Here is a 56,966-nt window from a genome sequence, read left to right as displayed (position 1 = left end):
CCCGACCGCGACGGCGGTGGGGGCGGGGTCGACCGGGCGGCGACCTCCGGGTGGGACGACGCGACGGCGAGGGGAACCGGATGCGTGGGCGTCACGGTGAGCGCCGCGAGCGCCGCCGCGTCCACCTCCACCGGGGACGGTACGGGACGACGGGACTTCTTCGGACTGCGCTTGGCGGGCATACGCTGCCTCCTGACGAGGTGCGGAGGGCCACCCTGCCACGCCAGCGGCGGGCGGATGGTCGACGGACGGGATCGGCTCCGGACGACCGGCCACGAGGCATCCCCTGTCAGCAGGGGGCGGGAGACGCGGACGCCCGAGCACGCGGACCCACGGCCACGGCGGCGGGTCGGCGCTGGAGAAGGGCGTCAGATGCGCATGCCGCCACGCTAACCGACCCCCGCACCCGACGCACCCGCTTTCCCCCGACAACCCGTTCCGGCCGACGACTGTGGCCCCCGTCGGGCCCATGCGACCACCCTGTGACACTGGGTGGACTGCGGCTGCCGGCCCTCGCGGGCGCGCGATACGGTCGCAGCACACAGGTGACGTGAGAGGTGGCGGGTACGACATGACGCAACAGGCGACGGCGCAGATCGGCGTGACCGGGCTGGCGGTGATGGGTCGCAACCTGGCCCGGAACCTGGCCCGGAACGGGTTTACCGTGGCGGTGCACAACCGTTCCCCGGAGCGCACCCGCAGCCTGGTCGCCGAGCACGGTGACGAGGGCACCTTCGTGCCGTCGGAGTCCCTGGCCGACTTCGTCGGCTCGCTGGAGCGGCCCCGCGCGGTGATCGTCATGGTCAAGGCGGGCGCCCCCACCGACGCCGTCATCGACGAGCTGGTGCCGCTGCTGGAGGAGGGGGACATCGTCGTCGACGCCGGCAACGCCCACTTCGCCGACACCCGCCGCCGGGAGGAGACGCTGCGCGAGCACGGGCTGCACTTCGTCGGCACCGGCGTCTCCGGTGGCGAGGAGGGCGCGCTGCTCGGCCCGAGCATCATGCCGGGCGGCTCGACGGAGTCCTACCAGAAGCTCGGGCCGATGTTCGAGAAGATCGCCGCGCAGGTGGACGGCGTCCCCTGCTGCCAGCACGTCGGCCCCGACGGCGCCGGCCACTTCGTCAAGATGGTCCACAACGGCATCGAGTACGCCGACATGCAGCTCATCGCCGAGGCGTACGACCTGCTGCGGGCCGGGCTGGGGGCGACCCCGGCGGAGATCGCGGAGATCTTCCGGGAGTGGAACACCGGCGAGTTGGAGTCGTTCCTCATCGAGATCACCGCCGACGTGCTGGCGCACACCGACGCCGCCACCGGCAAGGCCTTCGTCGACGTGGTGCTCGACCAGGCCGAGCAGAAGGGCACCGGACGCTGGACGGTGCAGATCGCCCTCGACCTGGGCATCCCGATCACCGGCATCGCCGAGGCGACCTTCGCCCGGTCGCTGTCCGGGCACGCCGGCCAGCGTGAGGCGGCCCGCCGCACCTTCGGCGACGCGGGCGAGAAGTGGCAGGTCGAGGACCAGGACGCGTTCGTCGAGGACGTCCGCCGGGCGCTGCTGGCCAGCAAGATCGTCGCGTACGCGCAGGGCTTCGACCAGATCCGGGCCGGCAGCCGCGAGTACCACTGGGACATCGACCTGGGCGGCACCGCCACCATCTGGCGGGGCGGCTGCATCATCCGGGCCCGCTTCCTGGACCGCATCCGCGAGGCGTACGACTCGCAGCCGGAGCTGCCGACGCTGCTGGTCGCGCCGTACTTCGCCGAGGCCGTCAGCGACGGCGTGCCGAGCTGGCGTCGGGTGGTGGCGGACTCGGCGCGGGCCGGCGTACCCACCCCGGCCTTCTCCTCGTCGCTTGCCTACTTCGACGCGCTGCGCGCGGAGCGGCTGCCGGCGGCCCTGATCCAGGGCCTGCGGGACAACTTCGGCGCACACACCTACCACCGGATCGACCGGGAGGGCGCGTTCCACACCCTGTGGGCGACCGCCGACCGCTCCGAAGTGGCCGGCTGACCGTCTCAACCGTCACCCCCGGTGGGTCGCGGTGTCCCCCGGTGGGGGGCATCGGGGCCCACCGGACCCGCACGGGTCACTGCCCCACCCGAACGCCCCGCTGCCCACGGTGAGAACCGGGGCGGCGGGGCGTTCGACGCGTGATCAGCGGTGACCGGGCGTCACCCGGAACACCGGTGGCCGACGGTCACCAGAACCGACGACGGCGGGCCCGCTGGGGGCGCAGCACGTCGGCGCCCCGGGACAGCAGCCGGCTCACCCCGCTGGGGCCGCGCCGGGCCTCCAGGGTGTGGCTCAGCCGGCGGGCACCGGCCGCGGCCAGCGGCACGGCGACCGCCATGACCGCCCACTGCGCGATCCGCTTCTGAATCATGTGTGCTCACCTCCGCGATTGGCTGCTCAGGTGGTTGGTACCCCACCGGTGAGATCACCAATCGCGGCCCGGTCGACGGTCAGCGCGGCGGGGCTACCGGGTTGGGCAGCGCGCCGCCGAAGCGGCGGTCCCGCTGGGCGTACAGCTCGCAGGCGTACCACAGGTGGCGACGGTCGAAGTCCGGCCAGAGGGTGTCCAGGAACACCAGCTCCGCGTACGCCGACTGCCAGAGCATGAAGTTCGAGATCCGTTCCTCGCCGGAGGGGCGCAGGAACAGGTCCACCTCGGGGACCTCCGGGTGGTAGAGGTACTTCGCCACGGTCTTCTCGGTGATCCTGTCCGGGTCGAGCCGACCGGCGGCCACCTCCCGGGCGATCGCGGCGGCGGCGTCGGCGATCTCGGCCTGGCCGCCGTAGTTGACGCAGAACTGGAGGGTCAGCGTCGAGTTGCCCCGGGACATCTCCTCCGCGGTCTGCAACTCGGCGATGACGCTCTTCCACAGCCGGCCCGCCCGCCCCGACCACACCACCCGGACGCCCAGGTCGACGAGCTGGTCGCGGCGGCGACGGATGACGTCCCGGTTGAAGCCCATCAGGAAACGGACCTCGTCCGGCGAGCGCCGCCAGTTCTCGGTGGAGAAGGCGTACGCCGACAGGTAGGGCACCCCCAGCTCGATCGCCCCCTCGACGGTGTCGAAGAGGCTGTACTCGCCCTGCTCGTGGCCCTTGGTGCGGGGCAGGCCGCGCTCCTTGGCCCAGCGGCCGTTGCCGTCCATCACCACCGCGACGTGCTTCGGCAGCGCCTCGGCGGGCAACGCCGGTGGACGCGCCCCCGACGGGTGCGGGGTCGGCGGCACCGGCTCCCGCCGGCCGGCCCTCAACGATCGGATCACTCGGTCATCTCCCTGTCCACACCCTCCACACCGACCCGGGGTGGCAGCACCCGGCCACCCGGCGTACCGCCGTCGTCTGAGGCCGGCCCGCCGCCCACCGGGCCGGTGTCCGACGCACCGGTCGGCGGGCCACCCCGGTCGACCAGCGGCAGCGAGCGTAGCGCGCGTTCCAGGTGCCACTGCAGGTGCGCCGCGACCAGGCCGCTGCACTCCCGGCGTACCCCGGCGGCGGTGGCGTCGGCGACCTGCCAGTCGCCGCTGGTGAGGGCGGACATCAGGTCGATGGTGGCCGGCGCTGGGTGGGCCGCGCCGGGCGGCCGGCAGTCCGGGCAGACCGCGCCCCCGGCCGGTACGGAGAACGCCCGGTGCCGCCCCGGGGTGCCGCAGACCGCGCAGGCGGTCAGGGCCGGCGCCCACCCGGCGAGGCTCATCCCGCGCAGCAGGTAGGCGTCGAGCACCAGCGTGGTGGCGTGCTCACCCCGGGACAGCGCCTTGAGCGCGCCGAGGGTGAGCTGGAACAGCCGCAGCGACGGTTCCCGCTCGACGGGGGTGAGGCGTTCGGCCGTCTCCGCGATCGCGCTCGCCGCCGTGTACCGGGGGTAGTCCCCGAGGAAACGTTTGCCGTACAGGTCGATGCCCTCGACCTGGCTGACGCTGTGCAGCGAACTGCCGGTGTTGCCCTTCGGGTCCCCGGCGAGCTGGAGGTCGACGTGCCCGAACGGTTCCAGCCGGGCGCCGAACTTGCTGGTGGTGCGGCGTACCCCCCGGGCCACCGCGCGCAGCCGGCCGTGCCGGCGGGTCAGCACCGTGATGATCCGGTCGGACTCGCCCAGCTTCTGCACACGCAGCACCACCGCGTCGTCGCGGTAGAGCTGTCGGCGGTACCCGGCCATCGGGTCATTCTCTCTCGGGGTGGGAAATCAGGGTCGGATCGGGGTGGGTCGGCGCTCCGCCCCGGATGTGCGCCGGGGTACGACGGTCGTAGGTTGCTGGTCATGGCACTTCCCCGCAGCGTGGTCGCCCTGGGCGCGACCGCCGCCCTCATCCTCGCCACCGGGTGCGACACACTGGCGTTCCGGCGGCTGGACTTCGACACCACCGAGGCGGCGAAGATCGCCCGGATCACCGTCCGGCCCGGTTCCGGGGACCTCGTGGTGCGGGCCAACGGCCCGGCAACCGGGGTACGCGTCAAGCGGGTGCTCCGCTACCAGGGCGACCAGCCCGACACCACGTACCAGATCAGCGGCGACGAACTGGTGCTCGACACCGGCTGCGGCCCCCGCTGCTCGGTGTCGTACGAGGTGACCGCCCCGCCCGGGGTGCGGGTGCAGGGCGAGACCGGCTCCGGTGACGTGGAGCTGGCCCGGATCGGGTCGGTCGACTTCTCCCTGGGCTCGGGCAACCTGCGGATCGCCGACGCCAGCGGCCCGGTGCGGGCCGAGACCGGCTCGGGCAACATCGAGGTGCTCAACGTCACCGGCCCGGTCGACCTGCGGGCGTCCTCCGGTGACGTCACCGGGACCCGCCTCGGCGGCGACGTCTCCGCCGAGACCAGCTCCGGCAACATCACGCTCGTCCTGACCACCGCGGCCTCGGCGCGGGCCCACGCCGGCAGCGGGGACGTCGAGCTGACGGTGCCGGCGGGCCGGTACCGGGTGAAGTCCGACGTCGGCTCGGGGGACGCCGACCTCGGGGTGACCAACGATCCGGGGGCGTCGCTGGTGCTGGACCTCAAGACCGGCAGCGGGAACGTGACGGTCGTGCAGCGGTGAGGCGTCCCGGCGTACCTCACCGGGCCCTGGTCCCGGCGGCGTCGGCCCCGGCCGTCCGGGGTGCCGGGACGACGGGCGTCGCGGGCACCTGTCGGGTCGGCCGCCGGCCGGGGACCAGCTCGGGGCGGCGGCGGGCCGCCACGTCCTCGACCCAGCCGACCAGCAGGGTCACCACGCCGACCAGCAGGAAGACCAGCACCACCCGGATCGCCAGCCCCCACGGGTCGCGGGGTGACCAGCCGACCAGCCCGACCAGCGGGGTGAGCGCCACCACGAAGGGCATGTGCCACAGGTAGATGGTCAACGCGCGCCGGTTCACGATCGTCACCAGCCGGTCGACGATCCGGTTGCGGTCCACCCAGGCGGCGGTGGCCGGGGCCCGGCCGATGACCACCAGGATGAACGCCGCCGACCACAGGGCGTTGCCCAGCGGGATGTCGTTGAGGTCGTAGCCGCGCGGCCCGGGGTGGGTGAGGATCCAACCGGCACCGGCCCCGGCCAGCAGCAGCGCCACCGGCACCAGCACCCGGCCGGCCAGCCGGCGCAGCAGCCCGTCGTGGTGGGCGAAGCCGAGCAGCCAGGCGCCGAAGTACAGGCCGAAGTCGCGCAGGACCGCCGAGGTGGTGGTCAGCAGACCCGCCTCGATCGCGATCAGCAGCAGGTAGGGGACGGCCAGGGTGGGCAGCGGGGCGCGGCGGAACAGCCACAGCGCCACCGGGGAGGCGAGCACGAACCACAGGTAGTCCCGCAGGTACCAGATCGGGCTGAGCGCGAGCGCGCCCCAGTAGTTGGCCGGCGGGTCGGCGACCGGGAACAGCCAGAGCACCACCCGGGGGGTGAACACCAGTCCGGTCAGCAGCATCGCCGGGACGAAGACCGCCGCCACCACCCACAGCGAGGGCAGCAGCCGGCGCAGCCGACGCCCGACCGCGGGCACGCCGGAGCGGTCCAGCGACGCGGCCATCAGCGACCCGGCCAGGGCGAACATGACCGACATGGCCGGGAAGACCAGCGTCAGCGAGGCCAGCCCGGTGACGTGGTAGACCACGACCCGGACGATGGCCAGGAAACGGAGCAGATCCAGATATCGGTTACGCATCAGGCTGCATCTATGTCGGGGGCGGATGGACGTCCCCTACCCTGCGCACCCGACCTGTGAAACCGCTGCTAATCGGTGCCTGACGTGAAACTTCCCATATCAGTGTCCGAATTCCACCCCGGCGTACCCCGACGCCGGATCAGAAACCCAGCTTGCGCAACTGCTTCGGGTCGCGCTGCCACTCCTTGGCCACCCGGACGTGCAGGTCCAGATAGACCCGGGTGCCGAGCAGCTCCTCGATCTGCTTACGGGCGGTGGTGCCGACCTCCTTGAGCCGGCTGGCCCGGTGACCGAGCACGATCGCCTTCTGGCTGGGCCGCTCCACGTAGACGTCGGCGTAGATCTTCATGAGCTGACCCTCGGGGATCATCTCCTCCACCACCACGGCGATCGAGTGCGGCAACTCGTCGCGGACCCCCTCCAGCGCCGCCTCCCGGATCAGCTCGGCGACCAGCACCTGCTCCGGCTCGTCGGTGAGCATGTCGTCCGGGTAGAGCTGCGGCGACGGCGGCAGGTGGCCCGTCATCACGTCGACCAGGGTGTCCACCTGGTGCCCGGAGACCGCGCTGACCGGCACCACGGCGGCGAAGTCGGCCAGCTCGCTGACCGCGAGCAACTGCTCGGCCAGCCGCCGCTTGTCCACCAGGTCGGTCTTGGTGACCACGGCCAGCACGGTGGCCTTCAGCTCGCTCAGCTCGCCGCTGATGAACCGGTCGCCCCGCCCCACCGGCTCGTCGGCGGGGATGCAGAGGCCGATCACGTCGACCTCCGTCCAGGTGGTGCGCACCAGGTCGTTGAGGCGCTCGCCGAGCAGGGTGCGCGGCCGGTGCAGGCCCGGGGTGTCGACCAGCACCAGCTGCGAATCCGGCCGGTGCAGCACGGCCCGGATGACGTGCCGGGTGGTCTGCGGCTTGTTCGAGGTGATCGCGATCTTGGTGCCGACGATCGCGTTGGTCAGGGTCGACTTGCCGGCGTTCGGCCGCCCCACGAAACACCCGAAACCCGCACGGTACGGCCGCTGCTCCACGCCGGTCACTCGATCACCGTGCCGAGGACCGTCCCGTCCGGCGCGGCCACGTGGATCGGCGCGTCGGCGGACAGGTCCCGTACCGCGGCGTGGCCCGCCCCGTCCAGCGTCGACGCCTCGGTCACCACCACCGCCGCCTCCAGCCGGCTCGCCCCGGCCGCCACCGCCGACGCCACCGCGAGCTGCAACGCCGTGACCGTCAACGAGGGCAGCGTGACACTCGCCGCCGCGTACGTCCGGCCGTCCTGGTCGCGGACCGCCGCGCCCTCCACGGCGGACACCCGGGCACGGGCACCACGGGCCAGCACGACCAGCTTGCCGTCCTCGGCGCTCAACTCGGCCGGATCGGACGGGGTGGGCCGGGCGGCCGGCTCGACGGGTGTCTCAGGCATCGGCGGGTTGCCTCTCCTCGGTGCTGTTCTGATTGTCACGGGAATCGGGGCCGCCGGTCGGCGGCACCCGGCTGACCAGCACGCTGTCGATCCGGTTGCGCCGGCCGGTGGTGCCCTCGGCGACCAGTTTGAGGCCGGCCACCTCGGCGTCGGCACCCGGGATCGGCACCCGCCCCAGGGCCTGCGCCAGCAGGCCACCGACCGTCTCCACCTCGTCGGTGGGCAACTCGGTGTCGAACAACTCGCCCAGGTTCTCCACCGGCAGCCGGGCGGTGACCCGCACCGCGCCGTCGGCCAGGTGCTCCACCGGCGGGCGCTCGACATCGTACTCGTCGGTGATCTCGCCGACGATCTCCTCCAGGATGTCCTCGATGGTGACCAGACCGCCGGTGCCGCCGTACTCGTCGACGACGATGACCAGGTGGTTGCGGGCGGCCTGCATCTCCGACAGCAGGTCGTCGACCGGCTTGGACTCCGGCACGAACGTCGCCGGCCGCATCAGCTCGGCCACCGGCGTCTGGTGGGCCCGCAGGTCGCCACCCCGGGTACGCCGGATGAGGTCCTTGAGGTAGAGCACGCCGAGCACGTCGTCGACGCTCTCGCCGATCACCGGGATGCGGGAGAACCCGGAGCGCAGGAACAGCGCCAGCGCCTGGGAGAGGGTCTTGCCCTCCTCGATCCACACCATCTCGGTCCGCGGCACCATCACCTCGCGGGCGATGGTGTCGCCGAGCGCGAAGACCGAGTGGATCATCTGGCGTTCGCCGTGCTCCACCACCCCGCGCTGCTCGGCCAGGTCGACCAACTCGCGCAGCTCGACCTGGGTGGCGAACGGCCCTTCCCGGAAGCCGCGCCCCGGGGTGACCGCGTTGCCGATCAGGATCAGCAGCGAGGCGAGCGGGTTGAGCGCCCGGCCCAGCCAGCGCACCAGCGGCGCCACCGCCCGGCCCACCGCGTACGCGTGCTGCCGGCCCAGGGTGCGCGGGGCCACGCCCACCACCACGAAACTGACCACCGTCATCGCCCCGGCGGTCACCAGCGCCGCCCGCCAGCCCGCGCCGAAGCTGTCCACCGCCACCAGGGCGACCAGGGTGGTGGCGGTCAGCTCGGCGAGCAGCCGGAGCAGCAGCAACAGGTTGAGGTGGCGGACCACGTCACCGGCGACGGCCTGGAGGGTACGCGCGCCGCGCGCCCCGTCCCGGGCCAGCTCGGCGGCGCGCGCCGGGGAGACCGCGGCCAGCGCGGCCTCGGTCATCGCGATCAGGCCGGCGAGCACCACCAGCCCGGCCGCGAAGAAGATCAGCTGAAGATCGGGAAGGCCGGCGGTCGGACCGGCCGCGACTATGTCCATCACCGGGACCGGGTCGACCGCCAGCTGGCCAGCAGCCGGGCCTGGAGGGCGAACATCTCCCGCTCCTCCTCCGGCTCGGCGTGGTCGTAGCCGAGCAGGTGCAGCACCCCGTGCACGGTGAGCAGGTGCAGCTCGTCGGCGGCGCTGTGCCCGGCGGTGGCCGCCTGCTTGGCCGCCACCTCCGGACAGAGCACGATGTCGCCGAGCAGGGCCGGTTCACCGCCGGCCGGGGCGCTCTCCCCCGGGCCGTGGTCGACGCTGCCCTCGTCCATGGGGAAGGCGAGCACGTCGGTGGGGCCGTCGCCGCCCATCCAGCGATGGTTCAGCTCGGTCATGTAGCCGATGTCGACAAGCAGCACGGACAGCTCGGCGAGCGGGTTGACCCCCATCTCGTCGAGGGCGTGCCGGGCCACGGCGAGCACCGCGTCGGTGTCGACCTCGGCACCGGACTCGTTGGCGATCTCGATGGACAACTGTCTTCCTCTGATTGGTTAGCGGCGTCGGCCGGCCCGGCCGCCCTGGGCGGTCCGCCCCGGCACGGCGTGCACGCCCTGCGCCTGCTGGTTCTCCCGCTCGTCCCAGCGGGCGTACGCGTCGACGATCTCACCGACCAGCCGGTGCCGGACCACGTCCGCGCTGGACAGCTGCGCGAAGTGCACATCCTCGACGTGGCCCAGGATCTCCCGGACCACCCGCAGCCCGCTGGCCGTCCCGCCCGGAAGGTCCACCTGGGTGACGTCACCGGTCACCACGATCTTGGAACCGAAGCCGAGCCGGGTGAGGAACATCTTCATCTGCTCGGGCGTGGTGTTCTGCGCCTCGTCCAGGATGATGAACGCGTCGTTGAGGGTGTTGTGGGTGACCAGGAAGTCGTCGGTCACGTACAACGAGTCCTCGGCCGCCACCTGGATGCACATCGTCTCCTGGACCCCGGCCGGCAGGATCGAGTCGATGAACCGCATCGGTCGTCCGCCGCCGTGCTCGTCGTACCGCTGGCGCTTGCGGGCCAGCCGGAACGGCGGAACACCCGAAGGCAGCCGGATCTCCACGACGTAGGCGTCGGCGCGGTGCGGAACCGGAAGCCCGTTGGCCAGACCAGGCGTTCGTCCCTCAGCCTCCCGCACCCGCCAGGTCGCCACCCCACCGAGTGACTGGACCAGGTAGACGACGTCGTCCCGCAACCGGGCCGACGTCGTCGAGTACTGCACCCGACAGGTGCGCCCCGCCTGGACGACCGGCCCCCCATCGGTGTCCAGCAGCCCCTGCAGGACGGCCAGCCGCACGTCGACACCGTTCTGCAGGTAGACGTCGGGCACGAACTTGGTCGCCGACTTCGCACCGGCAAGATTCAGTTCACGAAGGACGAGCGTCACCGGGTTGGCGACGATCACCCCGCCCCGGTGACCGTCGACATGCCGGAGCACGTAGTCGTAGTTGCTCTTGCGCACCAGCTCGATGCCGGGCAGTGCCGCAGCGAGCGCGTCGGCCAACTCCGGGTCGGCGGTGCTGAAGGCCGGGGTGGCCCGCGACGAGATGGCACCGTCGCCGAGCAGCAGACCGAGGGCGTACGGGTCGAGCGGCACCTCCTGCGACTCGAGCTGCACCGGTGCCACGACCGGAAGCTCGTACCGGCGGATGTGCCCCCGCCGCTCCTTGCCGATCATCTCGCGCGTCTCGAGGGTGCGCCGACCGCCACGCCGCTTGTCCTCCGGGGTGGCCACGGTCCAGAGGTGTTCACCACAGCAGAGAGTGGACGCGCCGTCCTGGGTCGTGACCCGGTAGACCTGCTTGGGGCCCTGCGGGTAGATGCCGATCACCGGTGTGGGCGTCCCGTTCGAGCCGATGACCAGGTCGCCGACCCGCAACGACCCGAACGGCCGGAAACCTTCCGGAGTCAGCACCCGTGCGTCGTACGGCTGCGCGCGACCCCGCATATACGCCAGCGGGGCCACCTCGATGGTGCCGGCGGCCATCAGCTTCGGGATGGACTCCGGGTCGAGCATGTCGTGCAGCGCGTCGTAGAGCGGGCGCAGGTACGGGTCGATCTTCTCGTTCAGGGTGCCCGGCAGGAAGCCCAGCCGCTCGCCCGCCTCGACCGCCGGACGGGTCAGGATGATCCGGTTGACCTGCTTGGCCTGGAGCGCCTGCACGGCCTTCGCCATCGCCAGGTAGGTCTTGCCGGTGCCGGCCGGGCCGATGCCGAACACGATCGTGTTGGCGTCGATCGAGTCGACGTACGTCTTCTGCCCCAGCGTCTTGGGGCGGATGGTGCGCCCGCGCCGGGAGAGGATGTTGAGGGTGAGCACCTCGGCGGGCCGCTCGGTGCCGCCCTGTTCGAGCATGCCGACGGTACGCCGGACAGCGTCAGTGGTCAGGGTCTCGCCTTTCTCGATCAGTTCGAGCAGCTCGCTGAAGAGGCGCTCGGCGAGAGCGTTGTCCGCGGGCGCGCCGGTGATGGTGATCTCGTTGCCGCGAACGTGCACGTCGCTGGTGACCGAACGTTCGACGAGTCGCAGGATCTCGTCGCCCGCGCCGAGCAGGTTGACCATGATCTTGGCATCGGGAACCGTGATCCTGGTCTGCACCCGGGGCGGGCCGGGAGGTGGGGTGCCGGTCATAGGTCGGGCCGTGGGGCCCTGCGCCACCTGCTTCCATCTCGCGCCGTGCCCTGCTGGCGCGGCGTGCGGACGATACTCCCATCGTATCCGCTCGGCCCCGGCGGCACCGCGTCACTTTTCCCGCCCGGTTCGGACCGGGCGGTCGTACCGCCCTCCCGGGCCGGCGTCGGGCCGGCGGCCGGGGGGTTGGCATCCGGCCGGGGGCCGGCCCGGTCAGGCCCGGAAGTCGTACCGGTCGAAGGTCTCCTGGTGGCGGGTGAAGCGGTAGGTGGCCCAGTGCATCGCGACCACCGTCCCGTCGTCGTCGCGGGTGAGCCGCAGCAACTCCCCGACCTCCCGCCCGGAGACCGTCCGGAACACGTCCGGCGACTGCGGCGTCGGCGCGAACACCGCCGGGGGCCGCCCCGCCGGATCGTCCGCGCCCCGGGCCCGCAACGCCCCGTCGTGCCAGGAGAAGATGTACTCGAAGCCCTCGCCCCACCAGCGGCCCAGCAACCCGCGCAGCGGTCCGGGCGCTCCCGGGCCCGGCCGCCACGGCACGACCTCCGCCGGGTCGTGCTCGGCCGAGGCGGCGAGCAGCCGGTGCGGCAGCTCCAACACCTCGGCGGCGGTACCGCTGGAGGCGAGCACCGCGCAGCCCATCGCGCCGGCCGTGCCGTCCCCGCCGCGCCGGCCGTAGACCCCGGCCAGGAACCCCGGCATCGCGCCGTCGTGCCCCACGTGCACCACCCGGTCCGCGAACGGGACCAGGATCAGACCGAGCCCGAAGCCGGCCTTCCAGACCGTCTCGTCGGTGGTGGTCACCGGCCAGCGCATCTCGTCCAGCGTCGTCGCGGCGAGCACCGCCCCGGTCGGGTCCAGCGCGGCCGGGTCGGCCAGGAACGCCGCCCACCGGGCCATGTCCGTCGCGGTGCTCCAGAGCTGGCCGGCCGGCCCGATCGCCCCGAAGTCGGTCGGCGGCTCCGGATGCACCTCGTCGGAGTACGCGTCGACCAGGAAACCGGTCACCGCCTGCGGCCCCGGGTCGACCGAGGTGCCGGCCAGTCCCAGCGGGGTGAGCACCCGGTCGGCGAGCACCTCGGCCCAGGTGCCGCCGCGCAACGCGCCGACCAGCCGACCGAGCAGCGCCATGCCCAGGTTGGAGTAGTGGTAACGGCGGCCGGTGGGCAGCACCCGCTCGACCCGGGCCAGGTCGGCGACCAACTCGTCCACCTGCGGCGCGCGCAGCGTGTCCCACACGTCGCCGTACGGCTCGCGTTGCAGCCCGGCGGTGTGCGAGAGCAACCGGCGTACGGTCAGCTCGCCGTGCGCGGGCAGCGGCAGGTGCCGGCCCAGCGGGTCGTCCAGGTCGAGCAGCCCGTCGTCGCGGCACTGCATCACCAGCGCGGCGGTGAAGGTCTTGGTGACCGAGCCGATCCGGAACCGGCTCGCCGGGCCGAGGACGGTGTCGTTGCCGGTGCCGCCGACCTCGAAGCTCCAGAGCGGACTGTCGGCCCGGTGCAGCGCCACCGCCAGGGCGGGCACCCGTGCCTGCGCCTGGGTCCCGCGGACCATCCGTTCCAGCCGACGCCGTACCTGCGCCCCGTCGCCGTCCGGCTCGGGTTCCCCGTCGGCCGTCGACATCACACCAGGTCCCGGGCCAGCATCGGGCCCAGGGGCGCGCCGCCGAGCAGATGGGCGTGCACGTGGAAGACCTCCTGACCGCCGTACGGGCCGGTGTTGAACATCAGCCGGAAGCCGTCGCCGGTCAGCCCCTCGTCCTCGGCCACCGCCGCCGCCGTGGCCAGCACCTCGCCGGCCAGCGCGGGGTCACCCTGGCCGAGCGTCGCCACGTCGGCGTAGTGCTCCTTGGGGATGATCAGCACGTGCACCGGCGCCTTCGGCCCGATGTCACGGAAGGCCAGGGTGGTGGCGGTCTCCTTGACGATGGTGGCCGGAATCTCCCCGGCGACGATGCGGCAGAACAGACAGTCGGCTCCCATCCCCCCACTCTAAAGACCACCCTCGTTCCTTTACTCCCTCCCCACCCCTCCGCCCCTCCGCCCGCCCCCGCCCGCGTTGATCAAGAGCTTTACGTCAATCCCAGGCCCGCCGATGACCCAAACCTCTTGATCACCGGACGCACCGCCGGGGACGGTGGTGCGGGGTGACGTCGAGGGACGGTGATCAAGAAGTTTGCGGCGGGAATCGGGCCGGGGATGACGCAAAGCTCTTGATCACCCGGCGCACCGTCGGGAGACAGCGTCGCGGGGCAGTGATCAAGAAGTTTGGGGCGGGAATCGGGCCGGGGGGTGACGCAAACCTCTTGATCAACGCGGGCGGGGCGGGGCGGGCGGGGCGGGCGGGGCGGGGCGGGCTGGGCGGGGCAGCGGGCAGGTTCGGGGCGGGGCTCGGCGGGGTGGGGCAGGGCGAGGTGGGTTACCAGCGGGAGAGGCGGGTGGAGAGGACGGCCAGGGCGGCGGGGCCGGCGGTGGAGGTGCGCAGGACCGAGGGTCCCAGGCGTACCGGGCGGGCGCCCGCGTCGGTGAAGGTGGTCAGCTCGGTCGGGGCGATGCCGCCCTCCGGCCCGACGACCAGGACGATCTCGCCGGTGGTCGGCAGGTCGACCGCGGTGAGCCGTTCCTCGGCCTCCTCGTGCAGGACGAACGCCGTGCCCGCCCCGGCGATCCGGCGCGCCACCGTGGCGGTCGACTCGTCCGGGGCCCCGGCCACCACCGGCAGCCACGCCCGGCGGGCCTGTTTGGCCGCCTCCCGGGCCGTCGCCACCCACTTCTCCCGGGCCCGTACGCCCCGGTCGCCGCGCCACTGCGCCACCGAGCGGGACGCCGCCCAGGGCACGATCTCGTCCACCCCGACCTCGGTCATCGCCTGCACGGCCAGTTCGCCCCGGTCGCCCTTGGCGATGCCCTGCACCACGACCAGCCGGGGGACGTCCGCGTCGACGTACCCCCGGGAGGTGACGGTGACGTCGAGGGCGCCCCGGCCGACGGCGGTGACCACGGCGGTGGCGGTGCCGCCCCGCCCGTCGGCGAGCAGCAGTTCCTCGCCGACGCGCAGCCGTTGCACGGTGGCGGCGTGGTGCCCCTCGGGGCCGTCCAGGGTGAACTGGTCGGCAGGGGGCAGCGACTCGACCAGGAACAGCGGCGCGGACACGCCGCTCAGGCTAACCGGCCGGCCCGGCCGAGAAGCCACCCGGACCCCGGCCGGGCCCGGCCGAACAAGCCAGCCAGGGCCGGGCAGGCCAGCCGAAACGAGCAAGCCAGGACCCGGGCAGGCCAGCCGGGACGAGGCAGGCCAGCCGGCACGAGGAGGCCGAAGCTCCGCTGTCCCGGTACGGCCGGGTCAGGCGTGGCCGTTGAAGGCGTCGCGCATCCGGGAGAAGAAGCCACCCTGCTTGCTCAGCTCGGCGACCTCCTCGCCCCGGGTCTTGGCGAAGTCCCGCAGCATCTTCTCCTGGTCGGCGTCGAGCTTGGTCGGGGTACGCACGTCGAGGTGGACGTAGAGGTCGCCCCGGCCGGTGCCGCGCAGGTGCGGTACGCCCCGGGCGCGCAGCCGTAGCGTGCTGCCCGGTTGGGTGCCGGCCTTGACGTCGACGTTCTCGTCGCTGTCCAGCGTCTTGATGGTGAGCCGGGTGCCCAGCGCGGCGGCGGTCATCGGCACGGTGACCCGGCAGTGCAGGTCGTCGCCCTTGCGGGAGTAGACGTCGTGCGGCCGCTCGTGGATCTCGACGTAGAGGTCACCGGCGGTGCCGCCACCCGGGCCGACCTCGCCCTGCTGGGCGAGCCGGATGCGCATGCCGTCCTCGACCCCGGCCGGGATCTTGACGGTCAGCGAGCGGCGGGTACGTACCCGGCCGTCGCCGGCGCAGGTCGGGCAGGGATGCGGGATGGTGGTGCCGTAGCCCTGGCAGACGGTGCACGGCCGGGCCGAGACGACCTGGCCGAGGAAGGTGCGCTGCACCGACTGCACCTCGCCCCGGCCGCCGCACGCCTCGCAGGTCGCCAGGTGGGTGCCGGCCGCGGTGCCCGCCCCGGAGCAGGTGGTGCAGAGCACGGCGGTGTCGACCGTGATCGGGGCCTCGACGCCGAAGGCGGTCTCGTGCAGGTCCAGTTCCAGCCGCAGGATCGCGTCGGCCCCGGGCCGGGTACGCGGTCGGGGGCCACGGGTGCCACCGGCCGCGCCGCCGAAGAAGGCGTCCATGATGTCCTGGAAGCCGACGAACGGACCGGCCCCGCCGGGGCCGCCCGGGCCGCCGGCGCCCCCGCCGCCCGGGGCGAGCGGGTCGCCGCCCAGGTCGACGATCTGCCGCTTCCGGTCGTCCGAGAGGACCTCGTACGCGGCGTTGATGTCCTTGAACTTCTCCTGTGCCTCCGGGTCCGGATTGACGTCCGGGTGGAACTGCCGCGCCAGCTTGCGGTAGGCGCGCTTGATCTCGTCGTCGGAGGCTTCCCGGCTCACGCCGAGAATGCCGTAGTAGTCCCTGGCCACTGCGTTCCGTGTCCTCATGTTCGTCTCGCGTTTGCGCCGGTCGGCGGCCGGAGCCGGCCGCCGGCCCTGACTGGTCAGTTCTGGGCCAGCAGCTCGCCCACGTAGCGTGCCACGGCCCGCACCGTGGCGATGGTGCCGGGGTAGTCCATCCGGGTCGGGCCGAGCACGCCCAGCCCGCCGACGATGGTGGTGCCCGGGCCGTACCCGGTGCTGACCACCGAGGCGGCGCGGAGGTTGTCGATCTCGTTCTCGTCGCCGATCAGCACCCGGGTGGTGCTCGGCTCCGCCTCGCCGATCAGCTTGAGTAGCACGACCTCCTCTTCGAGCGCCTCCAGGATGGGTCGCAGCGAGCCCTGGAAGTCGAGCAGGCCGCCCCGGGTGAGGTTGGCGGTGCCGGCCAGCGCCAGCCGCTCCTCGGTGCGTTCCACCAGGGTCTCCAGCAGCACGGTAGACAGGGTGGTCATTGCGCCGCGCAGGTGCGGAGCACTCTCGTCGACCAGCGCCTGCACCAGCGGCGGAGTGTCGGACAACCGACTCCCGACGAGTTTCTCGTTGACCAGCCGGCGCAGGTCGAGGACGTCGTCGGCGGGGACCGGCGCGGGCAGCTCGACCAGCCGCTGCTCGACCCGCCCGGTGTCGGCGATCATGACCAGCATCAGCCGGGTGGTGGAGATCGGCACCAGTTCCAGGTGGCGCACCGACGAGCGGGCCAGCGACGGGTACTGCACCACGGCGACCTGCCGGGTGAGCTGCGCCAGCAGGCGTACGGTGCGGTGCACCACGTCGTCGAGGTCGACCGCGCCGACCAGGAAGCGCTCGATGGCCCGGCGTTCGGCCGGGCTGAGCGGCTTGACCCGGGAGAGCCGGTCGACGAAGAGGCGGTAGCCCCGGTCGGTGGGGACCCGGCCGGCGCTGGTGTGCGGCTGCCGGATGTAGCCCTCCTCCTCCAGCACCGCCATGTCGTTGCGGACGGTCGCCGGGGAGACCCCGAGCTGGTGCCGCTCGACGAGCGTCTTGCTGCCGACGGGCTCCTGCGTGGCGACGTAGTCCTCGACGATCGCCCGCAGCACGGCGAGTTTGCGGTCGTCGAGACCCATCTCCCACCTCCTGACGCACGTCGCCCCGGGCGCTGCCGCGCCCGGGCAAGCACTCTGGCACTCGACTGTAGCGAGTGCCAGTCTACGTCGGCAGGGCCGCCGCCGCGATGATCAAGACGGACCGTCGGTGCGCCCGCCCCGGCGGATGCCGGCGCGGGCGCTGACCGAACGTCGAGGCCAACCTCACCAGTGTCGCTCTGGTGCACCCTTGCCGGCAGCCCCTACCGTGGCGGGCATGACTGAACCACCTCGCCCTCCCGGCGCGGGGGACGGCGTCCCGCCGGACCCGACCGCGCCCCAGGGCTCGCCATACGAGCCGCCCACCGCACCACTGTCCGGCGCGCCGGGGGCGGGCGGGTATCCCCCGCCCGGCGGGTATCCGCCGCCCACCGGTGACCAGCCGCCGGCCGGCGGCTACCCACCGCCGGGTGGCTACCCCCCGCCCGGTGGCGGATACCCGACCGGCGGCACCTACGGTGCGCCGAGCGGCGGCTACGCCAACAGCGAGGACAAGACCTGGGCGCTGGTCGCGCACTTCGGCGGTGCCGCCGGCGCGTTGATCAGCTTCGGCCCGCTCGGCTTCGTCGCCCCGCTGATCGCCTACCTGGTGCGCGGGCAGCAGTCGCCGGCCGTCCGGGCGCAGGCGCTGGCCGCGCTGAACTTCCAGATCCTCTGGTCGATCATCGCGTTCGTGCTGCTGTTCGTGAGCTGGTGCCTGCTCTTCCTGCCCAGCATCGCGGTCGTGGTAATCCAGATCCTGTTCGGGATCATCGCCGGCATGAAGGCCAACGAGGGTCAGGCCTACCGCTACCCGATGTCCACCAGCTTCATCAAGTGAGTCCCGGCCGGCCGCTCCCCCGGCCGGTCGGGCACCACCGCCCGCCCCGGCGCGCCCCGCTGCGGTGCGCGGCGGGCCGGTGCTCAGGGCAGCAGGTCGCGGACCACCGCGTCGGCCAGCAGCCGGCCGCGCAGGGTGAGCACCGCCCGCCCCTGCGGGTACGCCACCGGGTCCAGCAGCCCGTCGGCGAGCGCCCGCGCGGCGGCGGCCCGGCCCACGTCGTCCAGCACGTCCAGCGGCAGCCCGGAGGCGAGCCGCAGGCGCAGCATCACGTCCTCCGTGTGCGTCTCGGCCGGGCTGAGGATCTCCCGGGCCAGGCCGGGTGAGTGCCCGGCGGCGAGCCGCTGGGCGTACGTGCTGGGGTGTTTGACGTTCCACCAGCGCACCCCGCCGACGTGGCTGTGCGCCCCCGGGCCGAGGCCCCACCAGTCGCCGCCGGTCCAGTAGAGCAGGTTGTGCCGGCACCGGGCCGTCCCGGTGCGGGCCCAGTTGGAGACCTCGTACCAGGAGAAACCGGCCGCGTCGAGGGCGGCCTCCGCCGCCAGGTAACGGTCCGCCGCCACGTCGTCGGAGGGGTACGGCAGCTCGCCGCGCCGCATCCGGGCCGCCAGCCGGGTGCCGTCCTCCACGATCAGGGCGTACGCGCTGACGTGGTCGACCCCGGCGGCGACCACCTGCTCCAGCGAGGCGGCGAAGTCCTCGGGGCGTTCCCCCGGCGTGCCGTAGATCAGGTCGAGGTTGACGTGGTCGAACCCGGCGTCGCGGGCCTCCCGGGCGGCGTCGACGGCCCGGCCGGGGCGGTGGGTGCGGTCGAGGACCGCCAGCACCCCGGGGGCGGCGGACTGCATGCCCAGCGAGATCCGGGTGTAGCCGGCGGCGCGCAGGGTCTTCAGCGACTGCGGGGTGACCGACTCGGGGTTGGCCTCGGTGGTCACCTCGGCGTCGGCGGCCAGCCCCCAGGTGCGGTCGATGCCGTCGAGCAGGCGGGCCAGGTCGTCGGCGGGCAGCAGGGTGGGGGTCCCGCCGCCGACGAAGACCGTGTCGACCCGGGGCGGTGGCGCGTCGCCGAGCACCCGGGCGGCGAGCGCCAGCTCGGCCAGCACGGTGTCGGCGTACGACTCCCGGCCGACGCCCCCGCCCAGCTCGGCGGCGGTGTAGGTGTTGAAGTCGCAGTAGCCGCACCGGCTGGCGCAGAACGGCACGTGCAGGTAGACGCCGAACCCGCGCGCGCCGACGGCGGGCAGGGCGGTGGCGGGCAGCGCACCGTCCACGGGAACGGTCTCACCATCTGGAAGGACGCCGGGCATGGCCACTAGTGTGCCCGGCATGACCTCTCCCGACCGACTCGTGCGGGTCGCCACGGCCCGTGGGGTGACCACCCTCACCCTGGACAGCCCGCACAACCGCAACGCGCTCTCCACCCCGCTGATGACCGAGCTGCTGGCCGGGATCGCCACGGCGGTCGCCGACGACGCGGTCCGGGTGGTCGTGCTGGACCACACCGGCCCGGTGTTCTGCTCCGGGGCCGATCTGAAGGAGACGGCGGCGGCGTACGCCAGCGGGTCGGTGCCGGCCGGGATGCTCGGTGACGTGCTGGTGGCGGTGCGGGAGTGCCCGAAGCCGGTGTTGGCGCGGGTGGCCGGGCCGGCGCGGGCGGGCGGGTTGGGCCTGATCGCGGCGGCCGACCTGGCGGTCTGCGCGTCTGAGGCGACGTTCGCCTTCACCGAGGTGCGGATCGGGGTGATCCCGGCGGTGATCTCGGCGACCGTGCTGCCCCGGCTGCACCCCCGGGCCGCCGCCGAGCTGTACCTGACCGGCGACACCTTCGACGGCCGGCGGGCCGCCGAGGTGGGGCTGGTGACCGCCGCCGTGCCGGCCGGCGAGCTGGACGCGGCGGTGGCGCGGTACTGCGCGTCGCTGGTCCGGGGCGCCCCCGGGGCGCTGGCCGGGACGAAGGAGCTGCTGCGCCGCCCGGCCGCCACGGACCTGCGTGCGGAGATCGCCGACCTGTCCGCCCGGTCCACCGGCTACTTCCTGTCGGAGGAGGGCCGCGAGGGCGTGGAGGCGTTCCGGCAGAAGCGGGACGCGGCCTGGGTGCCCCGGCATTGACCTGGTTTATCCCGATTTCCTGCGGGAACGTGAACCGGTCGACCGACCCGGGGCCACCGGTTGGCGACGTACGCTTGGCGAACGTTGAAACGGGAGGTGCGGGTGCGGACACGGACATTCGTGGCAGCCGGGGTCGTGGTGGCGTTGTTCGCCATCGTCGGGGGCTGGGGAGTCCGTCAACTCGACGGGGAGTTCCGGCTTCCCGTCGCCGGCCGTAGCTGCACCGTGCAGGCCGACGGCACCGTGAAGCTCGACGCCGACCAGATGGCCAACGCGGCCACCATCGCCGCGATCGGCATGCAGCGGCAGATGCCCGAACAGGCCGTCGTGGTCGCCCTGGCCACCGCGTACCAGGAGTCGGGGCTGCGCAACCTCGCCCACGGCGACCGTGACTCGCTCGGCCTCTTCCAGCAGCGTCCCAGCCAGGGTTGGGGCACCCCGGAGCAGATCCGCGACCAGCGGTACGCGGCGAACCGGTTCTACAAGGCGCTGAAGAAGGTACGCGGCTGGGAGCGGATGGAGGTCACCGACGCCGCCCAGGCGGTGCAGCGTTCGGCGTACCCGAAGGCGTACCAGAAGTGGGCCGACGAGTCCCAGGTGCTGGCGCGGGCCCTGCTCGGCGAGGCGACCGGGGCGGTGGCCTGCACGGTGGGGCGTACCCCGGTGATGCGCGGGCAGGCCGCGGCGGCCGAGCTGACCCGTGGCCTGACCCTCGACTGGGGGTTGCCCGACGCCGGTGCGGTGGCCGAGCTGACCGACGTGACGGTGCCCGCCGCGGACGCCCGGGACGGCTGGCGGTACGCGCACTGGCTGGTCTCGCACGCCCCCGACCACGGGGTGAAGCGGGTGCGCTTCGACGGGCTGGAGTGGAACGCCGACAACGGCCGGTGGGCGAAGGTCGCCGACGGCCGGGCGACCGAACCCCGGGTGCTGGCCGAGGTCTTCGCCGACCCCGCCTGACCTGCCGGCGGGCAGTCCCGCCCGGCCTGCGGGCCGGTCAGCCGGCGACGTTCAACCGGCGGCGCACCTTCTCCATGGTCGAGGCGGGCAGCTCGGGGACGTCGAGCAGCCGGGGCAGCAGCTCCGGCTCCAGGCTGGTGGCCCGGAACACCTCGCCGATGGTGACGCCGTGCGCCGGCCGGTCCACCACCTCCACCGGGTCGCCCGCGCTCACCTCGCCGTCGCGCAGCACCCGCAGGTAGGCCCCGGGGGCGGCCCGGACGGTGAACCGTTTGATCAGGTCGGGCACCCCCCAGAAGCCGGCGAAGGTCGTGCAGGGGGTGCGCGGCTTGGTGACCTGGAGCAGCGCCGAACCGACCGCCCAGCGTTCGCCGATCACCGCGCCGGTCACGTCCACCGCCCAGGTGGTCAGGTTCTCGCCGAACCCGCCGGGGCTGATGTCGCGGCCCAGTTCGGCCGACCACCAGCCGGCGTCCTCCTGCGCGTAGGCGTAGACCGCCTGGTCGGGGCCGCCGTGCTGGGGCCGTTCGCCGATGAAGTCACCGGCCACCCCGTCGGCGTGCAGCAGCACCGGACCGTCGACCGGCCGCTTGTCGATGCCGCTGCGCCCGCTCGCGTCACCCGCCCACCGCGCCTGCGTCACCACGCCGAGGTTCACCGCCGCCACCCTGCCCGTCATGGCCCCAGGGTACGGCCGGGTGCGGGCGGTCGCCGTCCCGGCTCAGCCCTTGACGGCACCCGCCACCAGACCGGAGACCATCCGGCGCTGCACCAGCAGGAAGAAGACGATCACGGGCAGGGTGAACAGCGTGGAGGCGGCCATCACCGACCCCCAGGCGGTGTCGTCCCGGCCGAAGAAGAAGGTCATCGCCACCGGCAGGGTGTAGCGGCTCTGGTCGTTGACGAAGGTCAACGCGAAGATCAGCTCGTTCCAGGCGGTGATGAAGGAGAAGATGCTGGTGGCCACCAGGCCCGGCGCGACCAGTGGAAAGAGGACCTTGCGGAACGTCTGGGTGCGGCTGGCGCCGTCGATGGCGGCGGCCTCCTCCAGCTCCCTGGGGACCGCCGCGACGAAGCCGCGCAGCATCCACACCGCGAACGGCAGCGAGAAGCCCAGGTAGGTGAGGATCAGGCTGGGCAGGGTGTTGTAGAGGCCGAGCCGCTGGATCATCAGGAACAGCGGGATGACCAGCGCCTCCAGCGGGATCATCTGCACCACCAGCAGCATGATCAGGAAGGTGGTCCGGAGCCGGAACCGGAACCGGGCCACCGCCGTAGCGGCAAGCAGCGCCACCAGTCCGCTGAGCACGACCGTGCTGACGGCCACCAGCACGCTGTTCAGCAGGAAGTCGCCGAAGGTCACGCCCGGGATCAGGTTGCCGGTGAGGATCTCCCGGTAGTGCTCCAGGGTGGGGTGGGCCGGCACCGGCCGGGGCGTGGCCGAGAAGATCTCCCGGTTCGGCTTCAGCGAGGTGGCGATCATCCAGTAGACCGGGAAGGCGGCGAAGAGCGCGACCAGCAGGCCCGCGCCGTTGAGGGCGACCTTCTTCACGACGCGTCCTCCTGCCTGAGCACCATCCGGACGTACAGGCCGGTCACCAGCAGCAGGATCAGCGTGAGGATGACCGCGATGGCCGAGCCCACGCCGTACTTGGGTGGCGGGGAGAACGCCTCGGCGTACGAGTAGAGGGCCAGCATGAACGTCGGCCGGTCCTGGGTGCCGCCGGCCAGCACGAACTGCTGGGTGAAGACCTTGAAGTCCCAGATGGTGGAGAGCACCACCAGGATGCCGAAGACCGGCCGCAGCAGCGGAAAAGTGATCTTCCAGAACACCGTCCACGGGCCGGCCCCGTCGACCCGGGCCGCCTCGTGCAGCTCGCTCGGCACGCTCTTGAGCCCGGCGAGCACGCTGACCGCGATGAACGGGAACGAGTGCCAGACCACCACCAGGGTCAGGATCGCGAAGAACAGCAGCGGCGAGTTGAACCAGCCGTAACCCGACCAGTCGGTGCGGCCGAAGAGCGCCTGCGACAGCCCGTCGGGCAGGGCGTTGAACGCCCAGGTGACCAGGCCGGAGGTGTCATCGAAGATCCACTTCCAGACGATCGTGCCGGTCAGCGCCGGGGTGGCCCAGGCCAGCATCACGCAACTGGCGACGAAGGTGGCCATCCGGCGGCCCAGCCGGTGCAGCAGCAGCCCGACCAGGGTGCCCAGCACCATCGTCAGCAGCACGTTCGCCGCCGCGAAGAGCACGGTGTTGCGCAGCACCGTACGGAAGAACGGGTCGCCGAGGATCTGGGTGTAGTTGGCCAGCCCGACGAACGGCCACTCCCGGTCCCCGCGCAACTGCCGGACGCTGTTCAGCCGGAAGAACGACATCGCCACCACCTGGCCCAACGGCCAGAGCAGCAGCACCCCGATCACGACCAGGCAGGGCAGCAGGAGCAGGTACGGCAGGCGGTCCACCCGGGGCCGCCGCCGCGTGGGGGTCTCCCGGGCGGCGGCCGTCGGGGTGTGCTCGGTCAGGGTGCTCACTTGGCGTTGAGGATGCTTTCCATCTCGGCGGCGGCGTCGGCGGTGGCCTGCTGCACCGACTTCTGGCCCTTGATGACCGAGCTGTTCATCGCCTGGGTGATCGTCTTCGTCCGGCTGACCTCCACCCACTTCGGGGTCAGCGGGGTGACCCGGGTGCGCTGCATGGTGCTGGCGAACGCCGCCATCAGCTTGTCGTCGGCGTAGTCGCCGCCCTGCACGAGGTCGGAGTAGACCGGGAAGAAGCCGAGGCTGCCGGCGAAGGTCTTCGCGTTCTTCTTGTTCAGCAGCACGGTCAGGTAGTCCCAGGCCAGGTCCTGCCGCTTGCTGTCCTGCCAGAGGGCGACGTCCGAGCCACCGGCGAAGGCGGGGGCCGGGCCGCCGTCCGGGCCGGGGATCGGGAAGGTCCCCCAGACCTTCTCGATGTCGGGGTTGTCCTTCTTGATCGCGCCGGCCTGCCAACTGCCGGCGAAGGCCATCGCCGCCTTGCCCGTGGCGAACTGGGTACGGGCGTCGATCTCGTTCCACCCGGCGGCGGCGGGCGGGGCGACCTTGTGCACGGTCACCAGGTCGGTCCAGAACTTGACCGCCCGCTGGGCCTGCGGGCTGGTGTAACCGGACTTCCAGGTGCCGCCCTGGTCGGTGGCGATCTCGCCGCCGGCACCCCAGAGGAAGGAGTAGAACGGCAGTTCGGAGTTGCCCGGCAGGGCGATGCCGTAGCTGCCGGGCTTCTTGGCCTGCACCGCCTTGGCGACCGAGACCAGCTCGTCCCAGGTCTTCGGCGGCTGCACGCCGGCCTCGGCGAACCAGTCGGTGCGGTAGTAGACGGCGCGTACCCCGGCGTACCAGGGGACGCCGTACTGCTTGCCGTCGAGCTGGGCGTTGCGCACCAGGTCGGGCAGGACGTCCCGACCCTCGGCCCAGCCGCCGAAGCGGCCGGAGATGTCGGCGAGCGCCTCCTGGGCCGCCCAGCCCTGGGTCTCGGTGTTGCCCAGTTCGGTCACGTCGGGGCCCTCACCGCCGGCGAGCGCCGCCTGGAACTTCTTCGGCGCCTCCAGCCAGGGGATGTACTGGACCACCACGTCGGTGTCGGGGTGCCGCTGCCGGAACTCGGTCTCGACGCCGTCGAGGAACGCCGTCTGGGCGTCGCTCCCCTCGCCCATCATCCAGACCGTCAGCTTGCTGTCGTCGGCGGCTTCGTCGTCGCCGGAACCACCGCAACCGGCGAGCACCATCACGGCCGAGGCCACGACGGCGGTGACCGGGGCCAGCCGCTTCCACCTGTTCACGCCACATCTCCCTCGCGCCGTCCGGCACTAACCTTCTCAGCCGCACCCTAGTAGGAAAATTTCCTTTACGACAGGGGGTGGGTGCCGCCCCGCACGGGCGGACCGTCGACGGGGCGGCGGCGGCCGGCGGGGCGTTCGGCGAGGCGACCGTATCGCAGGCGGGGGCCGCTCAGGCAGACCCCGCGACGACCCGGCGGGATCGACGGCCGGCAGCCGGACGAGCGGATGCCCGCCCCCGGTCCGGGGGCGGGCATCCGCTGCGGTGGTACGTGCCGACCGGTCACGGCCGGCGGGTCGGTCACCGGTGGGTGACGCCCCGACGCCGACCCACACCGGCCACCAGGGCCACGGCGATGGCGGCGAGGACGACCTGCACCAGCAGCTCGGCCCAGTCGATGCCGGCGGTCTGGGTGGCGATGCCCATCGCCCGGGCCAGCACCGTGCCCAGCAGCGCGGCGCCGACACCGATCAGCACGTGCAGCCAGATCGGCATGTTCTGGCGACCCGGCACGACCAGGCGACCCAGGGCGCCGACGATGAGACCGACGACGAGCGCGGTGATGATGCCCCAGACGGTGAACTCCACGGCCGTCCTCCTTCAGTAGATATGTCGTTGGTGAGGTGTTTGTTGCTGTGGTGATCGATAGATTCCCGAAGCGGAGAATCTCCAAACCGACTCCGGTAACGATCTGGTCTAGACCGCCCGCCACCGGCGACGGCCCCCACCGCCCGACCCGCGCCCGCTCGGCGGTGCCGCTTGACTTACCGGTGGGTGACGCCGCGGCGGCGACCCACGCCGGCCACCAGGGCCACGGCGATGGCGGCGAGGACGACCTGCACCAGCAGCTCGGTCCAGTCGATGCCGGCGGTCTGGGTGGCGATGCCCATGGCGCGGGCCAGCACCGTGCCCAGCAGCGCGGCGCCGACACCGATCAGCATGTGCAGCCAGATCGGCATGTTCTGGCGGCCCGGCACGACCAGACGGCCCAGAGCGCCGACGATGAGACCAACAACGAGCGCGGTGATGATGCCCCAGACGGTGAACTCCACGGTCGCCCTCCTCCTGAAGATTGAGTCACACGGTATGTGTGGTTCCTGTCGTGACAGCTAGGTTCCCGACCCGCCAGAAAACCAAACCGACTCACCACCACACATGTCGCCGCACGTCGATCCGATGCCGCTGCGTCGGTTCGCCGGCCTTCGATGTCCGCGCAGCTCAGGACGCCCGCGCCGGCCCGCCCGCAGCAGCGGGGAGGGCGGAAAAATTTCGTCCGTACGACACCGGGGGGCGGGCGTGCCGACGGCCGGCGGCCCGGTCGGAACACCGGGCCGCCGGCCGTCGTGGGGCACCGGGACGGCCGTAGCCGGGGCGCGGCCGAGCCGACCGGGCCGGGCGTCCGCGCCGCCGGGGCGGGCTACTTCTTGCCGGCCGGCTTGGCGTCGGCGGAGTCCGAGGAGAGCGCGGCGATGAAGGCCTCCTGGGGGACCTCGACCCGGCCCACCATCTTCATCCGCTTCTTGCCCTCCTTCTGCTTCTCCAGCAGCTTGCGCTTGCGGCTGATGTCACCGCCGTAGCACTTGGCGAGGACGTCCTTGCGGATGGCGCGGATGGTCTCCCGGGCGATCACCCGGCTGCCGATGGCCGCCTGGATCGGCACCTCGAACTGCTGGCGCGGGATCAGGTTGCGCAGCTTCGCCGCGATCGTCGTGCCGTAGTTGTACGCCTTGTCCTTGTGCACGATCGCGCTGAACGCGTCCACCGGCTCGCCGTGCAGCAGGATGTCCACCTTGACCAGGTCGGACGCCTGCTCGCCGGAGGGCTCGTAGTCCAGCGAGGCGTACCCCTTGGTCCGGCTCTTGAGCTGGTCGAAGAAGTCGAAGATGATCTCGGCGAGCGGGAGGGTGTAGCGCAGCTCCACCCGGTCGGCGGAGAGGTAGTCCATGCCGAGCAGGCTGCCCCGCCGCCCCTGGCACAGCTCCATCACCGCGCCCACGTAGTCGTTCGGGGTGAGCACGGTGGCCCGCACCACCGGCTCGTACACCTCGGCGATCTTGCCGGTGGGGTACTCGCTCGGGTTGGTCACCACGATCTCCTGGCCGTCGTCGGTGATGGCCCGGTAGACCACGTTCGGCGCGGTGGAGATCAGGTCGAGGTTGTACTCCCGCTCCAGCCGCTCCCGGATGATCTCCAGATGCAGCAGGCCCAGGAAGCCGCAGCGGAAGCCGAAGCCGAGCGCGCCCGACGTCTCCGGCTCGTAGTCGAGCGCGGCGTCGTTGAGCTTGAGCTTGTCCAGCGCCTCACGCAGGTTGGGGTAGTCCGAACCGTCGATCGGGTAGAGGCCGGAGTAGACCATCGGCTTCGGATCCTTGTAGCCGCCGAGCGCCTCGGTGGCCGGCCGGGCGTTGATGGTGACGGTGTCACCGACCCGGGACTGGCGGACGTCCTTCACCCCGGTGATCAGGTAGCCCACCTCGCCGACGCCGAGCGCGTCGGCCTTGACCATCTCGGGTGAGATGACGCCGATCTCCAGCAGCTCGTGCACGGCGGCGGTGGACATCATCTTGATCCGGTCCCGGGCGCTGATCCGGCCGTCGATGACCCGGACGTAGGTGACCACGCCCCGGTAGACGTCGTACACCGAGTCGAAGATCATCGCACGGGCGGGCGCGTCGGCGTCACCGACCGGCGGGACGAACTGCCGGACGATCTCGTCGAGCAGGTACGGCACCCCGTCGCCGGTCTTGCCGGAGACCCTGATGCAGTCGGCCGGGTCGCCGCCGATCAGGTGGGCCAGCTCCTCGGCGTACTTCTCGGGCTGGGCGGCCGGCAGGTCGATCTTGTTGAGCACCGGAATGATCCTGAGATCGTTCTCCAGCGCCAGGTAGAGGTTCGCCAGTGTCTGCGCCTCGATGCCCTGGGCGGCGTCGACCAGCAGCAGCGCCCCCTCGCAGGCGGCAAGCGAACGGGACACCTCGTAGGTGAAGTCCACGTGGCCCGGGGTGTCGATCATGTTCAGGACGGCCTGCTCACCGGCCCGCTCGCCGTCGCGGACGGTCCACGGCATCCGGACGGCCTGGCTCTTGATGGTGATGCCGCGCTCGCGCTCGATGTCCATTCGGTCGAGGTACTGCGCGCGCATCTGCCGGGGATCGACCACGCCGGTGAGCTGCAACATCCGGTCGGCCAGGGTCGACTTCCCGTGGTCGATGTGGGCGATGATGCAGAAGTTCCGGATGCGCGCCGGGTCGGTGGCACCAGGAGCGTTCGCGCCGGGATCGAGCGTCGGTGGCACAGCGGTCCGTTCTGGTCGGCTGACGTGAGCGGGCCGACGCGCCGCCGGCCCCCTCTATGCTCCCACGTCGCTCCGAACCCGGTCCGATCACTCCTGGGGTACCCGGCGGCGGCCCCGCCGGTGGCCCACTCGCCGGGCTCACTCCTCGGGCGGCTCGACGAAGAGGGCGGCGAGCTTCGGCAGCCGACGGCGGGCCTCCGCCTCGTCGTCGAAGTCCCAGAAGTCGTTCAGGTCCGGCACCGGCACCGCGTCCCGCTGCGCCGGCAGGTCACTCGCGGTCGCCTTCCGGTACGCGTCCCACGGCACCGCCAGCATGTCCTCGCACTCGAACTCCTCGCCACTGAGCGCCGCCGACCGCACCCGGGGCAGCCCGGCCAGCGAATCCGGGTCGGCCACCGCGGCGGCGAAGACCGCCCGGCCCTGGGTCATCAGCCAGCCCCGGAAGTACTCGAACCCGTCGTCGGAGGCACCCCCGTTGATCAGGTACGCCGCACCCCACAGGTCGACCCGGTACGAGGCGGCCAGCACCCGCTGCTGGTGGTGCGCGTACCCGACGATGTCCTCCGGGGTGCGCTCGGCGAGCAACGCGACCGCCCGTGCCGCGACCGCCTCGGCCTCTCCCCCGCCCCCGGCCCGGGCCTGGTCGATCAACTGCCAGAAGTCGTCGGTCCTCATGGCCTGGAGTCTCCCAGACCCGCGCCGGCCGCCGGCCCCACCCGGCCGGGCGCCGGTCACCGTGCCCGGCCGGACCGGGCACGATGGTGGGGTGTCCGCGACGCCGCCGCCGTACCACGAGACCGCCGTGCGACCCGACTGGCGGGACCTGCCCGACGGCCTGCGGGACGCGATCGGCGGCCGGCTCGGCGCGCCGGTGGTCGCGGCCCGGACCGCGACCGCGGGCTTCACCGGCGGCTTCGCCGCCGTGCTCACCACGGCCACCGGTGCGCGGGTCTTCGTCAAGGCCGCCGACCTGGCCCGGCAACGCCACCTGGCCGACTGGTACGCCCGGGAACTTGCCGTCCTCGCCCGGTTGCCGGCCGGCCTGCCGGTGCCCCGCCCGCACTGGGCGCTCGACGCGGCCGGCTGGTACGCGGTCGGCCTGGACGCCGTCGACGGCCGGACGCCCCACCTGCCCTGGGACCCGGCCGAGCTGACCGCCGTGCTCGCCGGGTACGCCGGGGTCGCCGCCGCGCTGGCCGACCCACCCGCCGGCCTGACCGCGCTCGGCCTGCCCCGGCTGGCCGACCTGGCCCGCTCCGACATCCTGTGGTGGGAGGAGGTGGCCGCCGGACGGGAGCCGATGCCCCCGCTGATCCCGCCGGCCCGCGACCGGCTGCCCGAACTCGTCGCGCTGGAGTCCCGCCTGCCCGGGTACGCGGCAGCCGCGCCCGGCCTGGCCCACGGCGACCTGCGGGTGGACAACGTGCTGCTGGACCCCGCCGGCCGGGCCTGGTTCTGCGACTGGAACTGGCTCTGCCACGGCCCCGCGTGGTTCGACCTGGCCGGCCTGTTGATCACCGGGTACGCCGACGGGGCCGGGCTGGACGCCGTCTTCGCCGCACATCCGGCAGCGGCCGACGCCCCACCCGACGCCCTGGACGTGACGCTGGCCGCGCTCGCCGGCTACTACCTCACCGCCGCCGGCCCACCGGCGACGGCCGACCCCGCGCCGGGTGCGGGGGCGGCCGGGGAAAACCCGGCGGGCACGTCCGCGCTGCTCGGGGCGCACCGGCGGTTCAGCGGGGAACAGGCGCTCCGCTGGCTCGCCGCCCGGCAGGGCTGGCACTGACCCGGGCCGCGCCACCGCGGTCCGGCCCGGTCCGGTCGCCGTGGCGCGGCCCGCGCCGCCGTGGCCCGGCCTGCCGGTGGTGGGTCCGGGCACCGGTCGGCGGTGCGGTCCGGGCAGGGCGTTTTGGCTCGTCCCGGCCGACCTGGTAGCCTGGCTTTTCGCGTGGCGATGACGCATGCTCGTCGCACGCGGATTGCAGACCAAACCGAGCTATCAAGACGAGGCTGTCGCGTGGCGAACATCAAGTCCCAGATCAAGCGCAACCGGCAGAACGAGAAGCGCCGGCTGCGTAACAAGTCGGTCAAGTCGTCGCTGAAGACCGCCATCCGGAAGTTCCACGAGGCTGCGGAGGCTGGTGACACCGAGAAGGCCACCACCCTGATGCGTGACGCCGCCCGCAAGCTCGACAAGGCCGCCAGCAAGGGCGTCATCCACGCCAACCAGGCGGCCAACCGGAAGTCGGCCATCGCGAAGCGCGTCGACTCGTTCTCGGCCTGACCGAGCAAACCCACACCTGACCGAGAGCCCCGGGGCACCACCCCGGGGCTCTCGGCTGCGTGTTCCCCGCGAGGTGTCTCCCGAACGGCCGAACGCCGCGTACCCCGGGCGGCGGTGCACTGCATCCCTCTGCTGGCTGGTGCGCTGCGACGGTCGCCCGCCTCGGGTACGTCGTGGCGGGACGACGGTGGTCGGGCTAGCCGTGGTAGCGCCGGGAGCGCAGCGGTGGTCCGGCCGGCTCCCCCGGTGGCGGCGTGCTGGTGACCACCGTGCCGGGCAGCGTGTACGGCACCGGGGCGCGACCGACGACCGGTTCGAGTTCCCGCCGGAACCGGTCGCGTTCCTGCTCCGGCACCAGTGCCGCCGAGTGGACCACCCGCCCGGCGACCTCGTCGTTGAGTTTGACCATGACCGCCACCGCCAGCGGCAGCACCGCCACCGCCCACCAGCTCACCAGCTCGGCCAGGGCGAGGAGCACCGCGAACGCCACCGCCCCCTCGAAGAAGAGGAAACAGAGCACCCCGCCGGGGTTGACGATGCGCAGACCGAGCAGCCGGGCGTAGAGCGGCCGGTAGCGACGGTCGTCCGCCGGCATGACCGACCATCCGGGCCCGCCGCGCCCCGCCACCCGGCGGGAAGGGCCGGTCACCCGCCCACCGCGCCCCACCACCGGGCGGGAGGGGCCGGTCACCGGGCGCTGCCCCGCCGGGCGGCGGCAACCGAGAAGACCGCCTTCTCCAGGGCGTATCCCCGGTCGTCGGCACCGCCCTTGACCGCCGCGTTGCACTCGGCCGCCACCCGCATCGCCTCGACCAGGCCCTCCGGGGTCCAGCCCCGGGCCCGCTGCTGGGCATTCTTGATCTTCCAGGCCGGCATACCGAGGGTGCTCGCCAGCTGGTAGGGGTCGCCCCGGCCGGCGGCAGCGACCCGGGCCACCGTACGGACCCCGTCGGCGAGGGCGTCGGCGATCGGGACCGGATCGACCCCGACGTGCAGGGCCCAGCGCAACGCCTCCAGGGCGGCCGGCACGTCGCCGATCATGGTGGCGTCGGCGACGGTGAAGCCGCTCACCTCGACCCGACCCCGGTAGTAGCGGGCCACCATGTCCGCGCCGATCCGGCCGTCGGTGTCGGCGAGCAGTTGCGAGCAGGCGGCGGCCAGCTCCCGCAGGTCGGTGCCGACGGCGGCGATCAGCGCCTCGGCCGCGTCGTCGGTGCACTTGCCACCGCCCCGACGGATCTCGTCGCGGACGAACGCCACCCGTTCGCGATGTCCCTTGAGCTTCGCGGCCGGAACGACCGTGGCACCGGCGGCCCGCAGCCCGTCGGCGAACGCCTTGCCCTTGCCGCCGCCCAGGTGCAGGGCCACCAACTGGACGTCCGGGTCGGGATTCCGGGCGTAGTCGAGCAGCGCGGTGACCAGGTCCTTGCGGGCGTCCTGGGCGGAGCGGAGCACCAGCACCCGCCGTCCACCGAACAGCGAGGGGCTGAGCATCTCGGCGATCTCGCCGACGGCCAACGCCCCGGCCTGGTACTCCCGGACGTCGACCTGCGGGTCGACGCTGCGGGCTTTCGCCACGGCTTCGGTCACCGCGCGCGTGGCGAGCAGCTCCTCGTCGCCGAGGACGAGCAGAATAGGGGCAAGGTCGACGCCGGTCACGTCGCTCATCTTGGCACGGCTCGGCGGCGGATCGCGCCTGCTCATCGACGGCTGCGACGGCCCACCCCGCACTCAGCGCAAATATAGACATTTACCTCGATTGCCACCCAATGCACGCAATATCCCTTCTAGTCCGGATTTCCTCTCACCTCTCCCCCACCGTGAGCCGGGACGGCGGACCGCGCCGGCCCACCGGGTCATCAGGCCGCCGGTCCACCGGCACAGGTCAACCGGGTCACCGGCGGCCCGGCGGCAGTCCCCGGCCGACCACCGCGAGCCGGCCGGAACGGACCACCACCGCCACGTCCCCGTCGGTGTCGGTCCGCAGCACCCGCACACCGGACCGGGCGAGCCGGTCGAGGATCACCGGGCTCGGATGCCCGTAGTCGTTGTCGACCCCCACCGGCACCAGCGCCACCGCCGGCCGGACCGCGTCGAGGAAGGCCGGGTCCTGGTACGCGCTGCCGTGGTGGGCCACCTTGAGCACCTCGGCCCGCAACGCGTGCGGCGGCACCCGGTCCAGCAGGGCCCGCTGCTCCTCGGTCTCCGCGTCCCCCGGCAGCACGACGCGTACGCCGGCCACCGTGGCCCGTAGCACCAGGGAGTTGTTGTTCGGGTCGGACCGGGTGCCCCGCAGCGGGTAGGGCGGCCCGAGCGCGACCACCTCCACCCCTGGCGACCGGTACGACCAGCCGGCCGCCGGCACCATCAGGCGCGCCGGCCCGACGGCGGCCGTCACCAGATCCCGTCCCGCCACCGGCTCGGCCAGGGTCGGGGTGAGCACCATGGCCACCCGCCGGCCCCGGGCCACCCCGGCCACGCCACCGACATGGTCGGCGTGGAAGTGGCTCACCACCAGCAGGGAGACCTCGCGTACCCCGAGCCGCCGCAGGCAACCGTCCACCGCCGACGGCTCCGGACCGGCGTCCACCACCACCGCCCGGCCGGCCGCCACCGGCAGCACGACGGCGTCCCCCTGCCCGACCGCGCACGCCACCACCACCCAACCGTCCGGCGGCCACCCGCTCGCCACCAGCCGGACCGGCAGGGTGCCCAGCACCACCGCCGCCGCGCCGACCGCCACCAGTCGACGCACCAGCGGCCGGCGGACGGCCAGCAGCAGCCCCAGGGTCAACCCGGCCAGCAGCAACGCGCCCGGCAGCCCGCCCGGCCAGGGCAGGGTGCCGGCAGGCAGCCGGGCCCCCACGCGGGCCACGGTGACCAGCCACCAGGCCGGCCAACTCGCCAGCCAGGCGGCGAACTCCGCCCCGGCCGGCCACCCCGGCGAGACGACCGCCGCCGTCACCCCCAGCACCGTGGCCGGGGCGATCGCCGGCACCACGAGCAGGTTGGCCGGCACCGCCACCAGGCTCACCGTGCCGGAGATGCCGGCCACCACCGGCCCGCAGGCGAGTTGGGCCGCCGCCGGGACGGCGAGCGCCTCCGCCAACCCCGCCGGCACGCCCCGACGCCGCAGCCCGTCGCGCCAGCCGGGGGCGAGCAGCAGCAGCCCGCCGGTGGCCAGGACGGACAGCGCGAAACCGGCGTCCCCGGCCAGTTCCGGATCGACAAGGACCAGCACGGTCACCGCCGCAGCCAACGCCGGCAGCGTGGCCCGGGGCCGCCCGACCGCCAACGCGGCCAGCCCGATCGCCCCCATGGTGGCCGCCCGCACCACGCTGGGCGAGGGGCGGACCAGGACGACGAAGCCGATCAGGGCGAGCCCGCAGAGGACCGCCGCCAGCCGGGGACCGGCCCGGGCCCAGCGGGCCAGCAGCAGCACCGCGCCGACCACGATCGCCACGTTCGACCCGGACACCGCGTTGAGATGGGTCATCCCGGTGGCCCGGAAGTCCTCCTCCACGCTGGCCGGCAACCGGCTGGTGTCCCCGACGACCAGGCCGGGCAGCAGGCCACCCTGCTCGGGCGGGAGCGGCGCGCAGGCCCGGTGCAGGCCGGCCCGCAGGGTGCCGGCGGCACGCTGGAGCCACGGTGGTGGCCCGTCCCGGACCGGTGGACCGGACACGGTCAGCACGGCGGCGGTGAGGTCGCCGCCCCGGGGCGCGGCGAGCCTGCCCTGTGCGGTCAGCCGCTGCCCCGGCAGCAGGCCCCGCCAGGCCGGGTCGGTGGCGAGCACGAGCAGGCGTACCGGGACCCGGAGGCGGTGGCCCTGCGGGTCGGTGAGGACGCTCGACTGCGCGGTGACGAGCAGGGTCGCCGGCCGGCCGGGTGCCCCGCGTACCGGACGGGGATCGTCGCGGAGCACCAGGTCGACGGTGACCCGGGCCCGGTCGTCGACCAACAGGCGCAGTGGTGCGGCGTCCCGCACGTGCAGCCGGGCCGCGGTGGCGGTGCCGCCGCAGACCACGCCGAGCAGCACGGCGACGGGTATCCAGCCGTACCGGCGGGCCGGGGCGGCCGGGGTGCCCAGCAGCGCGAGCAGGTGCGCGGCGAGCAGGGCGGCGAGGACGGCGGCGCCCACGGCGAGCAGGACCGCCGTGCGGGTGGTGAGGTGCAGGCAGGCCAGCGCCGCCAACCAGGCCGCCACCGCCAGCCCGGCCAGCCGCAGGTCGGGCGTCCGGTCGGCGGTCACACCGTCACCAGGTCCTTGAGCTGTTCGTACCGGGCGTCGCCGATGCCGTCGACCTGGCGCAGGTCGCCCACGCTGCGGAAGCCGCCGTGCTGGTCACGGTGGGTGAGGATGCGTTGGGCGAGCACCGGGCCGACCCCGGGCAACGCGTCGAGCTGGGCCAACGTGGCGGTGTTGAGGTTGACCCGGCCACCCGGCGCCGCCCCGCCGGGTGCCGCCGCCGGCCCGGCCGGGGCCGCACCGGGACCGGCCGCGCCGGGTGGGGCGGTGACACCGACCAGGATCAGCTCCCCGTCGGCCACCTTCCGGGCCGGGTTGAGCAGTGCCACGTCGGTGCCGGGCAGTGCCCCGCCGGCCGCCTCGACCGCGTCGGCGACCCGCGCGCCGGCCGGCACCCGGACGAGACCGGGGCGGCGGACCCGGCCGGCCACCGCCACCACCAGTTCGCCGGTCGGCGCGACGGCCGGACCGGACGCGGGCCCGCCGGAGGACTCCGGCCCGGCCACCGTCGCCGCCGGGCGCACCGGTTCCGGCTGTGGGCGGGACCGCCAGGCCCAGAATCCCGCGCCGAGCACCACGGCCACCGCCACGGCCGCCAGCGCCCGGACGCCGCGCCGGCCGGGGTCGAAGACACCGGGACCGGGCAGCGGGGCGGCCGGTGCCGGGTCGTCACCGTCGGCGGGATACCGGCGGTCGAGGTCGCCGGGGCGGAACGCAGCCGGATCGTCCCCCTCCCGACGACGGGGACCGACGTCGGGAAAGCCGTCGCCGTGACGACGTGGACCGACGTCGCGAGGGACGTCGCCGGGGCGACGGGGACCGACGTCGGGATGGTCGTCGTCATACAGCCGGGGACCACGCGGGGCACCGTCGAGGTAGTCGCCGAGGTCGAGGGAACCGGCGTCGCGGGGGCCGTCGGCGGCGGCCGGCCCGGGGCGGCGGCCGGCCGGCACGCCACCCGCACCCGTCTCCGGCGGTATGCGGGAGGCCCCCGGCCCGTACGGGCGGGGTGGCGGCTCCGGCGGGCCTGCCGTCGGTGCCACCGCCGACACCCCGGCGGTCAGCCGGTACAGCCGTCCCCGCACCCTGGTTTCCTCGTCCTCCGACACGGCGCGAGGTTAGGCCGGAGGAGAGCACCCGTTCAGCCCGGCGGTGGTCGGCTGTGGACGACGACGGCGGCTGTGGACAACTGCCTGATCATGGCCGGATCTGCTATGCGGAGAGCGGCGTCGCCGCCCTGGGCCTCGCCGAGCCAGCCGGTCAGCACGCCGAGGATGTCCAACGGGCACCGGCGGCCGACCCCGTACGGACGGGCCGGTGGGGGCCGGCGGCCGGTCCGTACCGACGGCCAGCCGGACCGGTTCAGGCCAGCCGGACCGGTTCAGGCCGGCCGGCGGTGGACCACGACGCCGGCCAGGCCCGGCCCGGCGTGGGCGGCGACCACCGCGCCGGCCTCAGAGACGTACGTGTCGTGCAGGCGGTCGCCGAGCCGGGTGGTGAGCGCCTCGACGAGGTGCTCGGCACGGTGCGGGGCGGCGAGGTGGTGCACCCCGAGGTCCACCTCGGCGTCGGCGGCGGCCTCGACCGCCAGGTCGATCAGGCGGGCCACCCCCCGGCTGGCGGTACGCACCTTGTCGCGTACCACGATCGCGCCGTCCGGCATGTGCATGATCGGTTTGACCGACAGGGCGGTGCCGAGCAGCGCCTCCGCCGCGTTGATCCGGCCACCCCGGCGCAGGAACTCCAGCGTGTCGACGTAGAAGAAGATGGTGGTCCGCTCGACGGCGGCCAGCGCCGCCGCGCGTACCCCGGGCAGGTCGACGCCCGCCTCGGCGGCGGTGGCGGCGGCCAGCGCCGGGAAGCCCAGCCCCATGCCGGTGGACCGGCTGTCGACCACCTCGACGCGGTCGCCGACCTCGGCGGCGGCGAGCCGGGCCGCGTCGACCGTGCCGGACAGGTCGGCCGACAGGTGCACCGACAGCACGCCGTCCGCGCCGTCGGCCAGCAGCCGCCGGTACGTGGCGGCGAACTGCGCCGGGGACGGCCGGGACGTGCTCACCGAGACCCGCCGGCCGCCGAGGGCCCGGGTGGCGTCGGCGGGGAGGGTCTCCACCCCCTCCAGCCCCTCCGCGCCGTTGAGCACGACGGTCAGCGGCACCACGGTCAACCGGTGCGCCCGCACCGGCCCGGGTGGAAGGTAGGCGGTGGAGTCGGTGACGACCGCGACGGACATGCCCGGCACGCTAGCCGATGCCGGAACCACCCGCCCCGACCGGCCGGCAGGACGTCGCGGACCGGCCGGCCCGGGACGCTGCGGACCGGCCGGTTCAGGCCGGGTCGGCCGGTGGCGGCGGGGCGATCGGGCCGACGTTGTGCGCCCGCAGGTGCCAGCCCCGCAGGTCGTTGCGGCGTAGCTCGGTCCAGTGGCAGTTGGCCAGTGAGCCGACGCTGCGCAGCACGGCATGGTCCCAGCCGAGCAACTGGCCGACGCCCTGCCGGGCCGCGCCGCCGTGGGTGGCGACCACGACGGTGCCCCCGGCGGCCAGCTCGGCGGCGGCCAGCAACGCCTCACCGACCCGTTTGCCGAGGTCGTCGAGGGGTTCGATGCCCGCTCCCGGGTCCGGGTCGCCGGCCCGCCAGCGGGCGTACTCGGTGGGGAACCGGGCGGCGGCGTCGGTGAGGGCGAGGCCCTGCCACTGGCCGAAGTGCCGTTCCCGTAGCCGGGCGTCGGGGCGTGCCGACTGGCCGGTGAGCCGGGTGAGCGCGGCGGCGGTGTCGGCGGCGCGACGCAGGTCGGAGGCGACGACGACGTCCGGGCGCAGCGCCGCGAGCAGCGGGGCGGCGGCGTCGGCCTGCTCCCGGCCGAGGTCGTTGAGGGGTACGTCGGTCTGCCCCTGCACCCGACCGGTGGCGTTCCAGTCGGTGTTGCCGTGCCGCCAGATGATCAGGCGGGTCATTCGGCGGCGGCACCCGCGGCGTCGGCCTCGACCAGGTCGCGGTCGACGAACGGGAGCTGGGGGCAGTCCTTCCAGAGCCGGTCGAGGGCGTAGAACTCGCGCTCCTCGGTGTGCTGGACGTGGACCACGATGTCGACGTAGTCGAGCAGCACCCAGCGGCCACCCCTCTCACCCTCGCGGCGAACCGGCTTGGCCTTCTCGGGCAGGTCCAGCAGGCGCTCCTCGACGGCGTCGACGATGGCCATCACCTGACGCTCGTTGGGTGCCGAGGCCACCAGGAACGCGTCGGTGATGGCGAGCTGGTCACCCACGTCGATGATGACGATGTCCTGCGCCTTCTTGTCGGCCGCGGCCTGGGCCGCGGCCATCGCCAGCTCGTGAGCGCGTTCGGAAACTGTCACCGTTCTCCTTCGATCAACCGTGCGACCCGTCAAGCGTCTCACACCCGGCGCGGAGACGACTTGTCAGTTCTGGCCGCTTACCGGGACGAAGTGGGAGTTACCGGGCGCGATCACCGCTGGTAGAGCCGCCGTTTCGCGATGTACTGCACCACACCGTCGGGCACCAGGTACCAGACCGGTTCCCCCCGGCCGACCCGCTCCCGGCAGTTGGTCGAGGAGATCGCCATCGCGGGCACCTGCACCAGGCTGACGGTGTCGGCGGGCAGGTGCTTGTCGGTCAGCTCGAACCCGGGCCGGGTCACCCCGATGAAGTGGGCCAGCGCGAAGATCTCGTCCAGATCCTTCCAGGACAGGATCCGCTCCAGCGCGTCGGCACCGGTGATGAAGTGCAGTTGCGCCTTCGGGCCGTACTCGTGGTGCAGGTCCCGCAGGGTGTCGACGGTGTAGGTGGGGCCGCCGCGGTCGATGTCGACCCGGCTGACCTGGAACCGGGGGTTGGAGGCGGTGGCGATCACCGTCATCAGGTAGCGGTCCTCGGCCGGGCTGACCGGGGTGTCCGCCTTCTGCCACGGTTGACCCGTCGGCACGAAGACCACCTCGTCCAGGCCGAACCGGTCCGCCACCTCGCTGGCCGCCACCAGGTGACCGTGATGGATCGGGTCGAAGGTGCCGCCCATGATGCCGATCCGTCGGATGTCGTCCTCCACCCCATGATCGTAGGCCGCTGTGCGCCGGGCCCGCCGGGGCCCGGCGCACAGCGGGCGTCACGCGGCGGCAGCGGCGACCGCCGTCCGGGCGACCAGGGCCCGGCGCAGGTCGTCGGCGGCGTCGACGACGCTGCGGCGCAGCCCCGGGGTGAGGTCGTCCCGGGTGAGCAGGGTCGCGGCCGAATCCAGCGTGGGCTGCGCCACGGCGTAGCGGGGGAAGGCCAGCCGGGCGACCCGTTCGGCCACCCACGGGGTACGCCGCCGCGCCGCCGCCGGCATCTCGGTGAAGTACCGGTCGACGTACGTGCCGGTCAGCTCGGCCTGTTCCGGCTGCCAGAACCCCTCGGCCGCCGCCTCGACGAGCCGGTTGGAACGGGTGGTGTCCCGGGTGACGATCTCCCAGGCGGCCTCCTTCGCGGCCACCTCCGGCAGGGCCGCCCGGCACCGGGCCGCCCGTTCCGCGCCGGTGGCGCTGCGGTCGGTCGCCGCCTCGGCCGCGATCTCGGTCTCGCCGGCCGCGCCCAGCACCACCAGCCGGCGCAGCAGCGCCCAGCGCAGCTCGGCGTCGACGGCCAGCCCGTCGGGCACGCCCCGGCCGGCGAGCCAACCGGCGAGCAGGTCGGCGTCGGCGGTGGCGGAGAGCAGCCCCCGCGCGGCGGCCAGTTGCAGCGACCCGCCGGCCGGGGCGGTGGCGAGCAGCGCGGCGCAGGCGTCGGCCGTCCGCAGCAGCGCGGCGTCCCGGGCGAGCGGGTCGAGGTAGCGGTCGACCAGGTTGCGGCTGCGGGCGAGCACGCTCTCGGCGACGGCCACCTCGGTCTCGGTGGGCAGGGCCGCCGTCAGCAGCGCCACCACCGCCGACACCGGCCGCTCGCCGTCGGTGGCGGCGTCCAGCGACTCCTCCCAGAGCAGGGCGCGGGCCAGCGGATCGGTGAGCGTGGGCAGCACCGAGCCGACCGCGTCCACCGACGCCGGATCGAGCCGGATCTTGGCGAAGGTGAGGTCACCGTCGTTGGGCAGGAGCAGCCCGGCGGACCGGCCGGTCAGCGCGGGAAGCGCGGTGCGCCCACCGTCGGCGGCCGGGTCGAGATCGACCTCGACCCGTTCCACCGCGCCGTCGGGGGCGTACCGGCCGACGGCGATCCGGTGCGGGCGCAGCACCGGGTACTCCTGCGGCGCGGTCTGCACCACCGCCACCGAGGACCACCGGCCGTCGGCGTCCACCGAGGTCTCCGTCCGCAGCGTGTTGACCTGCGGTTGACGCAGCCAGCGGGCGGCCCAGTCGGTGAGGTCCCGCCCGCTGGCGGCGCTGAGGCTGGCGAGCAGGTCGGCCAGGGTGGCGTTGCCGAACCGGTGGGCGGCGAAGTGCTGGTTGAGCCCGGCCAGGAAGGCGTCGTCACCGAGCCAGGCGACGAGCTGGCGGAGCACGCTGGCGCCCTTGGCGTACGAGATGCCGTCGAAGTTGAGCAGGGCCTGGGCGGCGTCGGCGACCTCCTGCGGGGCGACCGGATGGGTGGACGGGCGCTGGTCGGCGGCGTACCCCCAGGCCTTGCGGCGGATCGCGAACGTCGTCCAGGCCCGGTCGAACCGGGTCGCCTCGGCGGTGACCCGGGTGCCCAGGTACTCGGCGAAGGACTCGTTCAACCACAGGTCGTCCCACCAGCGCATGGTGACCAGGTCGCCGAACCACATGTGGGCCATCTCGTGGGCGATGGTGGTGGCCCGCTGCTCCCGTTCGCTGTCGGTGACCGCCGAACGGAAGACGTCGTCGTCGCGGATGGTTACCAGGCCCGGGTTCTCCATCGCGCCGGCGTTGAACTCCGGCACGAACGCCTGGTCGTACTTGACGAACGGGTAGGGCTCGGCGAAGAGCTGGTGGAACCGGTCCAGGCACTGCTTGGTGACGGTGAGGATCTCGTCGAGGTCGGCGTCGAGGTGCGCGGCCAACGACTGCCGGCAGTAGACGCCCAGCGGAATGTCACCGTGGCTGTCCCGCCGTACGTGCCAGGGGCCGGCGATCAGCGTGACGAAGTAGCTGGCCAGTGGCGCGGTGGGGGCGAACTCCCAGCGGCCCGGGGCCGGGTTGGCGGCGAGCGGGCCGTTGCCGGCGACCGTCCACTGTGGCGGCGCGGTCACCGTGAGGGTCACCGGCGCCTTGAGGTCGGGCTGGTCGAAGGCGGCGAAGATGCGCGGCGCCTCGTCCAGGAAGGACATCGCGTAGAGGTACGTCGCGCCGTCGGCCGGGTCGACGAAGCGGTGCATCCCCTCACCGGTGTTGGTGTAGGCCATCTCGGCGGTGACCGTGAGGGTGTTCTCCGCCGCCAGCCCGGTGAGCGGGAACCGGCCGTCGGCGAGGGCCGCCGGGTCGAGCTCCCGGTCGTTGAGCCGGACCGCCTCCAGCATCGCGGGCTTGACCTCGACGAACGTCTCGGCGTCGGGGGTGGCGGCGCGGAACCGGATGGTGGTCGTCGAGCGGAACCGCTCGTCGCCAACGGTGAGATCGAGGTCCACCTGATAGGACTCGACATCGATCAGTGCGCGACGCGCGGTCGCCTCTACACGGGTCAGGCTCGGCATCCGCTTATCCTGCCCGACGGGGAGCCGGCCGGGCTCCCCGATACGCGCGGCAATGGAGGATCAACAATGGGTCAGCACCCCAAGGGCGACTTCGACCTGTCCCGGGCGGTCTGGCAGCGAGCCGAGGGCGACACCTCCGACAGCGCGGTCGAGGTGGCCTTCGTGGACGACCTGATCGGGATGCGCAACTCGGCCGAGCCGGACGGCCCGGTACTGGTGTTCACCCAGGCCGAGTGGGACGCCTTCGTCGCCGGCGCCCAGGACGGTGAGTTCGACCTGGACTGACGGCCGGGCGGCGGCCCCCGGGCGGTAGGCGGCGACCCGCCCCGCGCCCGGGGGCACCGGCTGATCGGGCGACCGCCGCGCCGACCCGATCCGGGCCGGCGCGGCGGTGCCCGCTCGGCCGCTCACCCGTCCCCCTCGCCCCAGCCCAGCCCGCCCGGCCCGGGGGCGTGGTGGAATCCGGGGTGGCCGGCGACGTCGGCGCAGCGGTCGCCGTCCGGGCCGACGGCGGAACAGAACAGCCGCTCCGCGTCCCGCCAGGCATCGGCCGGGGACAGCGCGACCGAGGCCAGCACCAGCTCCGGACGCAGCAGGCCCAGCGCCTCCGCGTACGCCACCGCCAGTTCCCGGGCGTGTTCCGGCCCGTCGGCGGTGAACCCGAGGTGCACGGTGAAGCGTCGGGACGGACGGCGTGGCCGGGCGAGCAGCGGCTGCCCCGGCGGGTGGCCCCCGCCGGGCCGGCCGAGCGCGTCGACCACCTGTCGCTGACGCCAGTACGGCGGCGTGTTCTCCCGCATCCGGTCCTCCCCGTCGTCGACGCCCCACGGCCGCCCGTGGTGGCCCGGTGTCGAGCCAACCAGGTTCGCGGCGGCCCGGGAGGGGCCAGCGGGCACCCGGTCACCGTCCGGCGGCGCGGCGGGATTCAGGGCCCCAAACCCGGGTAGACCACCCACGGCCGACCAGCCGGGTCCGCCCACCGTCACCGCGTCAGGAGAGCCCGATGGCCACCACACCGGCCGACCGTAGCCCGGAGAGCACGCTGGCGTTCTTCCGCGAGGGCTACCGGTTCATCAGCAACCGGTGTGAGCGCTACGACACGGACATCTTCACCGCCCGGCTGCTGCTGGAACCGACGATCTTCCTGCGCGGGCGGGCCGCGGCGGAACTGTTCTACGACACGGAGCGGTTCCGGCGCGCCGGTGCGGCGCCCAAGCGGGGCCAGCGGACGCTGACCGGGCAGGGTGGGGTGCAGGGGTTGGACGGGGCGGCCCACGCCGACCGCAAGGCCATGTTCATGTCGATCATGACGCCCTCGGCGGTCGAGCGGATCGGCCGGCTCTTCGCCGACCAGTGGCGCATCCGGCTGGCGGCCTGGGGCGACGCCGGCCCGGTGGTGCTCCGCGACGAGATCGGTCCGATGCTGCTGCGGGCCGTCTGCTCCTGGGCGGGCGTACCGCTGCCGGAGAGCGAGGTCGGCCGGCGTAACGCCCAGATGCAGGCCATGATCGACGGACCGGCCGCGCTCGGACCCCGGCACTGGCGCGGGCTGCGCGGCCGCCTGCGGGCCGAACGCTGGATCGCCGACCTGGTGGAGCGGGTACGGGTCGGCACCGTGGACGCGCCCGAGGGCAGCGCGCTCGCGGTGATCGCCGAGCACCGCGACGCCGAGGGGCGGCTGCTCCCCCGCCGGGTCGCCGCCGTGGAACTGATCAACGTGCTGCGGCCCACCGTGGCCGTCGACCGGTACGTCCTGTTCGCCGCCCTGGCCCTGCACGACCATCCGGACTGGCGGGAACGGGTGCGCACCGGCGACGAGCCGACCGAGTGGTTCGTCCAGGAGGTCCGCCGCTACTACCCGTTCTTCCCGGTCGCCTTCGCCCGGGTGCGACACCCGTTCGAGTGGCAGGGGCACCACTTCCCGAAGGACCGCCGGGTGCTGCTCGACCTGTACGGCACCAACCACCACCCGGGGCTCTGGTCCGAGCCGGAGCGGTTCCGCCCGGAGCGGTTCGCCGGCTGGCGGGACGACCCGTACGGTTTCGTGCCGCAGGGCGGGGGCAGCCACCTGGCCGGCCACCGCTGCGCCGGGGAGTGGATCACCATCGAGCTGATGAAGCAGGCGGTCGGCCTGCTGACCGGGGCGATGGACTACCGGCTGCCGCCGCAGGACCTGGCCCTGGACCTGTCCCAGGTGCCGACCCTGCCGCCCAGCGGACTGGTGCTCACCGACGTCCGCCACAGCAGCTGACCCGTTTCAGGCCGCCGGGCGGGGACTCCGGCACGGGTCGGGTGCGGGGGCCGGACGCCGCGCGGTTTGTCCGGCCGGGGGCGGGGGATGTTCGGGCACCACCGTCACCGGGAGGACCCGTGCCCGACACCATCCACCGCCGCGCCGGCACCGGCCGGGAGGCCGCCACCACCGTCCGCCGCAGGCCGGCCGCCCGGCGTCGCGGGGCACGCCGGTGAGCGCCCCCGCCGGGTCCGCGCGACCGGCCCCGGCCGGGTTCCGCCCGGCCGCCGCGGCGGGCGGCCCGCCGCACCCGCCCCGGCTTCCCGTCGAGTACGTCCTGCCGCTGTGCCGGACCGACGACGACGGCCTGGACGAGCTGACCGGCTACCTGCGCACGCTGTGCCGGCTGGTCGACGTGACAGTGGTCGACGGTTCGCCGCCGCCGGTGTTCGCCCGGCACGCCGCCCGCTGGCGTGGCCTGCTGCGGCACCTGCCGCCCGACCCGGCGGTGCACGGGCTCAACGGCAAGGTGCGCGGGGTGCTGACCGGGGTGGCGGCGGCCCGGCACGAACACGTGGTGATCGCCGACGACGACGTCCGGTACGCCGGGGCGGAACTGCGGGTGGTGCACCGGTTGCTGGACACCGTCGACCTGGTCCGCCCGCAGAACTACTTCGACCCGCTGCCCTGGCACGCCTGGTGGGACACCGGCCGGACCCTGCTCAACCGGGCGTTCGGCGTCGACTGGCCGGGCACCCTGGCGGTGCGGCGCAGCACCTTCCGGGCGATGGGCGGCTACGACCCGGACGTGCTCTTCGAGAACCTGGAACTGGTCCGTACGGTGCGCGCGTACGGCGGCACCGAGGCGAGCCCCGCCTGGCTCTACGTACGCCGGCTGCCGCCGTCCACCGCGCATTTCCGGGGCCAGCGGGTCCGCCAGGCGTACGACGATCTGGCCCGACCGGCGCGGCTGCTGGTGGCGCTGGCGGTGCTGCCGGGGGTGGTGGCCGCGTCGGTGGCCCGCCGGCCGGGGCTGCTGGCCGTCGGGGCGGCCGGTGCGGTGGCGCTGGCGGAGGTCGGCCGGCGGCGGGCCGGCGGCACGGCGGTGTTCCCGGCGAGCACCGCCCTGGCCGCGCCGCTCTGGCTGCTCGAACGCGGGCTGTGCGGGTGGCTCGCGGTGGCCCGTCGGGTGGGTCGGGGCGGGGTGCGCTACGCCGGTCGGCGGGTGCGCCGCCCGGCCCACTCGGTGCGGACGCTGCGGCACCGGATGGCCCCGGTCGAGCCGGGCGAGCTGACCCGGTGGGTGCGGGCCGACCCGGCCTCCCGGGGCCGCTGACCGGACGGTCCACGGCCCGGACGCTTGTCGCGGCCGGTTGCGGGGAGGCGCCGGTCCGCCCGGTCGGGCACCTGGCGGCCGGAGTCCCTGCACAATTCGCGTTTTCCCCGCCGGACGTCGCCGGTCGGCCCAGAATGTGAGGATCGTCCGACTGTGCCGTGCAGTTGGCCCCGTGGAGGTGACAGCGATGGCCCACGCCGTACGACGATCCGCCCCGGCCGCCCCGAAGCCCCGGGTCCAGACGGTCGCCGCCGTCGTCGCGGCGGTCTTCCTGCTGCTCGGGGTCCTCGGCTTCGTCCCCGGCGTCACCACCGGCTACGACGAGTTGGCCTTCGCCGGTCACCACTCCGGGGCGAAGCTGCTCGGGGTGTTCCAGGTGTCCGTCCTGCACAACCTGCTGCACCTGCTGTTCGGGGTGGTCGGCCTGGTGCTGGCCCGCCGGCTCGGCGGCGCCCGGCTCTACCTCACCGTCGGCGGGGCGCTCTACCTGGCGCTCTGGCTGTACGGCTTCGCCGTCTCCCGGGACGCCCCGGCCAACATCGTCCCGTTCAACGGCGCGGACAGCTGGCTGCACCTGGGGCTCGGCCTCGGCATGCTCGCCGTCGGCCTGCTGCTGTCCAACGACGCCGGCACCGGCGGCCGGCTGGACGTCCCCGTCGACCGGGACTGACCCGCCACCCGGTCAGGCCGCCACCGGCAGCCGCTTGGCGAAACACACGCTGTACGGGTTGTGGACGTACTCGCCGTAGACCGGGATCGGCTGGTAGCCGCAGGAGGTGTAGAGGCCGATCGCGGCCGGCAGGTAACTGCCCGTCTCCAGGCAGAGCACCGAGTGGCCGCGTTGGAACGCCAACTCCTCCAGCGCGCTGAGCAACTGCCGGGCGATCCCCCGCCCCCGGTACGCCGGCCGGACGTACATCCGCTTCAGCTCGCCGGTCTCGGCGTCGAGGGACTGTAGGCCGCCGCAGGCCACCACCCGGCCGCCGTCGACCACGACCAGGTAGCGGATGCCGTCGTGCACCACGGTGGCCTGCCCGTCCAGCCCGCCGTCGGCCTCGCGCAGCTCCCGCTGCTGGGCGGCGACCAGCGCGTCGACCTCCGGGTCGGTGGCGGGACGGGACTCGATCAGCATCATCCCACGGTAGGACGGGTCCGTTTCACGAAGGTTTCCAGGAAACGACCCGGACCCGACCGGTACCGGGCTATTCCTCGTACCCGTCGCTGTCCTCGTCGTCGTCCGCCGGCTCCGGGGCCGGGTCCAGCTCGTCCTCCGGGCGCTGCCGGCGGGCCTTGCGGGCGGCCAGCCGCTCGGCCGCCGCAGGACGCGACGACTTCTCCTCCAGCCGGACGTCGGTGCCCCGGTTGCCGGGGACGAAGTCGACGCCCGCGTACAGGGTCGGCTGCCAGTCGAACTCCCGCTCACCGATGCGGACCAGGTCACCGGGGTTGGCGCCGGCCTTGGCCAGCTTCTCCTCCACGCCCAGCCGGGCCAACCGGTCGGCGAGGAAGCCGACCGCCTCGTCGTTGTCGAAGTTCGTCTGCCGGACCCACCGTTCGGGTCGCACGCCCCGGACCGTGAACGAGCCGTCGGCCTGCGCCTCGATGGTGAAGCCGGCGTCGTCGACGGCCTTGGGACGGATCACGACCCGGGTCGGCTCGGCCGGCGGGGCGGCCCGGCGGGCCTGGTCCACCAGCTCCGCCATGGCGTACGTCAGCTCCCTGAGCCCCTCCCGGGTGGCCGCCGAGACGTCGAACACCCGGAAACCCCGCGCTTCGAGGTCGGGGCGGACGATGTCGGCGAGGTCCTGCCCGTCCGGCACGTCGACCTTGTTGAGCGCCACCAGCCGGGGCCGGTCGGCCAGCCCGCCGTACTCGGCCAGCTCCGCCTCGATGGTGTCGATGTCGGCCAGCGGGTCCCGCCCCGGCTCCAGGGTCGCCGTGTCGACCACGTGCACCAGCACGGCGCACCGCTCGACGTGGCGGAGGAACTCCAGGCCCAGCCCCTTGCCGGTGGCCGCGCCCGGGATCAGGCCCGGGACGTCGGCGACGGTGAAGGTGTGGTTGTCCACCCGGACCACGCCCAGGTTGGGCACCAGGGTGGTGAACGGGTAGTCGGCGATCTTCGGCTTGGCGGCGGAGATCACCGAGATCAGCGACGACTTGCCCGCCGACGGGAAGCCCACCAGGCCGACGTCGGCGACGCTCTTGAGTTCCAGCACCACGTCGAGCCGGTCACCGGGCTCGCCCAGTTCGGCGAAGCCGGGTGCCTTGCGCCGGGCGTTGGCCAGCGAGGCGTTGCCCCGGCCGCCGCGCCCGCCCCGGGCCGCCTCGAAGGTGGTGCCCGCGCCGACCAGGTCGGCCAGCACGGTGCCGTCGAGGGTCTGCACGACGGTGCCGTTGGGCACCTTGATCAGCAGGTCGTGGCCGTTGGCGCCGTCCCGGTTCGACCCCGCGCCGCCCTTGCCGTTCTCGGCCTTGAGGTGCGGGCGGAAATGGAAGTCGAGCAGGGTGGTCACCTGTGGGTCGACCACCAGCGACACGCTGCCGCCGTGCCCGCCGTTGCCCCCGTCCGGGCCGCCGAAGGGCTTGAACTTCTCCCGGTGGATGGAGACACAGCCGTGCCCGCCGTCGCCGGCCTGCATGTGCAGGACGACCCGGTCAACGAACGTCGTCACGACGCCAATCCTTCCAGCGGGGTCGGCCCCCGCACCTGAGAAGAGCACCCGCGGGGCCCGCCCGGCCGGGGACGGACACCCGCCGGCGGGAGCATCCCGCACCTGAAACGGCGAAGCGGGCCGGGACCCCCAGGTCCGCGGCCCGCTTCGCCTTCGTGTTACTGCGGCACGATGCTGACGGTCTTGCGACCCCGCTTGGTGCCGAACAGGACCGAGCCGGCGGCCAGCGCGAAGAGCGTGTCGTCGCCACCACGGCCGACCAGGTCACCGGGGTGGAACTTGGTGCCGCGCTGCCGGATGAGGATCTCACCCGCGCTGACCACCTGACCACCGAAGCGCTTCACGCCGAGTCGCTGGGCCGCGGAGTCACGACCGTTACGCGAGCTGGACGCACCCTTTTTGTGAGCCATTGTCCGACGACCTACTTCCCGCTGGAGATGCCGGTCACCTTGACCTGGGTCAGCGGCTGGCGGTGACCCTGGCGCTTGTGGTAGCCGGTCTTGTTCTTGAACTTGTGGATCCGGATCTTCGGGCCCTTGGTGTGTGCGGCGATCTCGCCGGACACCGCGACCTTGGCAAGCTTCGCCGCGTCGGTCACCAGGTCGTCACCGTCGACGAGGAGCACCGCGGTGAGCTTCACCGCGTCACCGGGGGCACCGGTGAGCTTCTCGACCTCGATCACGTCGCCCTCGGCGACCTTGTACTGCTTGCCGCCGGTCTTGACGATCGCGTACATCGGAGGCGGACTCCCTGTCGTTGAGGCTGCTGGCGGTCGTTCCCATGGCAACTCGCCGGGTAGCTGTGACACCGGCAGCGCGGGCACGCGGGAACTCGGCACACCAAAGTGCGCCGCAGGAAAGAGTACGCCATCACCCGCCCGCCCCCCAAACCGGCCCCCCGGCCGGCCGGGTCCGCCGTCAACGGGCGCAGAGCTGGTCCAGCCGCTGCTGGAGCCGGTCCAGCTCGGTCTCGTCGATCGAGTCGACGTCGGTGCCGAGCCGGCCGATCTCGGTGGCCAGATCGGTGAGCAGGGTCTTCAACTGCGGATCGGTGGCCCGGCCGGACTGCTGCCGCAGCACCGTCCGCCAGGTGGTCAGCGCCGTCTCCGCCCGCTTGCGGGCGGCGTCCGCCGCCGCGCTGTCGTTCGCGCCGACCGCCGCGATCATCTTGCCCAGTTCCTCGACGTAGGTGCGCACCGCCGTGGTCGACGCCGCCTCGGCGTCGGCACACACCTGCGGCCCGTTGCCGCCGGCCGGGGAACCGCTCACCGCCGCCGACGGGACCACGGAGGCGGGGGTGGCGGCACCGGACGGCCGGCCGGAGGCCGTCGGCGCGTCGGCCCGGTCACCGGAACAGCCGACGCCGGCCAGTAGGACGGTGGTCACCACGATGGCGGCGGGCAGGCGGCGCATGTTCTTCTCCTAGCCGGGGGGTGACCGATGGTATCGCCGCACCCCGGCACGGCAGGACCCCTCCCACCGGCGGTACGCCGGGGAAGGGGTCCACTGCCGTCGGGTGCGGCTCAGCCGGTCACGGCCGGGTACGGCGACGGGCACCGCCCCGGCGGGAGCGCCGCCGGCCCGCGCCGGCCTCCCCGTCGTCGTCGCCGTCGGGGTCACCGAGCGCGTCCGGGTCGTCCGCCCCGGCGAGCCGGGCCGACTCGCCGGTCTGGGCGTCGGCCGCAGCCGGGGCGGCCGGGGTCTGCGTCTCGTACCGGGACAGGTCGTAGCCCATGGTGTCGTGGTAGCCGTTGTCGGCCGCCGGGGCGGCGACCTCGACCTCGGGGGCCTCGGTGGTCTCCACCACGGCCCGCTCCGTCGTCGCCGCCTTGCGGGCGCGCCGCCGCGCGGAGGGGGTGGTGGCGGTGGCCGGCGGCTCGGCCGCCGGGGTGGTCACCGCCGAGGCGACCGCCTTGACCCGTTCGCCCGCGCCGCCACCGGTACGCGGCTTCTCCGGCACCGGCTCGGTGTGGATCACCAGGCCCCGGCCCTTGCAGCACTCGCAGGGCTCGCTGAACGCCTCCAGCAGACCGGCGCCGATCCGCTTACGGGTCATCTGCACCAGGCCGAGCGAGGTGATCTCGGTCACCTGGTGCTTGGTCCGGTCCCGGCCCAGGCACTCGGTGAGCCGGCGCAGCACCAGCTCCCGGTTGGACTCCAGCACCATGTCGATGAAGTCGATCACCACGATGCCGCCGATGTCGCGCAGCCGCAGCTGGCGGACGATCTCCTCGGCCGCCTCCAGGTTGTTGCGGGTGACCGTCTCCTCCAGGTTGCCCCCGGAGCCGGTGTACTTGCCGGTGTTGACGTCGATGACGGTCATCGCCTCGGTGCGGTCGATCACCAGCGAGCCGCCGGAGGGCAGGAAGACCTTGCGGTCCAGCCCCTTGATGATCTGCTCGTCGATCCGGTACTCGGCGAACACGTCGGCGGTGCCGACGTACCGGCGCACCCGGTCGACCAGGTCCGGCGAGACGTGCGACAGGTACGACTCGACCATGCCGTACGACTGCTCGCCCTCGATGACCAGCTCACGGAAGTCCTCGTTGAACAGGTCCCGGACCACCCGGATGACCAGGTCGGGCTCCTCGTAGAGCAGCACCGGGGCGCCACCGGCGGTCGCCTTGGCCTGGATGTCCTCCCACTGGGCCTGCAACCGCTTGACGTCCCGGGCCAGCTCGTCCTCGCTGGCCCCCTCGGCGGCGGTCCGCACGATCACGCCCGCGCCGTCGGGGACCAGCTTCTTGAGCACGTCCCGCAGCCGCTTGCGCTCGGTGTCGGGCAGCTTGCGGCTGATCCCGGAGGCGTTGCCGTTGGGCACGTAGACCAGGTGCCGGCCGGAGAGCGCGACGTGGCTGGTCAGCCGGGCGCCCTTGTGCCCGATCGGGTCCTTGGTGACCTGGACCAGCACCGAGTCGCCGGAGCGCAGCGCCTGCTCGATCGAGCGGGAGCGCCCCTCCAGGCCGGTGCTGTCCCAGTTGACCTCACCGGCGTACAGGACGGCGTTACGACCCCGCCCGACGTCGACGAAGGCCGCCTCCATGCTGGGCAGGACGTTCTGCACCTTGCCCAGGTAGACGTTGCCGGCCATGGTGCCCGACGAGTTGCGGGTGACGTAGTGCTCGACCAGGACGCCGTCCTCCAGGACGGCGATCTGGGTACGGTCGCCCCGCTGGCGGACCGCCATCACCCGGTCGACCGCCTCCCGGCGGGCCAGGAACTCCGACTCGCTCAGGATCGGCGGACGGGTCCGGCGCTGCTCCCGGCCGTCCCGGCGACGCTGGCGCTTGGCCTCCAGCCGGGTCGAACCGGAGACGCCCTGCACCTCGTCGACGGCCTTGCGGGGCTCCCGGATCTTGACCACCGTGGGCACGCCGTCGTCGGCTCCGCCCTCGACGTCCCCGGCGCCCCGACGCCGACGCCGCCGACGACGACGGGTCAGCCCGTCCCCGTCGCCCTCGTCCTCGGCGTCGTCGCCCTCACCCTCGGTCTCGGCCTGGGCCGGTTCCTCGGTCTCGTCCTCGTCGGTCTCGTCCGCGCCGCCCTTGCCCCGGCCCCGGCCCCGGCGACCCCGGCGGCGACGGCGACGCGCGGCGGCCGACTCGTCGTCGTCCTCCTCGTCGCTCTCGTCCTCGCCGGCCTCCCCGACCTCGCCGGCCGGCTCCTCCTCGACGACCTCCACGGCCTCCACCGGCTCGGCCTCGCGGCGGCCACGGCGACGCCGCCGCCCGGTCTCGACCGGTTCCTCGACGGGCTCCTCGGCGACCGGGCCGGGCTCGACCACCCGGAAGGTGGGCGGCTCCTCCGGCTGTGGGGCCATGAACAGGACCGTCGGCGCGGCGATCGCGGCCCGCCGCCGACGGGTACGCGGCTGCGGCTCGGCCGGCTCCACCGGCTCGTCTACGGCCGGCACGGCGACGCCGGGCGACACCTCCCCGGTCCGGTTGCCGGCGGCCGGCGGCGTCGACACGGCGGCCGGCCGGTCGGCAGCGGGCTCCTCCGCCACGGGCTCCCCGGCAACGGGCTTCACGGCCTCGTCGGCGACGGTCGGCTCGGTCGGCGCAGCCGCCTCCACGGCGGGCTCCTCCTCCTCGGGAGTAGCCACCTGAGCTGCGGGAGTCTCACCCACGGTCGCCACCTCGGCGGCCGGCGGCGACGCCGGAGACTCGGCGGGCGGCTCGGTCGCCGCCGGGGCGACGGCCTTCTTCCGCCGGGTCCGGGTCACCTTCACCGGCGGGACGAGTTCCGCGCTGCCCTCCTCGACCCCGTCGACGACCACCGGCTCCTCGGCGGCCTTGGCCGGGGTGGCCTTGCGACGGCGGCGGGTGGTCTTCGGCGCGGAGTCCAGCTCACCGGCGACCGGGACGATCACCTCCGCCTGCTGTGACTCGTCGGTGGCCGACGGGGCGGTGCCGGACGCCTCGGCGGGCGCTCCCCCGGTCAGCTCCGGCTGGCTCAGCGGCGCGGCCCGCCGCCGGGTGGCCCGCCGCCGGGTCGGTGCCGCCGTGCCGTCCGTGGACGCCGCCTCCTGCGGTGGCGTGCCGTCGGTGGCGGCGGTTCCCGCGCCGGTGCCGATGGTGCTGTCGGCGGTGTCGCCGGCCGGCTGGGAACCGGTCCGTTCGCCGCCCTCGGGCTCGTTCTCGAGCATGGACGTTCTCCAGTTCTGGCGGCCCCGGGCGCGGGTGAGCGCTGCCACGCAGGATCGCCGCAAAAGTGTTTCCGCCGGGCGCGCGACGTGCGCGACCGCCGAAGTCTGCCTGCCAGAACGCCGACCGACGGTCAGCGTTCTCCGATGGCTGCCCCGTCGCGGTCCGCGTCCAACGGATCCACGATCGCGCCCTGCGCGGTCAACATGCCCTGCGCCAGCCGGATCACCCTCGGGGAGACCGGCGGCTCCAGGGCGGCCACCACGCGGAGGCCGGAAAGGACGTCATCGGGTCGTACGGACGGGGTGACCTGCCGTACGACCAGTTCGAGTATCGCACATGACGGCTCCGCTGCCCCGGAAGGCGTCTGCACCGGGGGCAGCACATCGATACGGTTCACTGCGTTCCGCGCGTCGAACGTCCGCCGGCCCTGCTTCGTCATCCGCTCGACCTGCACCTCGTCGGCGGCCACGAAGGCGGAAACCGCCCGTTGCGCCACCGCGTGGTCGACCCCGGGCAGCTCGATGCGCCAGTACGAGGCCTCGATCCGCTCCGCCAGGCTCCCCCCGGTCGCGACCACCACGTCCAGCACGTCGAGGCCGGGCGAGAGCGCCGCGTCGAGGGCGACCCGCAGCTGCTCCGGGTCCACCGCCGTCTGGAGGCCGACCTCCAGGTACTCCGCCTCGCTGGCCACACCGGTGGGGGCGGCGCTAGCGTAGGAGATCTTCGGGTGCGGGGTGAAGCCCTGGGAGAAGGCCACCGGCACCGCGGCCCGGCGCAGGGCGCGCTCGAAGGCACGGGCGAAGTCCCGGTGGGAGGTGAACCGCAACGGCCCGCGCTTGGCGTACCGGATGCGGACACGCTGGACGACCGGCGCCTGCCCGCCCTCCGGCTGTGGTTTCCTGCTGATCGTCGTACTCCTCGGTCTGGTCACCGGCCGCCGTCCCCCGTGGCGCGGGCTGCCGGTGACGATAGCCTCACGCCCGCCGCAACGGGACGGGTGGCCCGCCGTGGCGCGCCGACCCCGTCCCGTCGGTGGTCACTGCTGGGCGCCGGTGGGCACCTTCAACGCGGTCACCGGGGTGAGCGGCAGCAGCTTGCGGCCGGTGGGCCCGATCTGGATCTCGGTGTCCATCGACGGGCAGACGCCGCAGTCGAAGCACGGGGTCCACCGGCAGTCGTCCTGCTCGTACTCGCCCAGCGAGTCCTGCCAGTCCTGCCAGAGCCAGTCCTTGTCCAGGCCCGAGTCGAGGTGGTCCCAGGGGAGCACCTCCAGCTCGTCGCGCTGGCGGGTGGTGTACCAGTCCAGGTCGACGCCGAACGTCGGCAGCACCTCGGCGGCGGCGTCCACCCAGCGCTGGTAAGAGAAGTGCTCGCTCCAGCCGTCGAACCGGCCGCCGTTGCGCCACACCTCGTGGATCACCGCGCCGACCCGGCGGTCGCCCCGGCTGAGCAGGCCCTCGATCAGCGACGGCTCACCGTCGTGGTAGCGGAAGCCGATCGCCCGGCCCAGCGAGCGGTCGCTGTTGATCGCCTGCTTGAGCAGCTTGAGCCGGCCGTCGATGACCTCCGGCCGCTCCATCGACGCCCACTGGAACGGGGTGTGCGGCTTGGGCACGAACCCGCCGATCGAGACGGTGCAGCGGATGTCCTTGGAGCCGGTCGCCGCCCGCCCGGCCCGGATCACCTCGTGCGCCATGTCGGCAATCTCCAGGACGTCGGCGTCGGTCTCGGTGGGCAGGCCGCACATGAAGTACAGCTTCACCTGCCGCCAGCCGTTGGTGTACGCGGTGACCACCGTACGGATCAGGTCGTCCTTCGACACCATCTTGTTGATGACCTTGCGGATCCGCTCCGACCCGCCCTCCGGGGCGAAGGTCAGCCCGGTGCGCCGGCCGTTGCGGGACAGCTCCTGCGCCAGGTCGATGTTGAACGCGTCCACCCGGGTCGACGGCAGCGACAGCGACACGTTGGTGCCGGCGTACTGCTCGGCGAGGCCGGAGCACATGTCGCCGATCTCGGAGTGGTCGGCCGACGACAGCGACAGCAGGCCCACCTCGTGGAAGCCGGAGAACTCCAGCCCCTGCTGCACCATCTGCCCCACGGTGGTGATCGACCGCTCCCGCACCGGCCGGGTGATCATGCCGGCCTGGCAGAACCGGCAGCCCCGGGTGCACCCCCGGAAGATCTCCACCGCGTACCGCTCGTGCACCGTCTCGGCCAGCGGCACCAGCGGCTTCTTCGGGTACGGCCAGGCGTCCAGGTCCATCGTCGTGCGCTTGTGCACCCGGAACGGCACGTCCGGACGGTTCGGCACCACCCGCTGGATCCGGCCGTCGGGCAGGTAGTCCACGTCGTAGAAGCGCGGCACGTAGACGCTCTCGGTCCGGGCCAGCCGCAGCAGCAGCTCGTCCCGGCCACCCGGGGAGCCCTCCGCCTTCCACTCCCGGACGATCGTGGTGATCTCCAGGACCGCCTCCTCGCCGTCGCCGAGCACGGCGGCGTCGATGAAGTCGGCGATCGGCTCCGGGTTGAACGCGGCGTGCCCGCCGGCCACGATCACCGGGTCGGCATCGGTCCGGTCGGCCGCCAGCATCGGGATGCCGGCCAGGTCGATCGCGGTGAGCAGGTTGGTGTAGCCCAGCTCGGTGGAGAACGAGACCCCGAACACGTCGAACCGGCGCACCGAGCGGTGCGCGTCGACGGTGAACTGCGGCACGCCGTGCTCGCGCATCAGCCGCTCCAGGTCCGGCCAGACCGCGTACGTCCGCTCGGCCAGCACGTCGGGCAGCTCGTTGAGCACCTCGTACAGGATCTGCACGCCCTGGTTGGGCAGGCCCACCTCGTACGCGTCGGGGTACATCAGCGCCCACCGTACGGTCGCCGCGTCCCAGTCCTTGACCACCGCGCCCAGCTCGCCACCCACGTACTGGATGGGCTTGGTCACCTGGGGCAGCAGCGCCTCCAGCCGGGGCCACACCGACAACGTGGAGTCGTGGTGCGGCGACGCGTCGTCGGTCGGGGCCGCGGCGGGGCGCGGGGTCGTGGACGGAGCACTCATGGAGCCCAAGGGTACGCGTCCACCGGCGGACGGCTCGCCGCACCGCCGACCAGCCCGCTCCCGTCGCCCGCCCTTCCGCCCGTCCCACCGTCGCCGGTCGGCCGGGTGGCGGGGTGGCGGGGACCGCACCGGCGGGCCCCGGGCCGGCTGTGCGAGGCTTCCCGGTCGGCGGGGGGGCCGAGGGGCGGCCGATTGGTCGAGGTGGCAGCCCGGTACTAACCTCGCAACCGGTGCGAGAGGAGATTGCCGCGATGCCGGAGCCGCAGCCGGGAGTAGACCGGCCGGCCGACGGGGACGTCCCCGTCCCGGGTCGGCAGCAGGGTCCGGTGGTCGCCACCGGTCCGGCCGACCTCCCCGTACCGCCGCCCGACGGCCCCACCGACCCGGCGACGCCGGCCGGGGAGCCCGCTCCGGTTCCACCGGCCGCCCCCGCCCCGCCGGCCGGTGACGCCACCGCCCCCGCAGGGCCCGTCGACGTCCCCGCCGCGCCGGAAACCCCGGCCGACCAGGACGCCCCGGCCACGCAGGACGACCCGGTCACGCCGAGCGGCCCGACCGGACAGGACGACGCGACCGCCCCGAGCGACCCCACCGCGCAGGACGACCCGACGACGCGGGACGACCCCACCACACAGGACGACGCGACAGCGCAGAGCGACCCGGCCGGGCGGGGCGGGCCGGACGAGCAGGGCGGGCCGGCGGAGCCGCCGCAGCCCGCCGAACCGACCGCGCGGGCCGAGCAAGGCGACCCGGACGCACCGGCGGAGCCGCCCCAGCCCTCCCGGGCCGAGCAACCCGACCCGCCGGCACCCGGCAGCCCCACGGCATGGTCCGGCCTGCCGGAGCCGGGCAGCACTCCGGAGCCGACCGACCCCGGGGACCAGACCAGCCCGGCGGCCCAGACCAGCCCGGCGGCCCAGGTCAGCCCGGCAGGCCAGGTCAGCGCGGCCTGGCCCGTTCCACCGGTCGCATCCGACGGTCCGGTGGAGCCGGCGGGTCCGGCGCGGGGGGTCGTACCCGGTCCGGTCACCCCGGCCCGGGGGTCGGCCGCCGTTCCGGGCCGGATCACCCCGCCCGGCGCACCGCACCGGCCCGACGCCACCCGGATGGAGCACCCGGGCGGGCAGCCCCCCGACCCCACGCGGATCGAGCGGCACCCCGACGACACCCCGGTGACGCAGCGGCCCGACGCCACCCGGGTGGAGCACCCGGGCGGGCAGCGTCCCGACCCGACGCTGGAGGAGCCGGCGGTACCCCGGTGGAGCGGTTCCGCCGCCGTGCCCGCACCGCCGCCGCGTCGGCCCGGGTGGGGCGAGTCGGTCGAGTTCGTCCCGCTTCCGCCACCCCCGCCACCCCCGCCGGAGCTGCCCGAACACCGCACCCCGGTCGACCCGTGGGCGGGTGCCGACACCGGTGGCTGGGACGTGCACCATCCGGAGCTGGCGCCGCTGCCGTACGCCCCGCCACCACCGACCCGTCCCTACCCGGCGGCCGGCGACCAGCCGCCATCCGCCGCGGCGGCGGCCCCGCCCCACCAGCACACCCCCACCCCGCCCCACCAGCACACCCCCACCCCGCCGCAGCAGCACACGCCGACCCCGCCACGCCAGCACAGCCCGGCGGCGTCGTACCCGTCGGCGGCACCGGCCGGCCCGGCCACGCCCTCGCCGACCCGGCCGTACCCGGTCGCGCCG

General features: G+C 73.7%; 52 protein-coding genes and 4 pseudogenes (1 of these 56 running past the window's edge). 12 read left to right on the top strand and 44 right to left on the bottom strand.

Features of this window, described 5'->3' with window-relative positions; translation table 11 throughout:
- Nucleotides 1-182, bottom strand: the 5' portion of a protein-coding gene (locus H1A17_RS10650) for a hypothetical protein (protein ID WP_145921270.1). It extends 70 nt beyond the left edge of the window; the window shows 182 of its 252 coding nt (coding positions 1-182); it begins with the start codon at nt 180-182; its stop codon lies beyond the left edge, outside the window.
- Between the two features lie 389 nt (nt 183-571).
- On the opposite strand from H1A17_RS10650, the gene gndA reads away from it, so the two are divergent.
- The gene (gene gndA, locus H1A17_RS10645) at nt 572-2,017 is read left to right on the top strand and encodes an NADP-dependent phosphogluconate dehydrogenase (protein ID WP_194821756.1); all 1,446 of its coding nucleotides are present in this window, start codon (nt 572-574) and stop codon (nt 2,015-2,017) included.
- A 187-nt stretch (nt 2,018-2,204) separates the two neighbouring features.
- Here gndA and H1A17_RS10640 read toward each other — a convergent pair whose 3' ends face one another.
- The 3 genes from H1A17_RS10640 to recO form a co-directional block, all read right to left on the bottom strand.
- Entirely contained in the window at nt 2,205-2,390 is a 186-nt protein-coding gene (locus H1A17_RS10640; RefSeq protein WP_145921271.1) for a hypothetical protein, read from the bottom strand.
- Nucleotides 2,391-2,469: 79 nt separating this feature from the next.
- Nucleotides 2,470-3,246, bottom strand: a complete 777-nt coding sequence (locus H1A17_RS10635) for an isoprenyl transferase (protein WP_194821763.1) — start codon at nt 3,244-3,246, stop codon at nt 2,470-2,472.
- 32 nt (nt 3,247-3,278) lie between these two features.
- Entirely contained in the window at nt 3,279-4,175 is an 897-nt protein-coding gene (recO, locus tag H1A17_RS10630) for a DNA repair protein RecO (protein ID WP_194821755.1), read from the bottom strand.
- Nucleotides 4,176-4,277: 102 nt separating this feature from the next.
- On the opposite strand from recO, the gene H1A17_RS10625 reads away from it, so the two are divergent.
- Complete coding sequence (locus tag H1A17_RS10625) at nt 4,278-5,054, top strand: DUF4097 family beta strand repeat-containing protein (RefSeq protein WP_194821754.1); 777 nt, start codon at nt 4,278-4,280, stop codon at nt 5,052-5,054.
- A 16-nt stretch (nt 5,055-5,070) separates the two neighbouring features.
- Here H1A17_RS10625 and H1A17_RS10620 read toward each other — a convergent pair whose 3' ends face one another.
- The 13 genes and pseudogenes from H1A17_RS10620 to hrcA all read right to left on the bottom strand — a co-directional run bounded on the left by H1A17_RS10620 (nt 5,071) and on the right by hrcA (nt 17,126).
- A complete protein-coding gene (locus H1A17_RS10620; protein WP_145921274.1) occupies nt 5,071-6,153 on the bottom strand; it encodes an acyltransferase in 1,083 nt (360 codons plus the stop codon).
- Nucleotides 6,154-6,292: 139 nt separating this feature from the next.
- Nucleotides 6,293-7,189, bottom strand: coding sequence for a GTPase Era (gene era, locus H1A17_RS10615; RefSeq protein ID WP_145921275.1), 897 nt, complete (start codon nt 7,187-7,189; stop codon nt 6,293-6,295).
- Nucleotides 7,186-7,572 carry a cytidine deaminase gene (locus tag H1A17_RS10610; RefSeq protein WP_145921276.1) on the bottom strand — a complete coding sequence of 129 codons (387 nt, stop codon included), beginning with the start codon at nt 7,570-7,572 and terminating at the stop codon, nt 7,186-7,188. The genes era and H1A17_RS10610 overlap by 4 nt, the downstream gene beginning before the upstream one ends.
- The gene (locus H1A17_RS10605; RefSeq protein ID WP_194821762.1) at nt 7,565-8,947 is read right to left on the bottom strand and encodes a hemolysin family protein; all 1,383 of its coding nucleotides are present in this window, start codon (nt 8,945-8,947) and stop codon (nt 7,565-7,567) included. Before H1A17_RS10605 ends, H1A17_RS10610 begins: the two co-directional genes overlap by 8 nt.
- A complete protein-coding gene (gene ybeY / locus H1A17_RS10600; RefSeq protein WP_088644390.1) occupies nt 8,923-9,396 on the bottom strand; it encodes an rRNA maturation RNase YbeY in 474 nt (157 codons plus the stop codon). Before ybeY ends, H1A17_RS10605 begins: the two co-directional genes overlap by 25 nt.
- Before the next feature lie 18 nt (nt 9,397-9,414).
- A pseudogene (locus H1A17_RS34370) lies at nt 9,415-9,774 on the bottom strand (PhoH family protein); the annotation flags it as partial.
- 267 nt (nt 9,775-10,041) lie between these two features.
- A pseudogene (locus tag H1A17_RS34365) lies at nt 10,042-10,587 on the bottom strand (LAGLIDADG family homing endonuclease); the annotation flags it as partial.
- Nucleotides 10,588-10,845: 258 nt separating this feature from the next.
- Nucleotides 10,846-11,541: pseudogene (locus H1A17_RS34360) on the bottom strand (PhoH family protein); the annotation flags it as partial.
- A 213-nt stretch (nt 11,542-11,754) separates the two neighbouring features.
- Entirely contained in the window at nt 11,755-13,164 is a 1,410-nt protein-coding gene (locus H1A17_RS10590; protein ID WP_145921279.1) for a serine hydrolase, read from the bottom strand.
- A complete protein-coding gene (locus tag H1A17_RS10585) occupies nt 13,164-13,523 on the bottom strand; it encodes a histidine triad nucleotide-binding protein (RefSeq protein ID WP_145921280.1) in 360 nt (119 codons plus the stop codon). Before H1A17_RS10585 ends, H1A17_RS10590 begins: the two co-directional genes overlap by 1 nt.
- 436 nt (nt 13,524-13,959) lie before the next feature.
- A complete protein-coding gene (locus H1A17_RS10580) occupies nt 13,960-14,694 on the bottom strand; it encodes a 16S rRNA (uracil(1498)-N(3))-methyltransferase (RefSeq protein WP_145921281.1) in 735 nt (244 codons plus the stop codon).
- A gap of 189 nt (nt 14,695-14,883) precedes the next feature.
- Nucleotides 14,884-16,029 (bottom strand): molecular chaperone DnaJ, encoded by a 1,146-nt coding sequence (gene dnaJ / locus H1A17_RS10575; RefSeq protein WP_194821761.1) that lies wholly within the window; start codon nt 16,027-16,029, stop codon nt 14,884-14,886.
- A gap of 74 nt (nt 16,030-16,103) precedes the next feature.
- Nucleotides 16,104-17,126 (bottom strand): heat-inducible transcriptional repressor HrcA, encoded by a 1,023-nt coding sequence (gene hrcA, locus H1A17_RS10570; RefSeq protein ID WP_145921283.1) that lies wholly within the window; start codon nt 17,124-17,126, stop codon nt 16,104-16,106.
- Nucleotides 17,127-17,361: 235 nt separating this feature from the next.
- On the opposite strand from hrcA, the gene H1A17_RS10565 reads away from it, so the two are divergent.
- Nucleotides 17,362-17,964 (top strand): DUF4870 domain-containing protein, encoded by a 603-nt coding sequence (locus H1A17_RS10565; RefSeq protein ID WP_145921284.1) that lies wholly within the window; start codon nt 17,362-17,364, stop codon nt 17,962-17,964.
- Nucleotides 17,965-18,047: 83 nt separating this feature from the next.
- On the opposite strand, the gene hemW is transcribed toward H1A17_RS10565, so the two are convergent.
- A complete protein-coding gene (gene hemW / locus H1A17_RS10560) occupies nt 18,048-19,271 on the bottom strand; it encodes a radical SAM family heme chaperone HemW (protein WP_194821760.1) in 1,224 nt (407 codons plus the stop codon).
- A 19-nt stretch (nt 19,272-19,290) separates the two neighbouring features.
- Between hemW and H1A17_RS10555 the strand changes: the two genes are divergently transcribed.
- Nucleotides 19,291-20,073 (top strand): enoyl-CoA hydratase-related protein, encoded by a 783-nt coding sequence (locus tag H1A17_RS10555; RefSeq protein WP_145921286.1) that lies wholly within the window; start codon nt 19,291-19,293, stop codon nt 20,071-20,073.
- Nucleotides 20,074-20,169: 96 nt separating this feature from the next.
- Complete coding sequence (locus H1A17_RS10550; RefSeq protein WP_145921287.1) at nt 20,170-21,033, top strand: hypothetical protein; 864 nt, start codon at nt 20,170-20,172, stop codon at nt 21,031-21,033.
- A 37-nt stretch (nt 21,034-21,070) separates the two neighbouring features.
- Here H1A17_RS10550 and H1A17_RS10545 read toward each other — a convergent pair whose 3' ends face one another.
- From H1A17_RS10545 to H1A17_RS10510, 8 genes are all read right to left on the bottom strand, one after another.
- A complete protein-coding gene (locus H1A17_RS10545) occupies nt 21,071-21,712 on the bottom strand; it encodes an MOSC domain-containing protein (RefSeq protein ID WP_145921288.1) in 642 nt (213 codons plus the stop codon).
- Between the two features lie 42 nt (nt 21,713-21,754).
- The gene (locus H1A17_RS10540) at nt 21,755-22,585 is read right to left on the bottom strand and encodes a carbohydrate ABC transporter permease (RefSeq protein WP_194821753.1); all 831 of its coding nucleotides are present in this window, start codon (nt 22,583-22,585) and stop codon (nt 21,755-21,757) included.
- Nucleotides 22,582-23,568: a carbohydrate ABC transporter permease gene (locus H1A17_RS10535; protein ID WP_194821752.1), complete on the bottom strand. Its 987-nt coding sequence runs from the start codon at nt 23,566-23,568 to the stop codon at nt 22,582-22,584. Before H1A17_RS10535 ends, H1A17_RS10540 begins: the two co-directional genes overlap by 4 nt.
- Nucleotides 23,565-24,854 carry a sugar ABC transporter substrate-binding protein gene (locus tag H1A17_RS10530; RefSeq protein ID WP_194821751.1) on the bottom strand — a complete coding sequence of 430 codons (1,290 nt, stop codon included), beginning with the start codon at nt 24,852-24,854 and terminating at the stop codon, nt 23,565-23,567. The genes H1A17_RS10535 and H1A17_RS10530 overlap by 4 nt, the downstream gene beginning before the upstream one ends.
- A 298-nt stretch (nt 24,855-25,152) precedes the next feature.
- Nucleotides 25,153-25,440: a GlsB/YeaQ/YmgE family stress response membrane protein gene (locus tag H1A17_RS10525; protein WP_194821750.1), complete on the bottom strand. Its 288-nt coding sequence runs from the start codon at nt 25,438-25,440 to the stop codon at nt 25,153-25,155.
- Nucleotides 25,441-25,616: 176 nt separating this feature from the next.
- Nucleotides 25,617-25,904, bottom strand: a complete 288-nt coding sequence (locus H1A17_RS10520) for a GlsB/YeaQ/YmgE family stress response membrane protein (RefSeq protein ID WP_145921292.1) — start codon at nt 25,902-25,904, stop codon at nt 25,617-25,619.
- 365 nt (nt 25,905-26,269) lie between these two features.
- Entirely contained in the window at nt 26,270-28,147 is a 1,878-nt protein-coding gene (lepA, locus tag H1A17_RS10515) for a translation elongation factor 4 (RefSeq protein ID WP_145921293.1), read from the bottom strand.
- Between the two features lie 138 nt (nt 28,148-28,285).
- Nucleotides 28,286-28,822 carry a DUF4240 domain-containing protein gene (locus tag H1A17_RS10510; protein WP_145921294.1) on the bottom strand — a complete coding sequence of 179 codons (537 nt, stop codon included), beginning with the start codon at nt 28,820-28,822 and terminating at the stop codon, nt 28,286-28,288.
- 91 nt (nt 28,823-28,913) lie between these two features.
- On the opposite strand from H1A17_RS10510, the gene H1A17_RS10505 reads away from it, so the two are divergent.
- Entirely contained in the window at nt 28,914-29,936 is a 1,023-nt protein-coding gene (locus H1A17_RS10505; RefSeq protein WP_309236751.1) for an aminoglycoside phosphotransferase family protein, read from the top strand.
- Between the two features lie 231 nt (nt 29,937-30,167).
- On the top strand, nt 30,168-30,434 hold the full coding sequence (rpsT, locus tag H1A17_RS10500; RefSeq protein WP_088644372.1) for a 30S ribosomal protein S20: 267 nt from the start codon (nt 30,168-30,170) through the stop codon (nt 30,432-30,434).
- Between the two features lie 196 nt (nt 30,435-30,630).
- Here the strand turns inward: rpsT and H1A17_RS10495 are convergent, their stop codons facing one another.
- From H1A17_RS10495 to pepN, 9 genes are all read right to left on the bottom strand, one after another.
- Nucleotides 30,631-31,029, bottom strand: coding sequence for a hypothetical protein (locus H1A17_RS10495; protein WP_145921295.1), 399 nt, complete (start codon nt 31,027-31,029; stop codon nt 30,631-30,633).
- A 92-nt stretch (nt 31,030-31,121) separates the two neighbouring features.
- Entirely contained in the window at nt 31,122-32,102 is a 981-nt protein-coding gene (holA, locus tag H1A17_RS10490) for a DNA polymerase III subunit delta (protein ID WP_145921296.1), read from the bottom strand.
- A gap of 226 nt (nt 32,103-32,328) precedes the next feature.
- Nucleotides 32,329-34,686, bottom strand: a complete 2,358-nt coding sequence (locus H1A17_RS10485) for a ComEC/Rec2 family competence protein (RefSeq protein ID WP_194821748.1) — start codon at nt 34,684-34,686, stop codon at nt 32,329-32,331.
- The gene (locus H1A17_RS35540) at nt 34,683-35,531 is read right to left on the bottom strand and encodes a helix-hairpin-helix domain-containing protein (RefSeq protein WP_375372805.1); all 849 of its coding nucleotides are present in this window, start codon (nt 35,529-35,531) and stop codon (nt 34,683-34,685) included. The genes H1A17_RS10485 and H1A17_RS35540 overlap by 4 nt, the downstream gene beginning before the upstream one ends.
- Nucleotides 35,532-36,064: 533 nt before the next feature.
- Entirely contained in the window at nt 36,065-36,916 is an 852-nt protein-coding gene (locus tag H1A17_RS10475) for a DegV family protein (protein WP_145921298.1), read from the bottom strand.
- Nucleotides 36,917-37,010: 94 nt separating this feature from the next.
- On the bottom strand, nt 37,011-37,640 hold the full coding sequence (locus H1A17_RS10470) for a histidine phosphatase family protein (RefSeq protein WP_145921299.1): 630 nt from the start codon (nt 37,638-37,640) through the stop codon (nt 37,011-37,013).
- A complete protein-coding gene (gene rsfS / locus H1A17_RS10465) occupies nt 37,637-38,041 on the bottom strand; it encodes a ribosome silencing factor (protein WP_145921300.1) in 405 nt (134 codons plus the stop codon). The genes H1A17_RS10470 and rsfS overlap by 4 nt, the downstream gene beginning before the upstream one ends.
- 110 nt (nt 38,042-38,151) lie before the next feature.
- Entirely contained in the window at nt 38,152-38,748 is a 597-nt protein-coding gene (gene nadD, locus H1A17_RS10460; protein ID WP_088644365.1) for a nicotinate-nucleotide adenylyltransferase, read from the bottom strand.
- Nucleotides 38,749-38,805: 57 nt separating this feature from the next.
- Nucleotides 38,806-41,322 carry an aminopeptidase N gene (gene pepN, locus H1A17_RS10455; RefSeq protein WP_145921301.1) on the bottom strand — a complete coding sequence of 839 codons (2,517 nt, stop codon included), beginning with the start codon at nt 41,320-41,322 and terminating at the stop codon, nt 38,806-38,808.
- Nucleotides 41,323-41,388: 66 nt separating this feature from the next.
- Between pepN and H1A17_RS10450 the strand changes: the two genes are divergently transcribed.
- On the top strand, nt 41,389-41,607 hold the full coding sequence (locus H1A17_RS10450; protein WP_067312494.1) for a DUF397 domain-containing protein: 219 nt from the start codon (nt 41,389-41,391) through the stop codon (nt 41,605-41,607).
- 122 nt (nt 41,608-41,729) lie between these two features.
- On the opposite strand, the gene H1A17_RS10445 is transcribed toward H1A17_RS10450, so the two are convergent.
- A complete protein-coding gene (locus H1A17_RS10445; protein ID WP_240762351.1) occupies nt 41,730-42,218 on the bottom strand; it encodes a hypothetical protein in 489 nt (162 codons plus the stop codon).
- Nucleotides 42,219-42,325: 107 nt separating this feature from the next.
- Here H1A17_RS10445 and H1A17_RS10440 point away from each other — a divergent pair, with 107 nt between their 5' ends.
- The 3 genes from H1A17_RS10440 (at nt 42,326) to H1A17_RS10430 (ending at nt 45,561) form a co-directional block, all read left to right on the top strand.
- Nucleotides 42,326-43,573 carry a cytochrome P450 gene (locus tag H1A17_RS10440; protein ID WP_194821747.1) on the top strand — a complete coding sequence of 416 codons (1,248 nt, stop codon included), beginning with the start codon at nt 42,326-42,328 and terminating at the stop codon, nt 43,571-43,573.
- Between the two features lie 214 nt (nt 43,574-43,787).
- Nucleotides 43,788-44,891 carry a glycosyltransferase family 2 protein gene (locus tag H1A17_RS10435; protein WP_145921303.1) on the top strand — a complete coding sequence of 368 codons (1,104 nt, stop codon included), beginning with the start codon at nt 43,788-43,790 and terminating at the stop codon, nt 44,889-44,891.
- Between the two features lie 187 nt (nt 44,892-45,078).
- The gene (locus H1A17_RS10430) at nt 45,079-45,561 is read left to right on the top strand and encodes a DUF4383 domain-containing protein (RefSeq protein ID WP_145921304.1); all 483 of its coding nucleotides are present in this window, start codon (nt 45,079-45,081) and stop codon (nt 45,559-45,561) included.
- Nucleotides 45,562-45,573: 12 nt separating this feature from the next.
- Here H1A17_RS10430 and H1A17_RS10425 read toward each other — a convergent pair whose 3' ends face one another.
- From H1A17_RS10425 to H1A17_RS10390, 8 genes are all read right to left on the bottom strand, one after another.
- Complete coding sequence (locus tag H1A17_RS10425) at nt 45,574-46,023, bottom strand: GNAT family N-acetyltransferase (protein WP_145921305.1); 450 nt, start codon at nt 46,021-46,023, stop codon at nt 45,574-45,576.
- Between the two features lie 70 nt (nt 46,024-46,093).
- Nucleotides 46,094-47,566 carry a GTPase ObgE gene (gene obgE / locus H1A17_RS10420; RefSeq protein WP_145921306.1) on the bottom strand — a complete coding sequence of 491 codons (1,473 nt, stop codon included), beginning with the start codon at nt 47,564-47,566 and terminating at the stop codon, nt 46,094-46,096.
- Nucleotides 47,567-47,724: 158 nt separating this feature from the next.
- The gene (rpmA, locus tag H1A17_RS10415) at nt 47,725-47,976 is read right to left on the bottom strand and encodes a 50S ribosomal protein L27 (RefSeq protein ID WP_088647594.1); all 252 of its coding nucleotides are present in this window, start codon (nt 47,974-47,976) and stop codon (nt 47,725-47,727) included.
- A gap of 11 nt (nt 47,977-47,987) precedes the next feature.
- Complete coding sequence (gene rplU, locus H1A17_RS10410) at nt 47,988-48,302, bottom strand: 50S ribosomal protein L21 (protein WP_067312477.1); 315 nt, start codon at nt 48,300-48,302, stop codon at nt 47,988-47,990.
- A gap of 181 nt (nt 48,303-48,483) precedes the next feature.
- Complete coding sequence (locus H1A17_RS10405; RefSeq protein WP_194821746.1) at nt 48,484-48,978, bottom strand: hypothetical protein; 495 nt, start codon at nt 48,976-48,978, stop codon at nt 48,484-48,486.
- 118 nt (nt 48,979-49,096) lie between these two features.
- The gene (locus H1A17_RS10400; RefSeq protein ID WP_194821745.1) at nt 49,097-52,213 is read right to left on the bottom strand and encodes an Rne/Rng family ribonuclease; all 3,117 of its coding nucleotides are present in this window, start codon (nt 52,211-52,213) and stop codon (nt 49,097-49,099) included.
- 131 nt (nt 52,214-52,344) lie between these two features.
- Nucleotides 52,345-53,064 (bottom strand): TIGR03936 family radical SAM-associated protein, encoded by a 720-nt coding sequence (locus tag H1A17_RS10395; protein ID WP_145922991.1) that lies wholly within the window; start codon nt 53,062-53,064, stop codon nt 52,345-52,347.
- 186 nt (nt 53,065-53,250) lie between these two features.
- Complete coding sequence (locus H1A17_RS10390; protein ID WP_145921309.1) at nt 53,251-55,272, bottom strand: TIGR03960 family B12-binding radical SAM protein; 2,022 nt, start codon at nt 55,270-55,272, stop codon at nt 53,251-53,253.
- A gap of 230 nt (nt 55,273-55,502) precedes the next feature.
- On the opposite strand from H1A17_RS10390, the pseudogene H1A17_RS10385 reads away from it, so the two are divergent.
- Nucleotides 55,503-56,966 (top strand): annotated as a pseudogene (locus H1A17_RS10385) (hypothetical protein); the annotation flags it as partial.

Origin of the sequence: Micromonospora sp. S-DT3-3-22 (assembly GCF_015354745.1) — a bacterium.
GTDB classification, from domain to species: domain Bacteria; phylum Actinomycetota; class Actinomycetes; order Mycobacteriales; family Micromonosporaceae; genus Micromonospora; species Micromonospora wenchangensis.
Note: the sequence above shows the minus strand (reverse complement) of the source record. Positions and strands in the feature narration are given on the sequence as shown.

Coding starts and splice junctions, on each gene's coding strand:
- rpmA (WP_088647594.1), bottom strand. CDS start 47,976: ATGGCTCACAAAAAGGGTGCGTCCAGCTCGCGTAACGGTCGTGACTCC.
- hrcA (WP_145921283.1), bottom strand. CDS start 17,126: ATGGGTCTCGACGACCGCAAACTCGCCGTGCTGCGGGCGATCGTCGAG.
- H1A17_RS10450 (WP_067312494.1), top strand. CDS start 41,389: ATGGGTCAGCACCCCAAGGGCGACTTCGACCTGTCCCGGGCGGTCTGG.
- hemW (WP_194821760.1), bottom strand. CDS start 19,271: ATGCCCGGCGTCCTTCCAGATGGTGAGACCGTTCCCGTGGACGGTGCG.
- H1A17_RS10475 (WP_145921298.1), bottom strand. CDS start 36,916: ATGTCCGTCGCGGTCGTCACCGACTCCACCGCCTACCTTCCACCCGGG.
- H1A17_RS10590 (WP_145921279.1), bottom strand. CDS start 13,164: ATGTCGACGGCCGACGGGGAACCCGAGCCGGACGGCGACGGGGCGCAG.
- H1A17_RS10430 (WP_145921304.1), top strand. CDS start 45,079: ATGGCCCACGCCGTACGACGATCCGCCCCGGCCGCCCCGAAGCCCCGG.
- recO (WP_194821755.1), bottom strand. CDS start 4,175: ATGGCCGGGTACCGCCGACAGCTCTACCGCGACGACGCGGTGGTGCTG.
- H1A17_RS10390 (WP_145921309.1), bottom strand. CDS start 55,272: ATGAGTGCTCCGTCCACGACCCCGCGCCCCGCCGCGGCCCCGACCGAC.
- H1A17_RS10425 (WP_145921305.1), bottom strand. CDS start 46,023: ATGCTGATCGAGTCCCGTCCCGCCACCGACCCGGAGGTCGACGCGCTG.
- H1A17_RS10565 (WP_145921284.1), top strand. CDS start 17,362: ATGACTGAACCACCTCGCCCTCCCGGCGCGGGGGACGGCGTCCCGCCG.
- H1A17_RS10625 (WP_194821754.1), top strand. CDS start 4,278: ATGGCACTTCCCCGCAGCGTGGTCGCCCTGGGCGCGACCGCCGCCCTC.
- H1A17_RS10405 (WP_194821746.1), bottom strand. CDS start 48,978: ATGCGCCGCCTGCCCGCCGCCATCGTGGTGACCACCGTCCTACTGGCC.
- H1A17_RS10620 (WP_145921274.1), bottom strand. CDS start 6,153: ATGCGTAACCGATATCTGGATCTGCTCCGTTTCCTGGCCATCGTCCGG.
- gndA (WP_194821756.1), top strand. CDS start 572: ATGACGCAACAGGCGACGGCGCAGATCGGCGTGACCGGGCTGGCGGTG.
- H1A17_RS10610 (WP_145921276.1), bottom strand. CDS start 7,572: ATGCCTGAGACACCCGTCGAGCCGGCCGCCCGGCCCACCCCGTCCGAT.
- H1A17_RS10495 (WP_145921295.1), bottom strand. CDS start 31,029: ATGCCGGCGGACGACCGTCGCTACCGGCCGCTCTACGCCCGGCTGCTC.
- H1A17_RS10545 (WP_145921288.1), bottom strand. CDS start 21,712: ATGACGGGCAGGGTGGCGGCGGTGAACCTCGGCGTGGTGACGCAGGCG.
- H1A17_RS10470 (WP_145921299.1), bottom strand. CDS start 37,640: ATGACCCGCCTGATCATCTGGCGGCACGGCAACACCGACTGGAACGCC.
- H1A17_RS10585 (WP_145921280.1), bottom strand. CDS start 13,523: ATGGGAGCCGACTGTCTGTTCTGCCGCATCGTCGCCGGGGAGATTCCG.
- H1A17_RS10510 (WP_145921294.1), bottom strand. CDS start 28,822: ATGAGGACCGACGACTTCTGGCAGTTGATCGACCAGGCCCGGGCCGGG.
- H1A17_RS10555 (WP_145921286.1), top strand. CDS start 19,291: ATGACCTCTCCCGACCGACTCGTGCGGGTCGCCACGGCCCGTGGGGTG.
- H1A17_RS10400 (WP_194821745.1), bottom strand. CDS start 52,213: ATGCTCGAGAACGAGCCCGAGGGCGGCGAACGGACCGGTTCCCAGCCG.
- H1A17_RS10440 (WP_194821747.1), top strand. CDS start 42,326: ATGGCCACCACACCGGCCGACCGTAGCCCGGAGAGCACGCTGGCGTTC.
- rplU (WP_067312477.1), bottom strand. CDS start 48,302: ATGTACGCGATCGTCAAGACCGGCGGCAAGCAGTACAAGGTCGCCGAG.
- holA (WP_145921296.1), bottom strand. CDS start 32,102: ATGAGCGACGTGACCGGCGTCGACCTTGCCCCTATTCTGCTCGTCCTC.
- H1A17_RS10640 (WP_145921271.1), bottom strand. CDS start 2,390: ATGATTCAGAAGCGGATCGCGCAGTGGGCGGTCATGGCGGTCGCCGTG.
- pepN (WP_145921301.1), bottom strand. CDS start 41,322: ATGCCGAGCCTGACCCGTGTAGAGGCGACCGCGCGTCGCGCACTGATC.